The sequence below is a fragment of the Burkholderia sp. RF4-BP95 genome (assembly GCF_001521985.1).
GTDB lineage: Bacteria > Pseudomonadota > Gammaproteobacteria > Burkholderiales > Burkholderiaceae > Burkholderia > Burkholderia diffusa.
On record NZ_LOSX01000053.1, the window covers coordinates 167374 to 223609 of the forward strand.

50 protein-coding genes and 1 tRNA gene (2 of these 51 running past the window's edge) are annotated in these 56236 nt (G+C 67.5%); 21 read left to right on the forward strand and 30 right to left on the reverse strand.

Annotation, left to right across the window (positions count from 1 at the left end; translation table 11 throughout):
* The 8 genes from imuA to nagE all read left to right on the forward strand — a co-directional run.
* Window positions 1-615: the 3' portion of a translesion DNA synthesis-associated protein ImuA gene (gene imuA, locus WS46_RS19210; protein ID WP_059526176.1), read on the forward strand. Its footprint begins 93 nt before the window's first position; 615 of the gene's 708 nt are visible here — the last part of the coding sequence; the start codon falls outside the window, past its left edge; it ends in the stop codon at window positions 613-615.
* Entirely contained in the window at window positions 548-2044 is a 1497-nt protein-coding gene (locus WS46_RS19215; protein ID WP_059691445.1) for a DNA polymerase Y family protein, read from the forward strand. Before imuA ends, WS46_RS19215 begins: the two co-directional genes overlap by 68 nt.
* A gap of 6 nt (window positions 2045-2050) precedes the next feature.
* Window positions 2051-5266 (forward strand): error-prone DNA polymerase, encoded by a 3216-nt coding sequence (locus tag WS46_RS19220; RefSeq protein ID WP_059691446.1) that lies wholly within the window; start codon window positions 2051-2053, stop codon window positions 5264-5266.
* Between the two features lie 320 nt (window positions 5267-5586).
* Window positions 5587-6321 carry a GntR family transcriptional regulator gene (locus WS46_RS19225; RefSeq protein ID WP_059526168.1) on the forward strand — a complete coding sequence of 245 codons (735 nt, stop codon included), beginning with the start codon at window positions 5587-5589 and terminating at the stop codon, window positions 6319-6321.
* A 107-nt stretch (window positions 6322-6428) separates the two neighbouring features.
* The gene (gene nagA / locus WS46_RS19230) at window positions 6429-7532 is read left to right on the forward strand and encodes an N-acetylglucosamine-6-phosphate deacetylase (RefSeq protein ID WP_059691447.1); all 1104 of its coding nucleotides are present in this window, start codon (window positions 6429-6431) and stop codon (window positions 7530-7532) included.
* Window positions 7525-8532: an SIS domain-containing protein gene (locus WS46_RS19235; RefSeq protein WP_059526163.1), complete on the forward strand. Its 1008-nt coding sequence runs from the start codon at window positions 7525-7527 to the stop codon at window positions 8530-8532. The genes nagA and WS46_RS19235 overlap by 8 nt, the downstream gene beginning before the upstream one ends.
* 15 nt (window positions 8533-8547) lie before the next feature.
* Entirely contained in the window at window positions 8548-11130 is a 2583-nt protein-coding gene (gene ptsP, locus WS46_RS19240; protein WP_059691448.1) for a phosphoenolpyruvate--protein phosphotransferase, read from the forward strand.
* A gap of 86 nt (window positions 11131-11216) precedes the next feature.
* Window positions 11217-12986: an N-acetylglucosamine-specific PTS transporter subunit IIBC gene (gene nagE / locus WS46_RS19245; protein ID WP_059691449.1), complete on the forward strand. Its 1770-nt coding sequence runs from the start codon at window positions 11217-11219 to the stop codon at window positions 12984-12986.
* Window positions 12987-13160: 174 nt separating this feature from the next.
* On the opposite strand, the gene WS46_RS19250 is transcribed toward nagE, so the two are convergent.
* The 6 genes from WS46_RS19250 to rpoH form a co-directional block, all read right to left on the reverse strand.
* Entirely contained in the window at window positions 13161-15644 is a 2484-nt protein-coding gene (locus WS46_RS19250) for a family 20 glycosylhydrolase (protein ID WP_059691450.1), read from the reverse strand.
* Between the two features lie 560 nt (window positions 15645-16204).
* Entirely contained in the window at window positions 16205-16327 is a 123-nt protein-coding gene (cydX, locus tag WS46_RS19255; RefSeq protein ID WP_059526148.1) for a cytochrome bd-I oxidase subunit CydX, read from the reverse strand.
* Window positions 16328-16381: 54 nt separating this feature from the next.
* Window positions 16382-17518, reverse strand: a complete 1137-nt coding sequence (cydB, locus tag WS46_RS19260; RefSeq protein WP_059526145.1) for a cytochrome d ubiquinol oxidase subunit II — start codon at window positions 17516-17518, stop codon at window positions 16382-16384.
* Between the two features lie 31 nt (window positions 17519-17549).
* Complete coding sequence (locus WS46_RS19265; RefSeq protein ID WP_059691451.1) at window positions 17550-19130, reverse strand: cytochrome ubiquinol oxidase subunit I; 1581 nt, start codon at window positions 19128-19130, stop codon at window positions 17550-17552.
* Window positions 19120-19398, reverse strand: a complete 279-nt coding sequence (cydP, locus tag WS46_RS19270; protein WP_059526138.1) for a cytochrome oxidase putative small subunit CydP — start codon at window positions 19396-19398, stop codon at window positions 19120-19122. The genes WS46_RS19265 and cydP overlap by 11 nt, the downstream gene beginning before the upstream one ends.
* A 328-nt stretch (window positions 19399-19726) precedes the next feature.
* Window positions 19727-20662 (reverse strand): RNA polymerase sigma factor RpoH, encoded by a 936-nt coding sequence (gene rpoH / locus WS46_RS19275; protein WP_059691452.1) that lies wholly within the window; start codon window positions 20660-20662, stop codon window positions 19727-19729.
* 362 nt (window positions 20663-21024) lie between these two features.
* Here rpoH and WS46_RS19280 point away from each other — a divergent pair, with 362 nt between their 5' ends.
* Together WS46_RS19280 and WS46_RS19285 are read left to right on the forward strand one after the other, a co-directional pair.
* Entirely contained in the window at window positions 21025-21594 is a 570-nt protein-coding gene (locus tag WS46_RS19280; protein ID WP_059526132.1) for an acyloxyacyl hydrolase, read from the forward strand.
* Window positions 21595-21639: 45 nt separating this feature from the next.
* Window positions 21640-22023, forward strand: a complete 384-nt coding sequence (locus WS46_RS19285) for a nuclear transport factor 2 family protein (protein ID WP_059526129.1) — start codon at window positions 21640-21642, stop codon at window positions 22021-22023.
* 148 nt (window positions 22024-22171) lie between these two features.
* On the opposite strand, the gene leuA is transcribed toward WS46_RS19285, so the two are convergent.
* Together leuA and ybiB are read right to left on the reverse strand one after the other, a co-directional pair.
* Window positions 22172-23818: a 2-isopropylmalate synthase gene (gene leuA / locus WS46_RS19290; protein ID WP_059691453.1), complete on the reverse strand. Its 1647-nt coding sequence runs from the start codon at window positions 23816-23818 to the stop codon at window positions 22172-22174.
* 394 nt (window positions 23819-24212) lie between these two features.
* Entirely contained in the window at window positions 24213-25187 is a 975-nt protein-coding gene (ybiB, locus tag WS46_RS19295; RefSeq protein ID WP_059691473.1) for a DNA-binding protein YbiB, read from the reverse strand.
* Window positions 25188-25370: 183 nt separating this feature from the next.
* Between ybiB and maiA the strand changes: the two genes are divergently transcribed.
* Window positions 25371-26015, forward strand: a complete 645-nt coding sequence (gene maiA, locus WS46_RS19300) for a maleylacetoacetate isomerase (RefSeq protein ID WP_059691454.1) — start codon at window positions 25371-25373, stop codon at window positions 26013-26015.
* A gap of 94 nt (window positions 26016-26109) precedes the next feature.
* Here maiA and ftsY read toward each other — a convergent pair whose 3' ends face one another.
* Window positions 26110-27270 (reverse strand): signal recognition particle-docking protein FtsY, encoded by a 1161-nt coding sequence (gene ftsY, locus WS46_RS19305; RefSeq protein WP_059691455.1) that lies wholly within the window; start codon window positions 27268-27270, stop codon window positions 26110-26112.
* Window positions 27271-27472: 202 nt separating this feature from the next.
* Here ftsY and rsmD point away from each other — a divergent pair, with 202 nt between their 5' ends.
* The 3 genes from rsmD to WS46_RS19320 all read left to right on the forward strand — a co-directional run bounded on the left by rsmD (window position 27473) and on the right by WS46_RS19320 (window position 29022).
* The gene (gene rsmD, locus WS46_RS19310; protein WP_059691456.1) at window positions 27473-28087 is read left to right on the forward strand and encodes a 16S rRNA (guanine(966)-N(2))-methyltransferase RsmD; all 615 of its coding nucleotides are present in this window, start codon (window positions 27473-27475) and stop codon (window positions 28085-28087) included.
* A 111-nt stretch (window positions 28088-28198) separates the two neighbouring features.
* Window positions 28199-28696, forward strand: a complete 498-nt coding sequence (gene coaD, locus WS46_RS19315; RefSeq protein ID WP_006398238.1) for a pantetheine-phosphate adenylyltransferase — start codon at window positions 28199-28201, stop codon at window positions 28694-28696.
* 59 nt (window positions 28697-28755) lie between these two features.
* The gene (locus WS46_RS19320; protein ID WP_059526115.1) at window positions 28756-29022 is read left to right on the forward strand and encodes a YfhL family 4Fe-4S dicluster ferredoxin; all 267 of its coding nucleotides are present in this window, start codon (window positions 28756-28758) and stop codon (window positions 29020-29022) included.
* A 75-nt stretch (window positions 29023-29097) separates the two neighbouring features.
* On the opposite strand, the gene hisC is transcribed toward WS46_RS19320, so the two are convergent.
* The 8 genes from hisC to WS46_RS19360 form a co-directional block, all read right to left on the reverse strand.
* Complete coding sequence (gene hisC, locus WS46_RS19325) at window positions 29098-30165, reverse strand: histidinol-phosphate transaminase (RefSeq protein WP_059691457.1); 1068 nt, start codon at window positions 30163-30165, stop codon at window positions 29098-29100.
* A 129-nt stretch (window positions 30166-30294) separates the two neighbouring features.
* Window positions 30295-30894 (reverse strand): aminoacyl-tRNA hydrolase, encoded by a 600-nt coding sequence (gene pth, locus WS46_RS19330; RefSeq protein WP_059526108.1) that lies wholly within the window; start codon window positions 30892-30894, stop codon window positions 30295-30297.
* 120 nt (window positions 30895-31014) lie between these two features.
* Window positions 31015-31623 carry a 50S ribosomal protein L25/general stress protein Ctc gene (locus WS46_RS19335; protein WP_059526288.1) on the reverse strand — a complete coding sequence of 203 codons (609 nt, stop codon included), beginning with the start codon at window positions 31621-31623 and terminating at the stop codon, window positions 31015-31017.
* Window positions 31624-31785: 162 nt separating this feature from the next.
* A complete protein-coding gene (locus WS46_RS19340; protein WP_059526106.1) occupies window positions 31786-32748 on the reverse strand; it encodes a ribose-phosphate pyrophosphokinase in 963 nt (320 codons plus the stop codon).
* Window positions 32749-32792: 44 nt separating this feature from the next.
* Window positions 32793-32869 (reverse strand) — tRNA-Gln (locus WS46_RS19345).
* A gap of 53 nt (window positions 32870-32922) precedes the next feature.
* Entirely contained in the window at window positions 32923-33804 is an 882-nt protein-coding gene (gene ispE, locus WS46_RS19350) for a 4-(cytidine 5'-diphospho)-2-C-methyl-D-erythritol kinase (protein WP_059691458.1), read from the reverse strand.
* 27 nt (window positions 33805-33831) lie between these two features.
* Window positions 33832-34452: a lipoprotein insertase outer membrane protein LolB gene (gene lolB, locus WS46_RS19355; protein ID WP_059691459.1), complete on the reverse strand. Its 621-nt coding sequence runs from the start codon at window positions 34450-34452 to the stop codon at window positions 33832-33834.
* The gene (locus WS46_RS19360; RefSeq protein ID WP_059691460.1) at window positions 34452-36275 is read right to left on the reverse strand and encodes a tetratricopeptide repeat protein; all 1824 of its coding nucleotides are present in this window, start codon (window positions 36273-36275) and stop codon (window positions 34452-34454) included. The genes lolB and WS46_RS19360 overlap by 1 nt, the downstream gene beginning before the upstream one ends.
* An 86-nt stretch (window positions 36276-36361) precedes the next feature.
* Between WS46_RS19360 and mutM the strand changes: the two genes are divergently transcribed.
* Together mutM and mutY are read left to right on the forward strand one after the other, a co-directional pair.
* Window positions 36362-37189: a bifunctional DNA-formamidopyrimidine glycosylase/DNA-(apurinic or apyrimidinic site) lyase gene (mutM, locus tag WS46_RS19365; protein WP_059526099.1), complete on the forward strand. Its 828-nt coding sequence runs from the start codon at window positions 36362-36364 to the stop codon at window positions 37187-37189.
* A 37-nt stretch (window positions 37190-37226) separates the two neighbouring features.
* Entirely contained in the window at window positions 37227-38333 is a 1107-nt protein-coding gene (mutY, locus tag WS46_RS19370; protein WP_059691461.1) for an A/G-specific adenine glycosylase, read from the forward strand.
* Window positions 38334-38452: 119 nt separating this feature from the next.
* Here mutY and WS46_RS19375 read toward each other — a convergent pair whose 3' ends face one another.
* From WS46_RS19375 to kdsD, 11 genes are all read right to left on the reverse strand, one after another.
* The gene (locus WS46_RS19375) at window positions 38453-39088 is read right to left on the reverse strand and encodes an LON peptidase substrate-binding domain-containing protein (RefSeq protein WP_059526095.1); all 636 of its coding nucleotides are present in this window, start codon (window positions 39086-39088) and stop codon (window positions 38453-38455) included.
* 26 nt (window positions 39089-39114) lie between these two features.
* Window positions 39115-40023: an RNase adapter RapZ gene (gene rapZ / locus WS46_RS19380; protein ID WP_059526093.1), complete on the reverse strand. Its 909-nt coding sequence runs from the start codon at window positions 40021-40023 to the stop codon at window positions 39115-39117.
* Window positions 40024-40100: 77 nt separating this feature from the next.
* The gene (gene hprK, locus WS46_RS19385) at window positions 40101-41069 is read right to left on the reverse strand and encodes an HPr(Ser) kinase/phosphatase (RefSeq protein WP_011353227.1); all 969 of its coding nucleotides are present in this window, start codon (window positions 41067-41069) and stop codon (window positions 40101-40103) included.
* A gap of 119 nt (window positions 41070-41188) precedes the next feature.
* The gene (locus tag WS46_RS19390) at window positions 41189-41728 is read right to left on the reverse strand and encodes a PTS sugar transporter subunit IIA (RefSeq protein WP_059526091.1); all 540 of its coding nucleotides are present in this window, start codon (window positions 41726-41728) and stop codon (window positions 41189-41191) included.
* A gap of 169 nt (window positions 41729-41897) precedes the next feature.
* On the reverse strand, window positions 41898-42257 hold the full coding sequence (hpf, locus tag WS46_RS19395) for a ribosome hibernation-promoting factor, HPF/YfiA family (protein WP_006477786.1): 360 nt from the start codon (window positions 42255-42257) through the stop codon (window positions 41898-41900).
* A gap of 159 nt (window positions 42258-42416) precedes the next feature.
* Window positions 42417-43922 (reverse strand): RNA polymerase factor sigma-54, encoded by a 1506-nt coding sequence (locus WS46_RS19400; protein WP_059691462.1) that lies wholly within the window; start codon window positions 43920-43922, stop codon window positions 42417-42419.
* 167 nt (window positions 43923-44089) lie between these two features.
* Window positions 44090-44866 carry an LPS export ABC transporter ATP-binding protein gene (gene lptB, locus WS46_RS19405; protein ID WP_021162599.1) on the reverse strand — a complete coding sequence of 259 codons (777 nt, stop codon included), beginning with the start codon at window positions 44864-44866 and terminating at the stop codon, window positions 44090-44092.
* The gene (gene lptA / locus WS46_RS19410; protein WP_059464489.1) at window positions 44863-45528 is read right to left on the reverse strand and encodes a lipopolysaccharide transport periplasmic protein LptA; all 666 of its coding nucleotides are present in this window, start codon (window positions 45526-45528) and stop codon (window positions 44863-44865) included. The genes lptB and lptA overlap by 4 nt, the downstream gene beginning before the upstream one ends.
* A gap of 20 nt (window positions 45529-45548) precedes the next feature.
* Window positions 45549-46163, reverse strand: a complete 615-nt coding sequence (gene lptC, locus WS46_RS19415) for an LPS export ABC transporter periplasmic protein LptC (RefSeq protein WP_059451451.1) — start codon at window positions 46161-46163, stop codon at window positions 45549-45551.
* 3 nt (window positions 46164-46166) lie between these two features.
* Entirely contained in the window at window positions 46167-46703 is a 537-nt protein-coding gene (locus WS46_RS19420; protein ID WP_059526086.1) for an HAD family hydrolase, read from the reverse strand.
* Window positions 46703-47686, reverse strand: coding sequence for an arabinose 5-phosphate isomerase KdsD (gene kdsD / locus WS46_RS19425; RefSeq protein ID WP_059526084.1), 984 nt, complete (start codon window positions 47684-47686; stop codon window positions 46703-46705). Before kdsD ends, WS46_RS19420 begins: the two co-directional genes overlap by 1 nt.
* A gap of 125 nt (window positions 47687-47811) precedes the next feature.
* Here kdsD and WS46_RS19430 point away from each other — a divergent pair, with 125 nt between their 5' ends.
* From WS46_RS19430 to purU, 5 genes are all read left to right on the forward strand, one after another.
* Complete coding sequence (locus tag WS46_RS19430; RefSeq protein ID WP_059526284.1) at window positions 47812-49818, forward strand: monovalent cation:proton antiporter family protein; 2007 nt, start codon at window positions 47812-47814, stop codon at window positions 49816-49818.
* Between the two features lie 78 nt (window positions 49819-49896).
* Window positions 49897-50463, forward strand: coding sequence for an adenine phosphoribosyltransferase (locus WS46_RS19435; protein WP_059526281.1), 567 nt, complete (start codon window positions 49897-49899; stop codon window positions 50461-50463).
* A 34-nt stretch (window positions 50464-50497) separates the two neighbouring features.
* Window positions 50498-51112, forward strand: a complete 615-nt coding sequence (locus WS46_RS19440; protein WP_059526081.1) for a LysE family translocator — start codon at window positions 50498-50500, stop codon at window positions 51110-51112.
* A gap of 4 nt (window positions 51113-51116) precedes the next feature.
* Window positions 51117-51974, forward strand: a complete 858-nt coding sequence (locus WS46_RS19445) for a DUF4743 domain-containing protein (protein WP_059691463.1) — start codon at window positions 51117-51119, stop codon at window positions 51972-51974.
* An 87-nt stretch (window positions 51975-52061) separates the two neighbouring features.
* Window positions 52062-52946 (forward strand): formyltetrahydrofolate deformylase, encoded by an 885-nt coding sequence (purU, locus tag WS46_RS19450; protein ID WP_059526077.1) that lies wholly within the window; start codon window positions 52062-52064, stop codon window positions 52944-52946.
* Between the two features lie 123 nt (window positions 52947-53069).
* Here purU and WS46_RS19455 read toward each other — a convergent pair whose 3' ends face one another.
* Window positions 53070-54152: an AI-2E family transporter gene (locus tag WS46_RS19455; RefSeq protein ID WP_059691464.1), complete on the reverse strand. Its 1083-nt coding sequence runs from the start codon at window positions 54150-54152 to the stop codon at window positions 53070-53072.
* Window positions 54153-54407: 255 nt separating this feature from the next.
* Window positions 54408-56236: the 3' portion of an excinuclease ABC subunit UvrA gene (uvrA, locus tag WS46_RS19460; RefSeq protein ID WP_059691465.1), read on the reverse strand. The gene runs 1057 nt beyond the window's last position; only the last 1829 of its 2886 coding nucleotides appear in the window; its start codon lies beyond the right edge, outside the window; the stop codon is at window positions 54408-54410.

Sequence of the window (56236 nt, forward strand, 5' to 3'; positions counted from 1 at the left end):
GGTTTCGCGCCGCTGTCCGCCGAGCTGCCAGGCGGCGGCTGGCCGGTCGGCGGGCTCGTCGAGTTGCTGGCCGCTCAGCCGGGCTGCGGCGAGATGCGGCTGCTCGCGCCCGCGCTCGCGCGCACCGTCAGCGCGCGGCGTCCGCTCGCGCTCGTCGCGCCGCCTCAGTCGCCGCATGCGACGGCGCTCGCCGGTCTCGGCGTGCCGGCCGACGCACTGCTGTGGCTGCGCGCCGGCAGCCGCACGGATGCCTTGTGGGCCGCCGAGCAGGCGCTCAGGACGGGCTGCTGCGGTGCGCTGCTGCTCTGGCAGGACGCGCGGCCCGATGCGCTGCGGCGCCTGCATCTCGCGGCCGCGCGCACCGGCGACACGCTGTTCGTGATGCTGCGCCCGCTGTCGGCCGCGCGGCAGCCGTCGCCGGCCGTGCTGCGCGTCGCGCTGCATCCGGTGCCGGGCGGCGTGTCGCTCGACATCGTCAAGCGCCGCGGGCCCGCGCGCAGCGAGCCGCTCGCGCTCGATTTGCCGTCGCCCATCGTGGAGAGCCGCTATGCGCGTCTTGCTCGGCATCCATCTGCCGCGCCTGCCGCTCGACGTGTGCGCCCCGCTGCCGTCTGACGGCGCGGCGGACGACACAGGCGACGCAGGCTGCGCGGTGCTTGAGCAAGGTGTCGTGCTGATTGCCGATGCACCCGCGCGCCGGCAGGGCGTGCGCGCGGGCATGAAGCGCGGCGGCGTGCTGACGCTCGCGCCCGACACACGGCTCGTCGAGCGCGATCCCGCCCGCGAGGCCGATGCGCTGCGCGCGGTCGCGCTCGCATTGCTGCGCTTCTCGCCGTGCGTCGCGCTCGACGACGAAGCGACGCTGATCGTCGACGTCGGCCCGAGCCTGCGCCTGTTCGGCGGCCTGCCGTCGCTGTGCCGCCAGGTGCGCGCGACGCTCGCGGCGCTCGGCTATGCGGCGCGCCTGTCCGCCGCGCCGACCGGGCGCGGCGCGTGGCTGCTCGCGCGCATGTCGGCGCGTGCGCGCATCCGGCGCCGCGTGGCCGGGCCGGCTTCGCTCGTCCGTACGCTCGATCGTCTGCCGTGCGCGCTGCTGCCCGACGCGCGCGCGTATGCGGGCTGGTTCGACGGCCTCGGCTGCCGCACGCTCGCCGATCTGCGCGGCCTGCCGCGCGCGGGGCTGCAGCGCCGCTGCGGTCCGGCGCTGCTCGCCGCGCTCGATCGCGCGTACGGCGATGCGGTCGAGCCGCTTGCGTGGATGGCGGTGCCGCCCGTGTTCGACGTGCGGCTCGAATTGCCGGAGCGCGTCGAATACGCGGAGGCCGTGCTGTTCGCCGCGCGGCGGCTCGTCGTGCAGCTCTGCGGGTGGCTGGCCGCGCGGCAGCTGTCGCTGGCCGCGATGACGTTCGATCTCGAGCACGAGCGCGGCCGTCAGGCCGTGCCGCCGACACCGCTCGAACTCGCGTTCGCCGCGCCCGTGCGCGACGAGACGCACTTCATGCGGCTGCTCGGCGAGCGGCTCGCGCGCGTCGAGTTGCCGGCCGCGGTGATCGCGGTGCGGCTGAAGGCCACGCGCGTCGAATCGGTCGCGCCGCCGGCCGACGATCTTTTTCCCGAGCCGGGCGGCACGCGCGAGACGCGTGCGCGGCTGTTCGAACTGCTGGTCGCGCGGCTCGGCGCGGAGAACGTGCTGCGCGCGGCACCCGTCGCCGATCACCGTCCGGAGGCTGCGAACCGCTGGCTGCCGCTCGATGCGCAAGCGGGCAGGCCGGCCGGCGGGCCGCCCGCCGTGCCGCCGCGCCCCGCGTGGCTGCTGGCCGAGCCGCAGCCGCTCCTGATGCGCGAGAACCGGCCGGTGTTCCATACGCCGCTCAGGATGATGTCGTCGGCCGAGCGGATCGAAGCCGGGTGGTTCGACGGGCAACTGGCCGCACGCGATTACTACGTCGCGCAAGACGAGGTCGGTGCGTGCTACTGGGTGTTCCTGGAGCGCTCGGGAAGCCAGGCCGAGCCGCGCTGGTTCCTGCATGGCTTGTTCGGGTAAGTCGAAATGAGTGCGGAATTCAGCTGGCTGCCCGATTACGCGGAGTTGTTCTGCCGATCGAACTTTTCGTTCCTGCATGGCGCGTCGCATGCGGACGAACTGGTCGAGCGCGCGGCCGAGCTCGGCTATCGCGGGATCGCGATCACCGACGAATGTTCGCTGGCCGGCGCGCCGCGCATGCATGTCGCGGCGCAGGCGCAAGGGCTGCCGCTCGTCATCGGTTCGTATTTCGAAGTCACGCCGGATGAAGTCGCACCGGGTCACGATCCGGGCCCCGGCGCGTTCGGCCTCGTGCTGCTCGCGCAGAACCGCGAGGGTTACGGCAATCTTGCCGAGCTGATCTCGTGGCGGCGGATGGCCGCGCCGAAGGGCACCTACACGTTGACGTCGCGGATGCTGTCGGCCCCGCCCGCGGCGTTTGCGCACCTGCGCGGCATGCCCGATTGCTTCGCGATTCTCGTGCCCGCGTATCCGGTGCGCGCGGACGTGCTCGATGCGCAGGTCGCATGGTTTCGCGCGACCTTCGGCGAACGCGCGCGGCTCGGGCTCGTGCAGTTGCAGCGCGCGCTCGATGGCGCGCAGCGCGAAGAGATTCGCGCGGCCGGCGAGCGGCGCGGCGTGCGTATCGTCGCACTCGGCGACGTGACGATGCACCGGCGCTCGTGCAAGGCATTGCAGGACGTGATGACGGCGATCCGGGTCGGGATGCCGGTTGCCGAGTGCGGGTATGCGCTGGCGCCGAATGCGGAGCAGCACCTGCGTTTGCGGCAGCGGATCGGGCAGTTGTACGCGCCGGACGAAATCGCGGAGACCTGCGCGATTCTCGACGCGTGCGATTTCGACCTCGGCTCGCTGCGCTACGAGTATCCCGACGAGATCGTGCCGCATGGGCTGACGCCGACGCGCTATCTGGAACAGGAAACCTTCGCGGGGGCGGCGGGGCGTTATCCGCAAGGCATTCCGGAGAAGGTCGAGAGGCAGATCCGCCATGAACTCGACCTGATCGCGAGGCTGAGCTACGAACCGTTCTTCCTGACCGTCTACGACATCGTCAAATACGCGCGCAGCCAGAACATCCTGTGCCAGGGCCGCGGCTCGGCCGCGAACTCGGTCGTCTGCTACTGCCTCGGCATCACCGAGGTCGATCCCGACCAGAGCACGATGCTGTTCGAGCGCTTCATCAGCGAGGAGCGCGGCGAGCCGCCGGACATCGACGTCGACTTCGAGCATCAGCGCCGGGAAGAGGTCATTCAGCATATCTACGAAAAATACGGCAAGGATCGCGCGGCACTCGCGGCGGCGGTCTCGACGTATCGTCCGCGCGGCGTGCTGCGCGAAACCGGCAAGGCGCTCGGCGTCGATCCGATGCTGGTCGACCGCGTCGCGAAGGGGCATCGCTGGTTCGACGGCAGCCGCGACCTGCTGCAGCAATTCGCGACGACCGGGCTCGATCCGGCCACGCCGATCATTCGCGCATGGGCCGAACTCGCGGGGCGCTTGCTCAACTTTCCGCGCCACCTGTCGCAGCATTCGGGCGGCTTCGTGATCAGCCGCGGCAAGCTCACGCGGCTCGTGCCGGTCGAGAACGCGGCGATGGACGGGCGGCGCGTGATCCAGTGGGACAAGGACGATCTCGAGGCGCTCGGGCTGATGAAGGTCGACGTGCTCGCGCTCGGCATGCTGTCGGCGCTGCATCGCGCCTTCGACATGCGCACCGCGTGGCGCGGGCCGCAGGAGGACGGCCAGCCGTTCACGCTGAAGCACATTCCGCAGGATGACGAACCAACCTACGACATGATCTGCCGGGCGGATACGGTCGGCGTATTCCAGATCGAATCGCGTGCGCAGATGTCGATGCTGCCGCGGCTGAGGCCGCGCAACTACTACGATCTCGTCGTCCAGGTGTCGATCGTGCGGCCCGGGCCGATCCAGGGCGGCGCCGTGCATCCGTATCTGAAACGGCGCAGGATCGTGGCCGGCGAGGAGGAGGGCGAGGTCACGTATCCGAGCGAGGCGCTCAAGGAAGTGCTCGTTCGCACGCTCGGCGTGCCGATCTTCCAGGAGCAGGTGATGCAGATCGCGATCGTCGCGGCGGGCTTCACGCCCGGCGAGGCCGACGAACTGCGCCGCGCGATGGCCGCGTGGAAGCGCAAGGGCAACCTCGAGAAGTATCACGACAAGATCATCGACGGCATGCTCGAGCGCGGCTACACGCGCGAATTCGCCGAGCAGATCTTCGAGCAGATCAAGGGCTTCGGCGAATACGGCTTTCCCGAGAGCCACGCGGCCAGCTTCGCGAAACTCGCGTACGCGAGCAGTTGGCTCAAATGCCACGAACCCGCGATCTTCGTCGCGTCGCTGCTGAACAGCCAGCCGATGGGCTTCTACGCACCCGCGCAGCTCGTGCAGGACGCGAAGCGCCACGGCGTGAAGGTCTTTCCGGCCGACGTCACGCGAAGCGGCTGGGAAGCGTCGCTCGAAGCGCTGCCCGGCCAGCCGCCGCCGCACGGCCAGCCCGCGGTGCGGCTCGGCCTGTCGCTCGTGCGCGGCCTCGGCGAGGCTGCCGCGCGGCGCATCGAGGCCGCGCGCGCGGCCGGCCCGTTCGAGAACGTCGACGCGCTCGCGCGCCGCGCGCAGCTCGAACGGCGCGATCTCGAAGCGCTCGCCGCCGCGAACGCGCTCGCGGCGCTCGCCGGCCATCGCCGCGATGCACTGTGGCAGGCCGTCGCCGCGGCACCGGAGCGCGACCTGCTCGCCGTCGCGCCGATCGACGAAACGGAGCAGCCCGTGCTCGGCGCGCCGTCGGAAGCCGACGACATCCTCGCCGACTATCACACCACCGGCCTCACGCTGAACCGCCACCCGGTCGCGCTGCTGCGGCCCGCGTTGCGCGCGCAGCGGCTGTCGTCCGCGGCCGAGTTGCGCGACCGTCCCGACGGCCGGCTCGCGCGTGCGTGCGGGCTCGTGATCGCGCGGCAGATGCCGGGCACCGCGAAGGGCGTGATGTTCATGACGCTCGAGGACGAGACGGGCTGCGTGAACGTGATCGTGCGGCCCGAGCTGCTCGCACGGCAGCGCCGCGAAACGCTCGATTCGCGACTGCTCGCGGCGTCGGGCGTGTGGCAGGTCGTCAGCGACGTGAGGCACCTCGTCGCGCAGCATTTCGAGGATCTGACGCCGCTGCTCGGCGGCCTGCGCACGTCGAGCCGCGAGTTCCACTGACGCTGTGCGCCGGCATGCCGCCCGCGTGCCGCCGCCGGATGCATACCAGTCGGCCGAACTGGTTCTATTCCGGTATCGTTTTCGGCTTCCCAAGCCTGGCAAATCCGGCCCGGGAACTGTCCCCTTGCATACCAATCCGGGTAAATCCCTATCCCGCATCGCATTGTAAACAAAGGCTTTCCGGCAACTAAAACGCTTGTCGGGCAAGGCTCTCGGCGATTTTCATGCCGCTAATACCAGTTCGTTGACTGGTATTATGGTGGTTATATAATGCGTTCACTTTCGACGGTCCGAGATCGTCGTCCGACACCCGGAGGCACATGGAAACCGGCTGGTCCGAACTGGCGCCCGATCCCCTCGACGACACGCCGCTGTATCTGCAGCTCGCCCGCAACCTGGCGAGCGCGATTCACGCCGGCGCGTGGCGGGCCGGCGAGGCGCTGCCGTCGGAGCGGCTGCTGTCGGGTTCGGTCGGCGTGTCGCGGATCACGGCCCGCCGTGCGCTCGCGCTGCTGGTCGAGCAGGGGCTGATCAAGCGGGCGCGCGGGGCGGGCAGCTTCATCACGCCGCGCGTTGCCGATCCGCTGTCGCGTCTCGTCGGCTTCACCGCGAAGATGCAGCAGCGCGGTTTCGTGCCCGATTCGGTGTGGCTGTCGCGCACGCTGCGCACCGCGAGCCGCGACGAGATCACGCGTCTCGGCCTCGCGCCCGGCGCGACGGTCGCGCGGCTCGAGCGGCTGCGCCGCGCGGACGGCATCGTGATGGCCGTCGAGCATTCGACGCTGCCGGCCGCTGTGGTGCCCGATCCGCAGGCGCTCGGCGCGTCGCTGTACGAATACCTCGACGCACGCGGGATGACCGTCGTGCGCGCGCTGCAGCACTTTCGCGCGGCGAACGCGACGCACGAGATCGCGAAGTGGATGTCAGTGAAGCCGGGCTCGGCCCTGCTCGTGATCACGCGCATCGGCTACGGTGTCGACCAGCGGGCGATCGAAGTGTCCGAAACGTATTGCCGCGACGACTATTACGACTTCGTCGCCGAACTGAAACGCTGACGCGCGAGACTGCCCGTGCGCCACGCGCGGCGGAGCGCAACGAAGCACAACGGATTTGCAAATCGCGACGCGGATGTCCGCGTCACCAGATCATCAAGAGAAACGTCATGCTGACTGGAAACATCCTCACCCCCGACGGCTGGATTCTCGGCTCGCTCGACAGCGAGAACGGCCGCATCACCACGCTCGACGGCACGCCCGCCGATCCCGCGAAGAACGACGCGCCGTACATCCTGCCCGGCTTCATCGACCTGCACGTGCACGGCGGCGGCGGCGCCGACGTGATGGAAGGCGGCGACGCGATCGAGACGATCGCGCGCACGCACGCGCAGTTCGGCACGACGAGCCTGCTCGCGACGACGATGACCGCGCCGCGCGACGAACTGATGCAGGTCGTCGCGAATCTCGGCACCGTCGCGCGCACCCGCACGCCCGGCGGCGCGCGCGTGCTCGGCGTGCATCTCGAAGGGCCGTACATCAACCCCGGCAAGCTCGGCGCGCAGCCGGACGCGGCCGTGTCGGCCGTGCTCGACGAAGTGCTGAAGTACCTGTCGATCGCGCCGATCCGGGTCGTCACGCTCGCGCCGGAAATCGCCGGTCACATCGAGATCATCGGCGAGATGGCCGCGCGCGGCGTGCGCGTGCAGCTCGGCCACTCGCTCGCGACCTACGACGACGCCGTCGCCGCGCTCAAGCACGGCGCATGCGGCTTCACGCACCTGTTCAACGCGATGTCGCCGCTGCATCACCGCAACCCGGGCCTCGTCGGCGCCGCACTCGCGCATGCCGAATACGCGGAAATCATCCCCGACCTGCTGCACGTGCATCCGGGCGCGATTCGTGCGGCGCTGCGCGCGATCCCGCGCCTGTACGTCGTGACCGACAGCACGTCCGCCACCGGCATGCCCGACGGCGAATACCGGCTCGGCAGCCAGCACGTGACGAAGTGCCTCGGCGGCGTGCGGCTCGCCGACGGCACGCTCGCCGGCAGCACGCTGACGATGGACCAGGCGCTGCGCAACCTCGTGTCGCTCGGCCTGCCGATCGCCGACGTGTCGAACCGGATGTCGCGCTATGCGGCCGACTACCTCGGCGTCACCGATCGCGGCCGCCTCGAGCGAGGCGCATGGGCCGACCTCGCCGTGTTCGATCGCGACCTGAACCTCACCGCGACCTACGTCGAAGGAGAATCGATTGTCGAATATGCTTAAGGAAGCGCGCGAGTCCGCCCAGGTCGTCGCCGCGCAACTCGCCGACACCACGCGCGTCGAAGCGCTCGCCGGCCAACTCCTCGATCACCCGCCGGCCGTCGCGCTGACGGTCGCGCGCGGCAGCTCGGATCACGCCGCCAGCTATTTCGCGAGCCTGACGATGAGCCGCCTCGGCGTGCCCGTCGCGTCGCTGCCGATGTCGGTCGCGACGCTGCAGCAGGCGCCGCTGAAGGTGCAGGACCAGCTCGCGCTGGCATTCTCCCAGTCGGGCAAGAGCCCCGACCTCGTCAACACGATGGCCGCGCTGCGCGAAGCCGGCGCGCGCACCGTCGCCGCCGTCAACGTGCTGCCGTCGCCGCTCGCCGACGCGTGCGAGCACCAGCTGCCGCTGCTGGCCGGCCCCGAACTGTCGGTCGCCGCGACCAAGAGCTACATCGCGATGCTGTCGCTGTCCGCGCAGATCGTCGCGTACTGGCAGCGCGACGCCGCGCTGATCACGGCACTGCGCGGCCTGCCCGACGTGCTCGCGCAGGCGGGCCGGCTCGACTGGTCGCCGGCCGTCGCCGCGCTCGCGGGCATCGAGCGGATGATCGTGATCGGCCGCGGCCTCGGTCTTGCGATCGCGCAGGAAGCCGCACTGAAACTGAAGGAAACCTCCGGCATCCAGGCCGAGGCGTTCTCGAGCGCCGAAGTCCGTCACGGCCCGATGGAGCTGATCGACCGCGACTATCCGCTGCTCGTGTTCGCGCCGCCGGGCCCGGAGCAGGCCGGGCTGCTGCAGCTCGCGCAGGACATGCGCGCACGCGGCGCGGCCGTGCTGCTCGCGGCGCCCGCCGGCACGCCCGGCGCGACCTTGCCGCTCGCGCAGTCCGCCCATTCGGCGCTCGACCCGATCGCCGCCATTCTTTCGTTCTACGTGATGGCGGCGGATCTCGCCGTCGCGCGCGGCCGCAATCCCGACACGCCGCGCCACCTGAACAAAGTCACCGAAACGCACTGATAGCCGAGACAGCCGATGAGACGCGCCGAGGAGTCCCAGTTGAAGAGTTCCACCCATGATCAGATCGTCCTGCTTGCCCCGCTGACCGGGCCGATCGTCGCGTTGGCCGACGTGCCCGATCCGGTGTTCTCCGGCGGGATGTTCGGCGACGGCATCGGCATCGATCCGCTCGCGGGCCGGCTCGTCGCGCCGTGCGCCGGCATCGTGTCGCATCTCGCGCGCACCGGCCATGCGGTGACGATCACGACGCCGCAGGGCGCGGAAGTGCTGCTGCACATCGGCATCGACACCGTCGAGCTGAACGGGCAGGGCTTCACCGCGCGCGTCGAAGCCGGCGCGCGTGTCGCGGCGGGCGACCTGTTGATCGAGTTCGACCAGGACGCGGTCGCGCGCAGCGCGCATTCGCTGGTTTCGGTGATCGCCATTGCGAACTCCGACGCGTTCGACGTCGTCGAGCGCGCGAGCGGTTTCGCGACGGCCGGCGAGACGCAGTTGCTGACGCTGCGCGGCAAGGGCGAAGCCGCCGCGCAGGCGGCGCAGGCCGGCGCGGCGGCGATGAACGAAGTGCGCCGCGCGGTCGTGCTGACGCAGCCCGGCGGCCTGCATGCGCGCCCGGCCGCGCGGGCGCGCGAAGCCGCGCGCGGGCTCGACGCACATGTCGACGTGCTTTTCGACGGCCGCAAGGCGCCGATCGCAAGCGTGGTCGGCCTGCTCGGCCTCGGCGCCGGCGAAGGCGCGACGATCGAACTGGTCGGCCGCGGGGCGCACGCGCGGGAAGCCGTCGAAGCGGTCGAGCGTGAGTTGCTGCGCGAAGCGCACGGCGAGGTCGAGGAACGGCCGGCGCGGCTCAAGTCGCCCGCACCGCAGCCGATCGTGCGCAACACCGGCGCAACACTCGATCCGAACACGCTCGCGGGCGTGTGCGCCGCGCCCGGCATCGCGGTCGGCACGCTGGTGCGTCTCGACGATGCGGACATCGTGCCGCCCGAACAGGCGACCGGCACGCCCGCGTCGGAAAGCCGCCGGCTCGACCAGGCGCTGACGGCGGTCGATGCCGAACTCGACGAAACGGTGCGCAACGCATCGGCGCGCGGCGCGGTCGGCGAGGCGGGAATCTTCGCGGTGCATCGCGTGCTGCTCGAGGACCCGACGCTGGTCGACGCGGCGCGCGACCAGATCAGCCTCGGCAAGAGCGCGGGCTTTGCGTGGCGCGCGACGATCCGCGCGCAGATCGATACGCTGTCGAAGCTCGACGACGCGCTGCTCGCCGAGCGCGCGGCCGACCTCCGCGACATCGAGAAGCGCGTGCTGCGCGCGCTCGGCCACACGAGCGGCGCGACGCGCACGCTGCCCGACGAGGCCGTGCTCGCCGCCGAGGAATTCACGCCGTCGGACCTGTCGTCGCTCGATCGCCAGCGCGTGACCGCGCTCGTGATGGCGCGCGGCGGCGCGACGTCGCATGCGGCGATCATCGCGCGTCAGCTCGGCATTCCGGCGCTCGTCGCGGTCGGCGACGCGCTGTACGCGATTCCGGACGGCACGCAGGTCGTCGTCGATGCGAGCGCGGGCCGTCTCGAACACGCGCCGACCGCGCTCGACGTCGAACGCGCACGCCACGAACGCCAGCGCCTGGACGGCGTGCGCGAAGCGAACCGGCAACAGGCCGGCGCTGCCGCCGCGACCATCGACGGCCGCGCCATCGAGGTCGCCGCGAACATCGCGACGCTCGACGACGCGAACACCGCGGTCGACAACGGCGCGGACGCGGTCGGCCTGCTGCGCACCGAACTGATGTTCATCCATCGCCAGGCCGCGCCGAGCGTCGTCGAGCACCAGCAGAGCTACCAGTCGATCGTCGACGCGCTGCAGGGCCGCACCGCGATCATCCGCACGCTCGACGTCGGCGCCGACAAGGAAGTCGACTACCTCACGCTGCCCCCCGAACCGAACCCGGCGCTCGGCCTGCGCGGCATTCGCCTCGCGCAGGTGCGCCCCGATCTGCTCGACGATCAGCTGCAGGGCCTGCTCGCGGTGAAGCCGTTCGGCGCGGTGCGGATCCTGCTGCCGATGGTGACGGATGCGGGCGAGCTCGTGCGGCTGCGCAAGCGTATCGACGAATTCGCGCGTGCGCAGGGCCGTGCCGAGCCGATCGAGGTCGGCGTGATGATCGAGGTGCCGTCGGCGGCACTGCTCGCCGACCAGCTCGCGCAGCACGCGGATTTCCTGTCGATCGGCACCAACGACCTGACGCAGTACACGCTCGCGATGGACCGCTGCCAGGCCGATCTGGCCGCGCAGTCCGACGGCCTGCATCCGGCCGTGCTGCGCCTGATCGACATCGCGGTGCGCGGCGCGGCGAAGCACGGCAAGTGGGTCGGCGTGTGCGGCGCGCTCGGCGGCGATCCGCTCGCGGTGCCGATCCTCGTCGGCCTCGGCGTGACCGAACTGTCGGTCGACCCGGTGTCGGTGCCGGGCATCAAGGCGCGCGTGCGCCGTCTCGATTACCAGCTGTGTCGCCAGCGTGCACAGGATCTGCTCGCACTCGACTCGGCACAGGCGGTAAGGGCAGCAAGCCGCGAGGTCTGGCCGCTCGACTGAACGTCGACGGCGGGCGCGCGAGCGTTTCACCACGCAAGCAATTAGGTCAACGACGATTAATGACGAGACATGGATTGGAGGACTGAATGGACGGGAATCCGTTTCTGAAGATACAGGGCCTGGGTCGAGCGCTGATGCTGCCGATCGCGGTGTTGCCGGTCGCCGGCATCCTGCTGCGGCTCGGACAGCCGGACGTGTTCAACATCAAGATGATCGCCGACGCCGGCGGCGCGATCTTCGACAACCTGCCGCTGCTGTTCGCGATCGGCGTGGCGGTCGGTTTCGCGAAGGACAACAACGGCGTGGCGGCGCTCGCGGGCGCGATCGGTTACCTGATCGAAACCGCGATCATGAAGGATATCGATCCCAAGCTGAACATGGGCGTGCTGTCCGGGATCATCGCGGGCGTGGTCGCGGGCTTGCTGTACAACCGCTACAAGGACATCAAGCTGCCGGACTACCTTGCGTTCTTCGGCGGCAAGCGGTTCGTGCCGATCATCACGGGGCTGGTGTGCGTGGTGCTCGGCATCGCGTTCGGGTACGTGTGGCAGCCGATCCAGCATGCGATCGACGCGGCCGGCCAGTGGCTGACGACGGCGGGCGCGATCGGTGCGTTCGTGTTCGGCTTCCTGAACCGCCTGCTGCTCGTCACGGGCCTGCACCACATCATCAACTCGCTCGCGTGGTTCGTGTTCGGCAACTTCACGCCGCCGGCCGGCGGCGAGCTCGTGCACGGCGACCTGCACCGCTTCTTCGCGGGCGATCCGACCGCGGGCACCTTCATGGCCGGCTTCTTCCCGATCATGATGTTCGGCCTGCCGGCCGCGTGTCTCGCGATGCTGCATGAAGCGCCGAAGGAGCGCCGCGCGATGGTCGGCGGCCTGCTGTTCTCGATGGCGCTCACGTCGTTCCTGACCGGGGTGACCGAGCCGATCGAATTCAGCTTCATGTTCCTCGCACCGGTGCTGTACGTGATCCACGCGGTGCTCACGGGGCTGTCGCTCGCGGTCTGCCAGATCCTCGGCGTGAAGCTCGGCTTCACGTTCTCGGCCGGCGCGATCGACTACGTGCTGAACTACGGGCTGTCGACGAAGGGCTGGATCGCGGTGCCGCTCGGTATCGCATACGGCGTCGCGTATTACGGACTGTTCCGCTTCTTCATCCGCAAGTTCAACATGGCGACGCCGGGCCGCGAGCCGGCCTCGGCCGATGCGGCGGCCGAGTCGTACGCATCGGGCGGCTTCGTCGCGCCGGCGGCCGGCGCCGCCGCGGCAGCACCGCGTGCGCAACGCTACATCGCCGCGCTCGGCGGTGCAGGCAACCTGACGGTCGTCGACGCATGCACGACGCGCCTGCGCCTGACCGTCGTCGATCCGGAGAAGGTGTCGGAGCCGGAACTGAAGTCGATCGGCGCGCGCGGCGTGCTCAAGCGCGGCGGCAACAGCGTGCAGGTGATCATCGGGCCCGAGGCCGACATCATTGCCGACGAGATGCGCTCGGCGATCGGCAGCGGCGCGACCGGCGCCGCCGTGACGACCACGGCCACGGCCGCTGCGGCTCAGCCGGTCACGGGCGCGGCCGCCGGTCCGCTCGATCCCGATCCGCTGCGCTGGCTCGCGGTGTTCGGCGGGGCGACCAACGTCGCTTCGCTCGACGCGATCGCGACCACGCGCCTGCGCGTCGTCGTGCGTGACGCATCGGCGGTCGATCGCGATCGACTCGGCGCGCTCGACGTCGCATGGGTGTCGCCGGACACGTTCCACATCGTCTGCGGCAACGCGGCGGCACGTTACGCGGAACAGCTCGGCGCGCGCCTGACGTCGACGGGCGGCGGGGCGGCACCGCAACCGGCCTGATCCGGCACGATGCGATGAGGTGGGCCCGATCCGCGTGGCGGGTTCGGGCCGCCGGCCGGTAAAACGAAAACGGCTTGCGATACGTCGCAAGCCGTTTTGCTTTGGCGGGGCGTGGGCGCGATGCAATCGTCCGCATCGCGCACCGCTTGCGTGGATCGGCAACCGCTCAATCGTTCACGGGTTCGTCAGCGTGAAGGTCGGCTTCCGGTAGCCGATGCCGGCCCGGTCGAGCTTCGGCAATTCGCGCTGCGTGAGCAGCGTCGCGAAGCCAGCCCAGTCGCGCTGCAGCGCGGCCAGGTCGACGTGATGCGTGTCGCCGCGCTTGAACCGCACGCCGGCCGCATACGGCAGCTCCCAGTCGGCCCGGTGCCACGCGCGTTCGGCGAGCGCGAGCAGCCGCGGATAGGCCATGTATTCGAGGAACGTGTCGTTGCGCATCACCTCGCCCCACGCCTGCCCCTGCATGCCTTCGATGCGCGGCGCGGGGCCGGTGCCCGTCACCTCGAATGCGTTGCCGTCACGATCGCCCATCACTTCGGCGTTCTGCGGCAGGTTCTCGGGCGCGAACGAGAACACCTTGTACTCGTCCGTCGCGTGCGAGCCCCAGTAATAGCCGCGCTCGCGCGGGTTGAGCGTGTACGGGAAGTCGAAGTACAGGTAGTCGGGCAGCGCGAGCACCGTCAGGTAACCCTTGCCGCTCAGGTCGCGTGCGCTGTCCGACGCGCCCCAGAAGATCGTGTCCCACAGCGACACCATCACGTGGCGCGTGCTGAAGTCCTGCGGCCCGTTCGCATGCTTGATGCCGTCCTGCCACGCGGCCATCGTGTCGATCCCGTTCGCGTCGACCGCTGCGCTCACCTGTTTCGCGAAACGCGTCGGCAGCTCGTCGATCGACTTGATCTCGCCGCGCTGGAGCAGCGCCGTGCACGCGGGCGAACGCGCCCACGGCTTGTCCTGCGCGGCGACATCGATGCGCCCCTTGTTCGGGTCGTTGCCGTTCAGCGGCTGGAAGCCCCCGCCGAGGAAGATGTTCTTCGCCTCGTCGCCGCCGTAGTGCCAGGTGTGCAGCGGCGCTTGCGCGTCCGCATGCATTGCCGCGATCTCGCGGATCACCTTCGACGCGAAATTGAGCGCGCCCGGCACGCACGGATTCAGGTCGCTGCGCCGATCGTAGAACTGCACCGTCGTCAGGTTCGTCGTGTCCTGCGGATCGAGCAGCCGGTACGCGTTCGCTTCCTGCTCGCGGCCGGCCGCGTGCAGCCGCCGGTAGCGCGCCTCCATCGTCACGACGGCCGCGCGCGCATGCGCGGGCATGTCGATTTCGGGGATGATCCTGACGAAGCGGGCAGCCGCGTAGCGCACGAGCGCCACGTAGTCGTCGCGCGTCAGGTAGCCGCCGCCCGAGCGGTTGTCGGGGCCCGAGCCGAGCTGCGGCAGCAGGCAGCGCGTCTCGCTCGGGTCGTGACAGCGGCGCGAGCCGATATCGGTCAGCTCCGGCAGGCCGGGAATCTCGATGCGCCAGCCTTCGTCGTCGGACAGATGCAGGTGCAGGCGGTTGAGCTTGTATGCGCTCATCTGGTCGATCAGGCGGCGCAGCGTCGCCGGGTGCTTGAAGTTGCGCGCGAGGTCGACGTGCATCCCGCGATGCGTGAAGCGCGGCGCATCCTCGACGAGCATCGCCGGGATCGGGCCGCCGCCGGCGGGCGCGAGCGAGTAGAGCGTCTGCACGCCGTAGTAGAGGCCCGCGCGATCGTAGCCTTCGATCAGCACGCCGCGCGGCCCGATCGCGAGCCGGTAGCCGCCCGGCACCGCAATGTCGGCCGGCAGCCGGCGCGGTGCGACGGCACCGCGGACCGGCACGCGCGCGCCGTCGAGCCCGAGTGTCGTCGCACGTTCGCGCAGCGCCGCGATTTGCCCATCCGGCAGGTCCGGCAGCGCGAGCTCGACGCCGCGCAGGTCGAGCGTGCCGGGCAGCGGCTGTTCGCGTTTCACGCTCGGCAGTGCGCGGCTCGCGTCGGGGCGTGCCGCCACGGGCGGCGCGTTGCCGGTCGAATTGTTTTGCGCGTCGGCAGGCAGCGATTCGACATAGCGGAGCTCGTCGTCGGTGTCGTTGTAGCGGAGCACGGCGGGCGGTGCGCCGTCGACGACGACATACGGGCGCGGAATCACGTCGCTGTAGCGCAGCAGCCAGTATTCGGCGACGAACGGCAGTTCGATGCGTTCGCCGGGCGCGAGCCGCACCGAGCCCGGCTGCGGCGTCAGCTCGTACAGGTCGCCGGTGAGCCGCCGCAGCGCGAAGCCCGGACGATCGATCCGCAGCAGCCGCCGGATGCTGTGCAGGTACAGCTTCCAGCCGCCGTCGGCGATCGTCTGGTGGCCGCGGTTCTGCAGGATCAGGCGGCCGGTCGCGCAGGCCGCGCCGTCGGCGCCGAGATCGGCGCACGGCACGCCGGCCGCGGCCGCGTGGTTGTTGTCGACGGCGACGCGCAGCGCGAGGCCGTTCGACAGAAGCGTCGCGAGACTGGCCGCTTGCGCGGCCGGTTGTGCGATGCCGGCAGCCGCGACGGCGGCGGTCGGCGTCGGCTGCGCGCCGATCGCGACGGGCGGCAGTGCTGCGATCAACAGGGCGGCAACGGAGGATGGCAAGGTGTGCTTCATTCGAACTCCTGAGAAAAAAGTGGGCGTGGCGGCGTCGTTGGGGGCGACGTCGCCGCGATCGGGTCTTTCAATGGAGCTGCGGGAGATACCCGCGCACGGGGCGATGCGGCCGCACCGCGCGCATTCGGCACGCGGGGGCGTGCGTTACGGAACGGGAGGCGGGCACCCGTGCCGATCGGATCGGCGGGGCGGAGGATGCGTGCTCATCGGCGGCGCACGGCAATCGCCGCGGCAACGATGCGACCGCGGCGGAGCGGGTTCGACCGGCCGCGCACGATCGCAACGGCGGCCGCTGCCGCATACGCATGGCAACTCGGCGCGCGGGCGCGCGCCAGACACGGGATTCGCATGTCTCCCCCACCAGATGGATTCGGCCTGTCGGCGGCCGTGTCCAAAGATCTTATGAAACCTTTGATTGGTATTCAAGTGGTATCAATCTGGCGCTAAATTGGCATCGGGGAATCGCGGGGCCGCCGATGGTACGGACGAAAAAAAACCTCGCATGACGCGAGGTTCGTTCCGGACGGGAGGGGCGGTGCGAGCCGCCTTCCCGCGTGCGATCAGCCGCGGCGTGCGCGCACCGGCGCTTCCTGCGGCTTCTGCCGCGCTTCGAGCCACATCGCGTTGACGATGCCGAACGACAGCGCGACGCCGATACCGAGAATCCAGCTGAAATACCACATGATCCGACTCCTTGCGAAACGGTGGGCAGGGGCGCGTGCGCGCCCCGGCCGGGTTCAATACATCGAGTGCTTGTTCTCTTCGAGCGACTGATGCGTGACCTTGCCGCGCATCACGCGGTACACCCAGCTCGTGTAGAGCAGGACGATCGGCAGGAACACGATCACCGCGAACAGCATCACCTGCAGCGTCATGTGGCTCGACGTCGAGTCCCACACGGTCAGGCTGCTGCGCGGGTCGAGCGACGACGGCATGATGAACGGGAACATCGAGAAGCCCGCGGTCAGGATCACGCCGGTGATCATCAGGCCGGTGCAGAAGAACGCCGTCTTTTCCTGCTTCGAGCCGGCGAGCAGCAGCGCGAGCAGGCCGCCCGCGATCCCGACGACGGGTGCCGCGATCATCCACGGATACTCGCCGTAATTCGCGAGCCACAGGCCCGAGCCGGCGGCGACGTCCTTGAGCAGCGGGTTCGCGACCGTATCGGTCGGCGCGGCGTGCGTGATGTGGAAGCCGCCGATGGTCGACGCGATCAGCACGCCGGCCAGCACGAACAGCACGACCGCGAGGAGCGCCGACACGCGCAGCGCGATCGACGCGCGGCGTGCGATCACGCCGTCGGTCTTCATCTTGATGAACGCGGCGCCGTGCGCGACGAGCATCGTGAGGCTGACGAGCCCGCAGAGCAGCGCGAACGGGTTCAGCAACGCCCAGAAGCCGCCGTAGTAGGTCACGCGCAGGTCGCTGTCGAACTTGAACGGCACGCCCTGCAGCAGGTTGCCGAACGCGACGCCGAACACCAGCGCCGGCACGAAGCCGCCGACGAACAGGCCCCAGTCCCAGCCGGCGCGCCAGCGCGGGTCGGGCCGCTTGCTGCGATAGTCGAATCCGACCGGCCGGAAGAACAGCGCGAACAGCACGAGCAGCATCGCGAAGTAGAAGCCGGAGAACGACGCGGCATAGACGAGCGGCCAGGCGGCGAACATCGCGCCGCCGGCCGTGATCAGCCACACCTGGTTGCCTTCCCACGTCGCGCCGACCGTGTTGACGATGATGCGGCGTTCCTCGTCGGTCTTGCCGAGGAACGGCAGCAGCGCGGTCGCGCCCATGTCGAAGCCGTCGGTGACGGCGAAGCCGATCAGCAGCACGCCGACGAGCAGCCACCAGATCAGCTTGAGAGTTGCATAGTCCATAGCGATTCCTTGTTCGGTTTCAGGTGCGCGCTCAGGCCGACGCGTGCTCGCCGGCGGCCGCCAGCTCGTGGTGATAGCGGCCGGTATGCAGCGAGGACGGGCCGAGACGCGCGTACTTGAACATCAGCTTGATCTCGATGACGAACAGTGCCGTGTAGAACGCGATGAAACCGGCGAGGCTCAGGTACAGGTCCGTCGACGTCAGGCTGGACGCGGACAGATGCGTCGGCAGGATGCCCGCGATCGTCCACGGCTGGCGGCCGAGCTCGGCGACGACCCAGCCGAATTCCGCGGCGAGCCACGGCAGCGGGATCGCCCACACTGCATAGCGCAGGAACCAGCGACGGTTGTCCTGCAGCAACTGCCGGCGCGCGCAGAACCAGAACGCGGCGACGAAGGTCGCGAGGAACAGGAAGCCGAGGAACACCATGATCCGGAACGAGAAGAACACGGGCGCGACCGGCGGGATTGTCTTCTTCGCGGCGGCCTTGATCTGCTCCGGCGTCGCATCGACCACGTTCGGCGTGAACTGCTTGAGCATCAGCCCGTAGCCGAGATACTGCTTGTGCTGATCGAACAGCGCGCGGGTCGCGTCGCTCTTGTCGCCTTCCTTGATCTTCTGCAAGGCGCCGTACGCGACCATCCCGCTCTGGATGTGTTCCTCGCTGTGCTTCGCGAGCTCGCGCAGGCCGATCACCGGTTCGTCGATCGAGCGTGTCGCGATCAGGCCGAGCGCGTACGGGATCTTGATCGCGTAGTCGGTGCGCTCTTCCTTCTGGTTCGGGATGCCGATCAGCGTGAACGATGCGGGTGCCGGCTGGGTTTCCCATTCCGATTCGATCGCGGCGAGCTTCATCTTCTGCACTTCGCCGGTCGTGTAGCCCGATTCGTCGCCGAGCACGATCACGCAGAGCGTCGACGCGAGACCGAAGCCTGCCGCGACCGCGAACGAGCGCAGCGCGAAGTCGGTGTCGCGCTTCTTCAGCAGATACCACGACGAGATGCCGAGCACGAACATCGCGGCCGTCACGTAGCCGGCCGACACGGTGTGCACGAACTTCACCTGGGCGACCGGGTTGAACAGCACGTCGAACAGGTTCGTCAGCTCCATGCGCATCGTCTGATAGTTGAACTCGGCGCCGACCGGATTGTTCATCCAGCCGTTCGCGACGAGGATCCAGAGCGCGGACAGGTTCGAACCCAGCGCGACGAGGAACGTGACCAGCAGGTGCTTGACCTTCGACAGGCGGTTCCAGCCGAAGAAGAACAGGCCGACGAACGTCGATTCGAGGAAGAACGCCATCAGGCCTTCGACCGCGAGCGGCACGCCGAAGATGTCGCCGACGTAGTGCGAGTAGTACGACCAGTTCGTGCCGAACTGGAATTCGAGCGTGATGCCGGTCGTCACGCCCATCGCGAAGTTGATCCCGAACAACTTGCCCCAGAACTGGGTCATGTCCTTATAGACCTGTTTGCCGGTCATCACGTAGACGGCTTCCATGATGACGAGCAGCCAGGACAGGCCGAGCGTCAGCGGCACGAACAGGAAGTGGTAGAGCGCCGTGATGCCGAACTGCAGACGCGACAGATCGACGACTTCGCTACTTATCATGGTGGTCTCCCTCGGTAGATGCAGGCGCCGGCACCGAGAGCAGCTTCTCGGCGACGACGGCAGGCGGCAGCGACATGTGCTTGGCCTGCGGATGATTGAAGAATGCGTATTTGAGCGACATCAGGAGGATCAGCTTGACGATCACCACCAGCGTGATGTCGCGCATGAGGGTCGGCCCGCGCGCCCACGCGGCGATGCGTGCGCGCCAGCCGAGCGTGCCGGCGGCCTGCGGGGGAGGCGGCGCAGGCTCTTTATTGATCGAGATCAAGGCGATTATCCTGAATCGATTTACGTGGGTTTTGGGGCGACTCTACGTCGGATTTATGACGGCAGTTAAGCTGTTTTAATCCTTTTAAGCCGACATGCCAATTTTAAAATGCCGGCTTTCCGATGCCGAGTGTTGCGCTGCGGCAGACCGTCGCGAAGCACGTGTCGAGACTTGATGCAGATCAAGGTTATGCGGAAGGGGGCGGAATTCGCTCGATACCCGATCAATAAGGTCGATTAATACGGGGTGATCGAGGCCAAAACATAGACGAAAAAAAACCGCTGCCGGGTGGGCAGCGGTTTTGGGTAAAGCGCTCTAAATCGCGGAGTTACGCGTATTCGGCGAGTGCCGTGCGCATCTTCTTCATGGCGCTCGCTTCGATCTGGCGGATGCGTTCCGCCGATACGCCGAACTCGGCCGCGAGATCGTGCAGCGTCGAGCCGCCCGAGCCGTCGTCGTCGACGTTCAGCCAGCGCGCCTCGATGATCCGGCGGCTGCGCGCGTCGAGTGCCTCGAGCGCCTGCGCGATGCCGTCCGTCTGCAGCATGTCGCGCTGACGCGCGGCGAGCACGGCGGTCGGCTCGTTGTGCGAATCGGCCAGGTAGGCGATCGGTGCGTACGACTCCTCGCCGTCTTCCACTTGGCCCTCGAGCGCGATGTCGCCGCCCGACAGACGGGTCTCCATCTCGGTCACGTCTTCGCGCTTGACGTTGAGCTCCTGCGCGAGGCCGTCGATTTCCTCGGGCGTCATCGCCTGCATGCTCTTCTTGTGGCTGCGCAGGTTGAAGAACAGCTTGCGCTGGGCCTTCGTCGTCGCGACCTTCACCATCCGCCAGTTGCGCAGGATGTACTCGTGGATCTCGGCCTTGATCCAGTGGATCGCATACGACACCAGGCGCACGTTTTGCGCCGGGTCGAAACGTTTCACGGCCTTCATCAGGCCGATGTTGCCTTCCTGGATCAGGTCGCCGTGCGGCAGGCCGTAGCCGAGGTAGTTGCGCGCGATCGACACGACGAGCCGCAGGTGCGACAGCACGAGGCGGCGTGCCGAGTCGAGGTTGTTGTCTTCGCGGAATTCGGTCGCGTACTGGCGTTCCTCTTCGGCAGTCAGGAGCGGGATCCGGTTGACGGCCTGGATGTACGCGTCGATGTTGCCGAGCTGGCCCGACAACATCGATTGAGTCGCGAGCGCCAGCGAGCCTGCCGATTCGGCCTTGGCCGGCGTCGGGCTCAGGGTGTTCGGAAGGGTCAGGGCGTGGCTCACTAAAAAAACTCCTTTGGAATCAGGGACAAACCCCTGGTCTCGGATGAGATTCCGGGGCCCATCTTAGCACTCCCGTAATCCGAGTGCTAATTCCTTAGAGGGGGTGCGGGCATCCAAGTTCCCGGTTCTCTATCGAACTTGTCGAGTCGATAGTCTAATTTGCGACCGGACTGGCCGGTGGAAGTTCCGTAAGTTGTTGTTTCTGATGGTAATCAGTAGACGGTTTCGATTTTTGTAGTTTTGGAAGCAAACAATTTCGCTTCGCGATGCCGATTCGAAAAGTCCTTTACCATACCATTCAGTTCGCTCGGGCCCGGCCGCTGCGGCAAGGCTCCATTCAACCCACGAAGTTGGAGTGTCTGATGAACAATAAGAAGAATTGCCGGCCCCGTAGTCGGCTTGCGCTGCATGCGTTGCTGGCGGCGTCGCTGCTGGGCGGATCGGGTGCCGCGTTCGCGGATCGATGGGGAATCCAGGCGGGCGGCGGGTTTTCCGATCGCCACGGGATCGACAAGGCCGATCTCGGCGTCGTGTGGGATCCGGGCTGGAACTGGTGGGAAATCGGCGGCTGGCACTTCGCGTTCGTGATGGAAGGCCACGCCGGCTACTGGCATACGGGCGGCAATGTTCACGGCAGCATCGGCGAATTCGGTGCGACGCCGATGTTCCGCTTCATCAAGAGCGCGGGGCAGGTGCGTCCGTTCATCGAGGCCGGCGCCGGCATCCGCTTCCTGACGTCCCCGACGATCTCCAACAAACTGTCGCTGGCGACGTCGTTCCAGTTCGTGGACGTCGTCGGCGTCGGCGCGCAGTTCGGAGAACGGCAACAGTATCAGCTCGGCTACCGTTTTCAACATGTGTCTAACGCGGGTATCAAAGAGCCGAATCCTGGTATAAATTTCCACCAGTTCTACGTGCAGTACAACTTCTGATCCGCACGCCCGCGCACGGCGGGCGCGTTGCCGAGGAGTCAGGCGATGGCGAAGGTGGTCGATGCGATTCGCGCGCTCGAGCGCGATCGGTTCCGGGCGATGGTCGACGGGGACGGCGAGGCGCTCGAGGCGCAATTGTCGGACAAGGTGTTCTTCGTGCACACCAACGGCAAACGCGAAACCAAGCAGCAGTTCATCGACGCCATCGTCGCCGGCCGCCGCCGCTATCGTCAGATCGAAATCCAGTCGCAGGACCTGCTGCCCGTCGGCGACGCAACCTGCGTCGTCACCGGGCGCGCACTGATCGAGATGGAAACGAACAACGGCGGGCTGGTGTTTCCGATCGCCTATACCGCCGTCCATACCCATGAGCAGGGGCAGTGGCGCCTGCTGGCGTGGCAGGCGACGCGGTGCGCGACCGAGACATGAGCGCGCGTGGCGCTCCTTTTCGTGTCCCGACCGAGGCGGCCTTCTGGGCCGCTTTTCATTTCATTGCCCGTGCGACGCGGATTGCGCGGCGCACGGGCGGTCACGCACCGCTCGCTGACGTTCGAGCCCTGAAACGAAAATCTGCCGATCAGGCCGCCGCACGGCGGTCGGCGCACTGCCAGGCCGAGCGGTTGATCGCGCTGACGACCGCGTCGAGTGCGGCGCTCGCCGCATCGGCGTGCACGCCGACGCCATGCCGCAGTGGCGCATCGCCGACCCGGCAGCCGACCGATACCGCAATTCGTCCGTCCGTCGTGCGCGCGTGTTCGCACGAGGCGACGTCGATCGTCGCGCCGGCCGCCGTCGCGAAGGCCGCGGCCGTGCGTTGCACGACGTCTTCGGGTGTCGCGCCGGCCGGCGGCGCGCCCGCGATGTCGCGGTTCTGCCAGCGTGCGGCGTCGCCGTGGCGCGCGGCCGGGCCGTCGGTCTCGAAGAATTCGCGGGCGAACAGCGCGCAGATCGCGTCGCCGGTCACTTCCTCGCCGGACGTGTCGGCGAGCGTCTGCACCGCGTGGCTGAATTCGATCTGCACGCGCCGCGTCGGCGTGAAGCCCATCCCGCGTTCGAGCAGGAACGTCGCGCCGCCCTTGCCGGACTGGCTGTTCACGCGAATGACCGCGTCATAGCTGCGACCGAGGTCGGCCGGGTCGATCGGCAGATACGGCACTTCCCACACCGCGTCGGGGCGCTGCTGCGCAAAGCCCTTGCGGATCGCATCCTGGTGCGAGCCCGAGAACGCGGTGAACACGAGGTCGCCCGCGTACGGATGACGCGGATGCACCGGAATCTGGTTGCAGCGCTCGACTACGCGGCGCACCGCGTCGATGTCGGAGAAATCGAGGCCCGGATCGATGCCCTGCGTATAGAGGTTCAGCGCGAGGGTGACGAGATCGACGTTGCCGGTGCGCTCGCCGTTGCCGAACAGGCAGCCTTCGATGCGGTCGGCGCCCGCGAGCAGCGCGAGTTCCGCGGCCGCGACCGCGGTGCCGCGATCGTTGTGCGGATGCACGGACAGCACGATGCTGTCGCGATACGCGAGGTTGCGGTCCATCCACTCGATCTGGTCGGCGAACACGTTCGGGCTCGCGGCTTCGACGGTCGCCGGCAGGTTGACGATCATCTTGTGATCGCGGGTCGGTCGCCACGCCTGCGCGACCGCGTCGCACACTTCGCGCGCGAACGTCAGCTCGGTCATGCTGAAGGTTTCCGGCGAATACTGGTAGGTCCAGTGCGTGTCGGGGCGGGCCGCCGCGTGTTCCTTGATGAGTCGCGTGCCCTCGACCGCGAGCGCCTTCACGTCGTCCTTCGACATCCCGAACACGATGCGCCGGAACGACGGGCAGATCGCGTTGTACAAGTGCACGATCGCGCGCGGCACGCCTTCGAGCGCGTCGAAGGTGCGCGCGATCAGGTCTTCGCGCGACTGCACGAGCACTTCGATCGTCACGTCGTCGGGAATGCGCTTGTCGTCGATCAGCTTGCGGACGAAATCGAAGTCGGTTTGCGACGCCGACGGAAAACCGACTTCGATCTCCTTGAAACCGATCGCGACCAGCATGTCGAAGAATTCCAGCTTCTGTTCGATGCTCATCGGTTCGATCAGCGACTGGTTGCCGTCGCGCAGGTCGGTGCTCATCCAGACCGGCGCACGCTCGATGGTGCGGGTCGGCCAGCGGCGGCCATTGATGCGGACGGGCTCGAACGGACGGTACTTGTCTTGCGGGTTGCGCTTCATCTTCTGGACCTCGGGTCTCAAGTCGCGAGCGAAGACGGGCGGCATGGGCGACGGGTGGCGCTGCCTCGCACCGTGGCGCGACAAACGCGCTGCGGATGCGGATGATCTTCGCGAATCGGCCGACGGATAGACGGACGAATGCTGACGACTTCGGGTTGTAAAAACTGCGAGAAGGGTGCTGCGAGGAACTGCAGGGAGGGGCCGTGCGGACAGCACACGGCGCTAAGACAGCCTTAGGCTAGTCGTAGCGATAGCGACCGCGCTAGGCGGCCGGAGGTAATTCGGAGGGTGTTCGGAAAGGAACGCATGGCGACAACTCTATGCCAGGATGCGTGCGCGTGTCAAATGGTCGGTTGAAAGGTCGGTGCGGCGGCGTGCCGGCCCGGGATGCCGGTCACGGTGCGAGCCGGGCGATTCGTACGATCGTCTCGACCTGCCGCGCAAGCGCGTCGGGTACCGGAATTTCGCCGCGCAACACGGCGTCCGTCCACGCGGCCGTGGTTGCCGCGTCGCGCGATTCGGGCAGCGCGACGGGCGGCGCGTCGCTCGACGAGCGCTCGTGCTCGATCATCGTGTCGCATACGCCGTCGTGCAGCCAGTCGACCTGCACCTGGCGCCGCGTGTCGGCCACCGCTTCGCCTTCCGTGCCGCGTGCGAGCAGCGCGCCGCCGAGTGCGGCGTCCGGATGATCGCGGAACAGTTGCGCGAGGCTGTCGCGGTACGGCGGATGCGTGTAGTTGACGAGCCGCAAGCCGGCCGGCGCGAACGGCTGCAGGATCTTCACGAGCGTGTGCGTCGAGTTGCGCACGCCGAGCACGCCGCGCAGCGACAGCAGACGCGCGATGCGCGGCGCCAGCGCGGCGATGGGCGCGAACGCGACGCGGCGTTCCGCGAGCATGTCCTCGATCGCGTCGTGCGACGTCGACGGCGGGATCGACAGCGCCGAGAAGATCTCCGCGCTCGTCACGCGGCCCGGATCGCGCTCGACACCGTGCACGAGCACCGGCACGCCTTCGCGCGCGAGCAGCAGCGCGAGCAGCGGCACCAGGTTCGGCTGCTTGCGCGCGCCGTTGTAGCTCGGGATCGACACCGGGCGGAACGCGGCATCCTGCACGTGCACGGGTTCGAACGACGCCTGCGCGGCGGCGAGCATCGCGGCCAGTTCGTCGGCGCTTTCACCCTTCAGACGATAGGCGATCAGGATCGCGCCGAGTTCGAGGTCCGACACGCGCGCGTCGAGCATCGCGCGATAAAGCTCGAACGTGTCTTCGGCGGACAGCGCGCGTGCGCCGTGCGGGCCGCGGCCGATTTCCTTGATGAAGCGGGCGCAAGGGAACGGCGAGGTTGCGGGGTCGAGGGAAGCGGTCATCGGGGCGTGGGGCGGGCGGCCGGCATCGGGCCGCGCGGTGAGCGGTAAGGAATGCCCCGAGTATCGCACGGGCACGGCTGCGCGCGCCGACGCGGCGCGGCGCGCTAAACTCGGGTTCCCGGCGGTGCCGCGTGCGCCGCGGACGCCGTCGCCGGCCGAATACGAATTCCAGAGAGACATCCCATGAAGCTCTACAGCTATTTCCGCAGTTCCGCGTCGTACCGCGTGCGGATCGCCCTGAACCTGAAGCAGCTGCCGTACGACACGGTTCCCGTGCACATGCTGCGCGACGGCGGCGAGCAATTGAAGGACGCCTACCGCGCGGTGAATCCGGATGCGGTCGTGCCGACGCTGATCGACGGCGATGCCACGCTGCAGCAGTCGCTCGCGATCATCGAATATCTCGAGGAAACGCATCCCGAACCGGCGCTGTTGCCGAAGCAGCCGGTCGACCGCGCGTATGTGCGGGCGATCGCGCTGCAGGTCGCGTGCGAGATCCATCCGCTGAACAACCTGCGCGTGCTCAAGTACCTGAAGCACACGCTGAAGGTGTCGGAGGAAGCGAAGAACGACTGGTACAGGCACTGGATCGAGGCGGGTTTCGCATCGCTCGAGACGCGCCTCGCGAACGATCGGCGCACCGGCAAGCTGTGCTTCGGCGACACGCCGACGCTCGCCGATATCTGCATCGTGCCGCAGGTGTTCAACGCGAACCGTTTCTCGATCGACACGACGCGCTTTCCGACGATCCAGCGGATCGCCGATCATGCGTCGACGCTCGACGCGTTCAAGGCCGCCGAGCCCGGCGTACAGCCCGACGCCGAATGACGTCGCGCGGCTGTCAGCCGCCGGCTGACGGCTTCCGGACGCGCATGAAAAAAGGGCGCCCGAAGGCGCCCCGTGCGGTGCGGGCCGGCGACGTTCAGCCGAGCAGCGCGTCCGCGAATTCCACTGCGCTGAACGGCTGCAGATCCTCGACCTTCTCGCCGACGCCGATGAAGTAGACGGGCACCGGGCGCTGCCGTGCGATCGCGGCGAGAATGCCGCCCTTCGCGGTGCCGTCGAGCTTCGTGACGATCAGGCCCGTGAGGCCGAGCGCATCGTCGAATGCCTTCACCTGCGTGAGCGCGTTCTGGCCCGTGTTCGCGTCGATCACGAGCAGCACCTCGTGCGGCGCGCCATCGTGTGCCTTCGAGATCACGCGCTTCACCTTCTTCAGCTCTTCCATCAGGTGCAGCTGCGTCGGCAGGCGGCCGGCCGTGTCGGCCATCATCACGTCGATCCTGCGCGCGCGCGCGGCGCTGACCGCGTCGAAGATCACCGCGGCCGGGTCGCCGCTTTCCTGCTGGACGACCGTCACGTTGTTGCGCTCGCCCCAGACCGCCAGTTGTTCGCGCGCGGCCGCGCGGAACGTGTCGCCCGCGGCCAGCAGCACCGACTGGTCGAAGCTCTGCAGGTGCTTCGCGAGCTTGCCGATGCTGGTGGTCTTGCCTGCGCCGTTCACGCCCGTGATCATCATCACGAGCGGCTGCGCGCGGCCGAGCATCAGCGATTTCTCGAGCGGCTTCAGCAGTTCGACGAGCAGGTCGTGCAGCGCGCCCTTCACCTGCTGCGGATCGGTCAGCCGGCCCGCACGCACCTTCTCGCGCAGCGCGCCGAGCAGGTACTCGGTCGCATCGACGCCGGCGTCGGCCATCAGCAGCGCGGCTTCGAGCTCTTCGTACAGGTCCTCGTCGATCTTCGTGTTGACGAACACGCCGGTAATGCTCGAGCCCGTCTTCGCGAGGCCCGACTTCAGGCGCGCGAGCCACGATTTCTTCGCGGAGGCGTCCTGCGTCGGCGGCGGCACGATCTCGACCGCTTCGACGACTTCGTCACTGCCGTCGTTGGTCGGCGTGACCGTCATCACGACAGCCGGCGCGGCCGGCTGCGGTTGCGCGGGCGCTGGCGGCGCTTCGGTCGCCTGGCGCGCGTCGGCGGCGGGCGAGTCGGACGGTTCGTCCGGTTGCGGCGCATCGATCGATTGCGATTCCGCGGAGTCGGGCTCCTGCGTTTTCTTGAATCGTTTGAAGAAGCTGAACATGGTCTGACGTCGGGAAGAGGGCGGGGCGCCGCCAGGGCGGAGCGCCGGAGGGGCCGTCATGCGTGCGCACGGCGGCCGAAACCCTGCATTTTATCAGTGCGGCGGCGCACTCGCGTCAGCCGGTGCCGCCGCTGTGGTAACGTGCGCCTGTTTGACGGTGCGCCCTCCCGCGCACCCGGTCCCCCCGTCGTCGATATTCCGTATGTCCCGTTCCTCTTCCGGCCGCCCGACGGCCCCCCCTGGTCGCGGCAAGCCGCACACGATCCGCATCATCGGCGGTGACTGGAAGCGCACGCCGCTCGCCGTGCTCGATCTCGACGGCCTGCGGCCGACGCCCGATCGCGTGCGCGAGACGCTGTTCAACTGGCTCGGCCAGGATCTCGAAGGCCGGCGCTGCCTCGACCTGTTCGCGGGCACCGGCGCGCTCGGATTCGAGGCCGCGTCGCGCGGCGCGACGAGCGTCGTGATGGTCGAGCGCCACCCGCGCGCGGCGCAGCAGCTGCGCGCGATCAAGGACAAGCTCGGTGCACGCTCGGTCGAGGTCGCGGAAGCCGACGCGCTGCGCCTCGCTGCCGGGCTGACCCCGGGCGCGTTCGACGTCGTGTTCCTCGATCCGCCGTTCGGTGAGCCGGCCGTGCTCGATCGCTCGATTGCGCTGGCGGCGCCGCTCGTCGCGCCGGATGGCGCGCTGTACGTCGAGACGGGCGCGGAGCTCGAGCCGGCCGCGCACGAAGCGCTGGCCGGTTGGCAGGTGGTGAAGCACGGCAAGGCGGGTGCGGTTCACTATCATTTGCTGCGGCGCGAAAATGATGAATAATGCGCGTTCCATACGAGGCGGCGCACCGCAAAGGCGACGCATGCCCATCTCGGCAGTGGCGTGCGCGTCGCACGGCTGCCACCCCGTTTGCGTGATGACAGGAGGAGCGACATGGTAGTCGCCGTGTATCCCGGTACGTTCGATCCGCTGACGCGCGGGCACGAAGACCTCGTGCGGCGTGCGTCGAGCATTTTTGATACGCTGGTGGTCGGTGTTGCCGACAGCCGCGCGAAGAAGCCGTTTTTCTCGCTGGAAGAACGTCTGAAGATTGCGAACGAGGTGCTCGGCCATTATCCGAACGTGAAGGTGATGGGGTTCAAGGGCCTGTTGAAGGACTTCGTCCGCACCAACAACGCGCGCGTGATCGTGCGCGGCCTGCGTGCCGTGTCCGACTTCGAATATGAGTTCCAGATGGCGGGGATGAACCGCTATCTGCTGCCCGACGTCGAGACGATGTTCATGACGCCGTCCGATCAGTATCAGTTCATTTCGGGGACGATCGTGCGCGAAATCGCGCAGTTGGGCGGCGATGTCAGCAAGTTCGTGTTCCCGTCCGTGGAGAAGTGGCTGACCGAGAAAGTCGCCGCGATGGGAGGCCCGGCCGCGTGACGCGGCGCCGGCCGGTTTCATCGCGAAGCCGGCCGCCGGCCTGAAGAAGTGAGATCAGTATGTCTTTGATGATTACCGACGAGTGCATCAATTGCGACGTGTGCGAGCCAGAGTGCCCGAACGGCGCGATTTCGATGGGCCCGGATATCTACGTGATCGACCCCAACAAGTGCACCGAATGCGTCGGCCATTTCGACGAACCGCAGTGCCAGCAGGTGTGTCCGGTCGAATGCATTCCGCGCGATCCGCAGCACGACGAATCACATGCGCAGTTGATGGCGAAGTATCACGCGTTGACTGCCGCGAAGAGCGACAACGCGCAGTGACCGCGCAGTGACGCGCGCGCGTCGCGAATCGCTTGGCCGGCGCCGCCTGGCGCCGGTTCCACTTCTCCCTTCGCTTCAGCCGATCAGGTCGCGCAATGCCGCGACGAGCGTGTCGCATTCGGCGTCGGTGCCGACGGTGATGCGCAAATGCTGGTCGATGCGTGGCGCCCGAAAGTGCCGTACGAAAATTTCCCGATCCTTCAGCTTTGCCGCGATCGTGCCCGCATCGTGCGCGGGATGGCGCGCGAACACGAAATTCGCGGCCGACGGCACGACGTCGAAACCGAGTGCCTCCAGCGCGTGCGTGAGCCGCACACGGCTGTCGATCACGCGTCGGCAGGTCGCACCGAAGTAGTCGGTGTCTTCGTATGCCGCCTGCGCGGCGACCTGCGCGAGCCGGTCGAGCGGATAGGAATTGAAGCTGTCCTTCACACGATTCAGTGCGTCGATCAACGCGGCATCGCCGAACGCGAAGCCGACGCGCATGCCCGCGAGCGAGCGCGCCTTCGACGTCGTGTGCACGACGAGCAGGTTCGGATGGCGGTCGATCAGCGTGATCGCGGATTGCGCGCCGAAATCGACGTACGCCTCGTCGATCAGCACGACCGACGACGGGTTCGCGGCCGCGATCCGTTCGATGTCCGCGAGCGGTAGCGCGCGCCCGGTCGGCGCGTTCGGGTTCGGAAACAGCACACCGCCCGCATCGTCGAGATAGTCTTCGACACGGATCGAGAAGTCTTCCGCGAGCGGCACGACCGTGGTCTCTACACCGTACAGGCGCGCGTAGGTCGGGTAGAAGCTGTACGAGATGTCGGGAAAGCGCAGCGGCCGGTCATGCTTGAGCAGTGCCTGGAACGCATGCGCGAGCACTTCGTCGGAGCCGTTGCCGGCGAAGACCTGCTCGGGCTTGATGCGATGATGGGCCGCGACCGTCTCGCGCAGTGCGCGCGCGAGCGGGTCGGGATAGCGGCGCAGCGTGTCGCCGGTGTCGCCGAGTTCGCGTGCGATCGCCGCGACGACGCGCGGCGAAGGCGGATAGGGATTCTCGTTGGTGTTCAGCTTGACGGGGTGTGCGAGCGCGGGCTGTTCGCCCGGCACGTAAGGCACGAGTTGCTGAACGACGTCGCTCCAGTAACGGCTCACCGCTTGGCTCCTGACGGGCAAAAACGACCAGATTACCGCATGTGGACGCTGCGGTGCGCGATTGCGCACGACGGAGATACCGCCCGGCGCAGCCGGACGGCACGTTGCACCATGCCGGTGCGGGGGACGTCAGTTGCGATGCAGTTGCATCGTCGCGCGGTCGAGTTCGCCCTTGACGACCATCGGCATCACGGCGAGCGCGCGCTCGATCGATGCGTCGATCACGTCCTGCTCCTCGCGGCGCGGCGGCTTCAGCACGAAGTTCGCGACGTCGGGCTTTGCGCCGGCGCGCGCGCCTTCCGGGATCAGGTCGCGCGGATGGCCGATGCCGATGCGCAGGCGCCAGTATTGCTGCGACGACAGATGCGCGGTGATGTCCTTCAGGCCGTTGTGGCCGCCGCTGCCGCCGCCGAGCTTCAGCTTCACCGTGCCGGGCGGCAGATCGAGTTCGTCGTGTGCGACGAGGATCTGGTCGGGCAGGATCTTGAAGAAACTCGCGAGCGCGACGACCGACTGGCCGGAGCGGTTCATGTAGGTTTGCGGCTGGAGCAGGTGGACTTCCTCGCCGTGCAGGCGCGCTTTCGCGTAGAAGCCGTGGAAGCGGCGCTCATCGCGCAACGTCGCGCCGGCTTCGCGGGCGAGCTGGTCGATCAGCCAGAAGCCGGCGTTGTGGCGCGTCGCAGTATATTCCGCCCCGGGATTGCCGAGGCCGACGATCAGTTTGATCATGACGTTTCGTAGGCGGCAGCGCCCGCCTGGGCGCAGAAAAAGAAAAACCCGCCGGGCAAGCCGCGGCGGGTTGCGTCGACCGTTTCTTGAAACGGATCGAACGGGCGCGTAGGCGGCCGCTTAGGCAGCCGGCGTTTCGCCTTCGCCTGCTGCGTCCGACACGGCGCCAGCCGGGACCGTCGCCGATGCGACAACCGGGTTTTCCGCGTCGACGTGCGCGACCAGCGTCACGCCCTTCGGCAGTGCGATGTCCTTCGCGTGCAGCGACTGACCTGCTTCGATCTTCGACAGATCGACTTCGAGGAATTCCGGCAGAGCCGACGGCAGGCACTCGACTTCGATTTCCGTCGCGACGTGCGAGACGATGGCGCTCGACAGCTTCACTGCCGGGCTGACTTCAGCGTTCAGGAAGTGCAGCGGCACCTTCGTGTGCAGCTTCTTCTTCGCGTCGACGCGCTGGAAGTCCACGTGCAGCACGAGTTGCTTGAACGGGTGGTATTGCACGTCGCGCAGCAGAACTTGTTGCGACTGGCCAGCCACTTCGAGGTCGAGGATCGACGAGTGGAAGGCTTCCTTCTTCAGCGCGTGCCACAGCGCGTTGTGATCGAGTTCGATCTTTTGCGGGGCAGCTTCGCCACCGTAGACGATACCCGTGGTCTTACCGGCGTTGCGCAGGCGGCGGCTCGCACCCGTACCTTGCTCTTGGCGCTCGAAAGCGACGACTTTCATGTGATTCTCCATTAGCTGCCCGCGACCAGGCAGTAAAACGGGGCCGGCGAAATGGCGGCCCCCGATGAAACGGACGGGGTTTCGTCTATCCCGTCCGATTGTGCAAAAAGCGAAGCGTTGCCGCTTCGCTTTCCGCACATGCTTTGTCGTGTCGTTCCGCGATCAGGATTCCGCGAACAGCGACATCACCGAGTCGCCGCGGCGAATCCGCGAGAACGTTTCGGCCAGCAGGCTCGCGCTCGTCAGCGAGCGGATCTTCGAGCAGCCGAGCGATTCGGCCGACAGCGGGATCGTATCGGTGACGACCAGCTCGTCGAGTGCCGATGCGGCGATACGCTCGGCGGCGCCACCCGACAGAACCGGGTGCGTCGCGTACGCGAACACCTGCTTCGCACCGCGATCCTTCAGCACTTGCGCTGCCTTGCAGAGCGTGCCGGCCGTATCGACCATGTCGTCCATGATCACGCAGGTGCGGCCTTCGACTTCACCGATGATGTTCATCACTTCGGCGACGTTCGCCTTCGGACGACGCTTGTCGATGATTGCGAGATCGCAGTTGAGCTGCTTCGCGAGTGCCCGGGCACGGACCACGCCGCCGACGTCCGGCGACACGACGAGCAGATCCGAGTAGTTCTGCTTGCGCAGGTCGCCCAGCAGGATCGGCGTTGCGTAGATGTTGTCGACCGGGATGTCGAAGAAGCCTTGAATCTGGTCGGCGTGCAGATCCATCGTGATGATCCGCTCGACGCCGGCGATTTCCAGCATGTTCGCGATGACCTTCGCCGAGATCGCGACGCGCGCCGAGCGCGGGCGACGGTCCTGGCGGGCATAGCCGAAGTAGGGGATGGCGGCGGTGATCCGGCCGGCGGACGCACGCTTGAGCGCGTCGACCATGATCATCAGTTCCATCAGGTTGTCGTTCGTCGGCGCGCACGTGGATTGCAGGACGAAGACGTCCTTGCCGCGCACGTTTTCCTGGATCTCGACCTGGATCTCGCCGTCGGAGAAACGGCTGACCATTGCTTTGCCGAGGGGAATTCCAAGGATATTGACGACTTCCTGGGCGAGCGCGGGATTCGCGTTGCCAGTAAAGACCATCAAGCCATCATGGCTGTGGCTGCTCATCGTGCACCTGCTTCAGGCTTAGGCGGGAAATGCGGGAAAATTTTTGGCAGGGGAGGAAGGACTCGAACCCTCGCATGCCGGAATCAAAATCCGGTGCCTTGACCAACTTGGCGACTCCCCTACACTCAACTGATAACTTTACCGGACTTGTAGGCCATCCGATAAAGCAAAACTTCATGACGCGAAAGCGAAGAGCGGATGCTCGTTCAGACTCTCGGCAACTGCACCGTTCCAACCGGTGGGCAGCTTGGCTTTCGCCGCTTCTGCCTCGTGCCTGCTATGAAACGCTGCAAACACGCTTGCTCCGGAGCCGGTCATCCTCGCGGGGGTCACATCATACAACCATTTGACCACCTGCGCAACTTCCGCGTACTTACTTGTCACAACTTGCTGCATGTCGTTCCGGCCGAAACTGTCTGGCCATCCCGCATCGCTGTTTTGCTGTGCAAGAAAGTCCGTAATTGTGACGCGCTTCGTATCTCTTGTCAACAACTCGTCTGAAAAAATTTCAGCGGTTGGGACATGAACGCGTGGCGTCACAACCAAGAACCAGCGAGTCGGCAATTCTACCTCAGCTAATTCTTCTCCGATACCCTCTGCGAACGCATTTTTTCCAAAAACAAAAAACGGGACGTCCGCGCCGAGTTTCACCGCGAGCGACTGCAGTTCCGCACGCGGCAGATCGAGCTGCCACAGGCGGTTCAGCGCGAGCAGCGTCGTCGCCGCGTCGGAGCTGCCGCCGCCAAGGCCCGCGCCCATCGGCAGGCGTTTGTCGATCTCGATGTCGACGCCGGCCGTGGTGCCCGTGTGCGTTTTCAGCAGGTTGGCTGCGCGCACGACGAGATCGCTCTCCTCGGGCACGCCCGGCACGTCGGTGACGCGCGCGACGCGACCGTCGTCGCGCAGCGTGAAGTGCAGCGTATCGCCCCAGTTCAGCAGCTGGAACACGCTCTGCAGATCGTGATAGCCGTTCGGTCGACGGCCGGTGATGTGCAGGAACAGGTTGAGTTTCGCGGGCGCAAGGCAGTTGCGCAGCGAGCGGGTCGAATCGGTCATGCGTATGTCGGGGCTAGGTTCACGTGCTTACTGGTCGAGCACGAGCTTGATGTCGAGCGGCGGCGTCGCGCGCACGAGGTTGACGCGTTTGACGCCCGTGGCCGGTGCGTCCGCGTAGGCGAGATAGTCGATCGTCCAGCCGTCCTGGCGAATCTGCTTGACGTGCGTCGTGTCCGCCGGGTCGCGCACCGTCTGCGCGGGCGTTGCGGGCGCGGGCGTCGGCAGCAGCCAATAGCGCAGACCGGCCAGCGGCAGCGAGAAGCCGAGCGCGTTCTGCATCAGTTCGCCGACGTCGGTCGCGTATTGCGGTTGGCGGTTCGGCAGTTCGAGCGAAGCGGCCTGCGGCGTCGATTTCACGACCGCGAGCGTCTGGCCGAGCGGGCTGCGCAGTTCGAGCGACACGTCGTCGCCGTTTTCCTGCCAGTCGAAGTTGCCGTACACGTTCTGCGGTCGGCCGAGGCGGTCGCTGTACCGCACCGCGAAGCGGCCGTGATACGCGTGTGTCGCGGCCGTCTGCAGCACGGTGCCCGACGGCGCATTCGCCGACGGCGGCGTGCTCGCGCAGCCGACGAGCGCGAGCGCGGCGCCGGCCGCGGCCAGCGTGCGCAGCGCGCGGGAAGACGAGGAAAACATCGGGAACATCCGCATCAAAGGCCGTTGATCTGCAGGCGCTTGAGTGTCTGCACGAGCGTGTCGTTGTCAGGTTCGAGCTTCTGCGCGGCACGCCACGCGACGCGCGCGTCTTCCTGCGCGCCGCTCTTCCACAGCACTTCGCCGAGGTGCGCGCCGATCTCGGCGTTGGGTTGCAGCTCGTACGCGCGCCGCAGCACCTTCGTCGCGCCGGCCGTGTCGCCCATCCGGTACTTCACCCAGCCGAGGCTGTCCATGATGTACGCGTCGTTCGGCGCGAGCGACAGCGCCTTGTCGATAAGCTTGCTCGCCTCGGGCAGGCGCTGGTTACGATCGGCCAGCGAATAGCCGAGCGCGTTGTACGCCTGCGGGTTGTCGGGCTGCGTGCGGATCAGCTCGCGCAGCTGCTTTTCCATCGCCGCGTAGTGGCCGGTCTTCTCGGCCGCCATGGCGTAGTCGTAGCGGAGGTCGGGATCGTCCGGGAAATCCTGGACGGCCTGCGCGAGTCGCGCCTCGGCTTCCGGATAGCGCTTCGCGGTGAACAGGATCGACGCATCGGTGCGTGCGACCACAGCCGCATCGCGCGGATCGCTGATCGGCAGGTCGTCGAGCACCTTGCGCGCCTCGTCGGTCTTGCCCTGTTTCTGCAGCAGCTGCGCGCGCGTGATCTGCGCGGGCAGGTAGTGCTGGCTCGTCTGGTCGACCTTGTCGAGCCATTGCGACGCCTGCGCGTCGTTGCCCTGCTCGATCGAGATCTGCGCGAGGTAGATGTAGCCCTGACCGACGTCGAGGTTCGGCTGCTTGTCGCCGAGCTGCACGTACTGCTTCAGGTACGCGGTCGCGTCGTCGAGTTTCTTCTGCTGGATCTTGATCAGCGCGAGCGCCATCAGCGGCGTCGGATCCTTCGAGTCGAGCTTGCGCATCGTCTCGAACTGCTTCTGCGCGTCGTCGAGACGGTCGTCGGCGAGATAGAGCTGCGACAGCGCAAGGCGCGCATCGCGCGACTTCGGATTCTGCTGAACATATTTCTCGAACGACGCGATGCCGGCCTTGCGCTCGGCCGGCCCCATCTGCGACAGCATCAGCGCCGCCGGCAGATAGTCGGGGCGGATCTGCAGCGCCTGCTTCAGCGACTGCGCCGCGCCTTCCTTGTCGTCGACCGCGAGTTGTTGCCGCGCGATCGCGAGCTGCGCCTCGGGGCGATTCATGTCGTTCTTCAACATGTCCTTCAACACCGCGAGGCCGCCGACGCGGTCGGAGCCGCGCACCAGCAGTGCCTGCAGCGCGAGGATCGCGGGGCCGCGCGTTTCGCCCGTCGCGCGGGCCAGTTCGCGCGCGAGCATCGGCTGTGCGTCGGCCGGCTTGCCGGCGAGCACGAGCAGCGCGGCGTCGACTTGCGATGCGCGGTTCGAACCGGGGGCGTACTGGCGCCACAGATCGGCCGCGGACAGCGCGTCGGCCGGGCTTTGCGCGCCGAGCGCGATTTCGGTCGCACGCTGCGCCATGCGCGGGTCGCGCGTGTCGCGGGCGAGCGCGAGGTAGGTCTGGTAGGCCGGCGCAGGCTGGTTGCGCTGGAGCGCGACCTCGGCGGCCAGCACCTGGTAGACGATCTGGCTCGTCAGCGGGACGCCCGGGAGATCCTTTTTCTCGTCCGGCAACACGTGCTCGAACGCGCCCTGCGGCTCCGCGTCGTCCGATGCCGGATTCTGCGCGTGAGCCGGGAAGGCGGTGAGGGTCCACGCGGCGAACAGCGCGGCGCCGAGCGCACGGCGGACCGGGAAGGCGCGCGCGCCGCGCACGGCGGCGGGGCGCTTCAGAAGCAGCTTCGAGGGCAAGGTCATGGAAATCCGTTCGATGTTTCAACCGATTGTAACGCGCTCGCTACAATACACGCACGATCGTGAATCCAGTCTCAGACCCGCAAAACATGCCAGAGTTGCCAGAAGTCGAAGTCACGCGCCGGGGCATCGAGCCCTTTGTCGCGGGCCGCCGCGTCGAGCGTGTCGACGTCCGTACCGCGATGCTGCGCTGGCCCGTGCCGGCGGGGCTCGCCGAGCAATTGCGCGCGCGCGAGGTGCTCGCCGTCGAGCGTCGCGGCAAGTATCTGCTGTTCGAGGTCGACGCGGGCTGGTTCATCGTTCATCTCGGGATGACGGGCACATTGCGCGTGCTGCCCGCGGCCGGCGTGCCGGTCGCTGCAAAACACGATCACATCGACTGGATCTTCGACGAATTCGTGCTGCGGTTCCGCGATCCGCGCCGTTTCGGCGCCGTGCTGTGGCATCCGCGCGAAGCGGGCGACGTGCATGCGCATCCGCTGCTCGCGAGCCTCGGCGTCGAGCCGTTCTCGCCGGCGTTCACCGGCGCGCTGCTGCACGCGCGCACGCGCGGCCGCACGGTGTCGGTCAAGCAGGCGCTGCTCGCGGGCGACATGGTCGTCGGCGTCGGCAACATCTATGCGTCGGAGAGCCTGTTTCGCGCGGGCATCCGGCCGACGACCGCCGCCGGCAAGGTGTCGCTGCCGCGCTACGAGCGGCTGGCCGACGCGGTGCGCGCGACTCTCGCCGACGCGATCGAGCGCGGCGGCAGCACGCTGCGCGATTTCGTCGGCAGCAACGGCGAAAGCGGCTATTTCCAGCTCGACTGCTTCGTCTACGATCGTGCAGGGCTGCCTTGCCGCGCATGCGGCACGCCGATCCGCCAGATCGTGCAGGGGCAGCGCTCGACCTATTTCTGCCCGACCTGTCAGCGTTGAGTCGCGCGTTGCAACCACTTTCCAAAGATTCGAACACTTGAAGCCGCCCCGCATTGCTCCCGCTCCGTTCCCCGTCACGCCGCTGCATCGCACGTTCGCCACGCGCCTGATCGCCTGGCAGCGCGTGCACGGCCGCCACGACCTGCCGTGGCAGAACACCCGCGATCCCTACTGGATCTGGCTGTCGGAAATCATGCTGCAGCAGACGCAGGTCTCGACCGTCGTCCCGTATTACGCGCGCTTTCTCGAGCGCTTTCCCGACGTCGCCGCGCTCGCGGCCGCGCCGTCCGACGACGTGATGGCGCTATGGGCCGGGCTCGGCTACTACTCGCGCGCGCGCAACCTGCATCGCTGCGCGCAGGTGGTCGTCGCCGAGCACGGCGGCGTATTCCCGTCGACGCCGGAAGCGCTCGCCGAACTGCCGGGCATCGGCCGTTCGACGGCCGCGGCGATTGCATCGTTCGCGTACGGTGCGCGCGCGACGATCCTCGACGGCAACGTGAAGCGCGTGCTGGCGCGGGTGTTCGGCGTCGAAGGTTTTCCGGGCGAAAAGCGCGTCGAGAACGACATGTGGGCGCTTGCGGAATCGCTGCTGCCGGATGCCGCGAACGCGGCCGACGTGAGTGCCTATACGCAAGGGCTGATGGATCTCGGCGCGACGCTGTGCGTGCGCGGCAAGCCGGATTGCGCGCGCTGCCCGTTCGCGGGCGACTGCGTCGCGCAATCGACGGGCCGGCAGCGTGAACTGCCGGCCGCGCGGCCGAAGAAGGCCGTGCCGACGCGCAAGACCTGGATGCTCGTGCTGCGCGATGGCGACGCCGTGCTGCTCGAGCGGCGTCCGCCGGCCGGCATCTGGGGCGGCCTGTGGTGCCTGCCGCAGGCAGACGGCGATGCGGCACTCGCGGAGCTCGCACGCGGCTTCGGCGGTGGCGGCCCGGTGCCGCTCGCGCCGTTCACGCACACGTTCACGCATTTCCGGCTCGAGATCGAGCCGCGGTTGAGCGATGTGGCCGACGGCGAGCAGCCGTTCACGCACGCGCAGGATGCCGAGACGGCGTGGGTGCCGTTGGCGGGGCTCGATTCGTACGGTGTGCCGGCGCCCGTGCGCAAGCTGCTCGATGCGTTGAGCGGGCCGCTGCTGTAAAGAACGGGGAAGGGCGCGGCGCGGCCGCGCTCACCGAAGCGCCGGGCCGCAGCGGGTGTTTTGCCCGCCAGGATGATCCGCTCGGCGACGCCGCTGCGGCGCGCTTGGCCGACCGCGGCTTACAGCCATCCGTGCCGGTCGAGCACGTGGTGCACGGCATCGATCCGCGCGCCGACGTCCGGAAATTCCATCAACTTCTGCCGCGCACGCAGGTCGAGCGGCAGCAGTTCAGCGAGGCGGTTCGATACCCAGCTCGGGTCGTCGAGGCGGAACGGTTCGCCGAACGGCATCTTGTCCGGTTCGGATTTCTTCAGTGCTTCGATGATGCGCTCCAGCACTTCGGCACACGAGCCGAATTGCGCAAGCGCCTGTTCGCCTTCGAGCGGAATGTCGTCGGGCAACGGCTCCGCGATCCCGACCAGCAGCCCGTTGCCTTCGACGCGATACGACAGCAGCTCGAATCGCTGCGTGCCGATCGCCTGCAGGTACAGCATCCCGAACTCGCCGGTATCGCATTCGGTGATGCGCGCCATGCAGCCGATCGTCTCGGGCACCGACACGGCGCCGTCCTGCGCGACTTCGGGCCCGCTCTTCAGCAGGCACACGCCGAACGGTGCGTCGTCGCGCAGGCATGCGCGGGACATGTCGAGATAGCGCGCCTCGAACACCTTGAGCGGCAGCCAGCCACCGGGGAACAGCACCGTGTGCAGCGGAAACAGCGGCAGGTCGATCAGGGTGGTCGATAGCGTGGACATGGCGCACCGGCAAGAAGGCGGTGTCGCTAAGGTCGTTCGACCTCGGCGACGAGCCGCGACGACGCGTCGACATCCACGGGCGCGTCACGATGCCGCACGATCACGTTCGCATCGTGCGCGAGGCGCGCGGCGAGCGTTTCCGCGATGAACACCGAGCGATGCTGACCGCCCGTGCAGCCGATGGCGACGGTCAGGTAGCTGCGGTTGTCTTCACGAAAGTGCGGAAGCCATTTCGTCAGGAACGCATGGATGTCGTCGATCATCTGGTGGACGATCGGCAGTGCGTCGAGAAAGGCGATGACCGGCTGGTCCAGCCCGGTGAGCGGGCGCAGCTCATGGTCATAGTACGGGTTCGGCAGCGCGCGCACGTCGAACATCAGGTCGGCATCGAGCGGCACGCCGCGCTTGAAGCCGAACGACTCGAACATCACCATCAGGTCGTTGTTCTTCTGTTCGATGAAGCGCTTGACCCACGTGCGCAGCACGTTCGCGCGCAGCGTGCTGGTATCGATCTGGTGACCGAATTCGGCGAGCGGTGCGACCAGCTCGCGTTCGCGCTCGATCGCTTCCTCGAGCGAGGACAGCAGCCCGACGTTCGCGTCGTGCGACGGCGAGCCGGACAGCGGGTGGCGCCGGCGCGTTTCGGAGAAGCGCTGGATCAACGCCTGCGTGCTCGCGTTGAGGAACAGCACGCGGACATCGTGCTCGAGCGACAGCGCGCGGATCAGGCCGGGCATTTCGTCCAGCGACGCGCTCGAACGCGCGTCGATCGCGACCGCGAGCCGGTGCTGGCCGCCGTCGGCCAGGTAGCGGGCGAGTTCGGGCAGCACGTGCGGCGGCAGGTTGTCGACGCAGTAGTAGCCTGCGTCTTCGAGCGCGTTCAGCGCGACGGACTTGCCTGAGCCGGAGATGCCGGTGATGAGGACGATGCGCATGGGAAGCAGAGAATCCTGACGTTTCATCATAGCACCGGCTCGACGCGTCGGCGCTGCGAGGCCGGCGCGTGGGAGCGTTACACGAGCTTGCCGGGGAACTGACTATCGGGATCTTGCATCGCGAGTCGTTGCCGATCCATGAAATCGCGCAACGTGTCGATTCCGCGCAACTGCAGGATCGTGTTCCGCACGGCCGCCTCGACGAGCACCGCGAGGTTGCGTCCGGCCGCAACCTGGATCGTGACCTTGCTGATCGGCAGGCCGAGCACGTCGACCGTCTGGCTTTCGAGCGGCAGCCGCTGGAATTCGCCGTCCGGGCGGCGCACGAGCTGGACGATCAGTTTCAGCTTCATTTTCCGGCGCACCGCTGTTTCACCGAAGATCGTCTTGATGTCGAGCAGGCCGAGGCCGCGCACTTCGAGCAGGTTCTGCAGCAGCGGCGGGCAGCGGCCTTCGACGAAATCGGGGCCAAGTCGGACGAAGTCGACGGCGTCGTCGGCGACGAGGCCGTGGCCGCGGCTGATCAGCTCGAGGCCGAGTTCGCTCTTGCCGAGGCCCGAATCGCCGGTCAGCAGCACGCCCATCCCGAGGATGTCGATGAACACGCCGTGCAGCGTCGCGCGCGGCGCGAGGATCCGCGACATGTAGAGCCGCAGGCTGTCGATCACCGCAGCGGCCGACATCGGCGTCGTGAACAGCGGCGTGGACGAGCGCGTGCAGCGCAGCACGAGTTCGGGCGGTGCCGCGGCGCCGCCGGCGACGACGAGGAACGGTGGCTCGAGGGCGATCAGCTCGGCCATGTGGCGCGAGCGGTCTTCGTCGGTTTGCCGCTGGTAGTAGTCGATTTCGGCTTCGCCGAGCACCTGGATCCGGTTCGGGTGGATCAGGTTCAGGTGGCCGACGAGGTCGGCGCTCGACGTTGCGTTGCCGACGGTGTCGGCCGAAAAACCGCGCTCCCAGCCTTCATGCCCCGTCAGCCAGCTCAGCTTCAGCGTGGCCGCGTTGTCGTCGAAGATGCTCTGGGCGTTGATGCTGGACGTATCCATGACTCTCGTCACTCCAATGGGCCGGTGTTCAGGCGCGCGGCGACGGACGTCGCCATGCCGGGCGGCCCTGGAAGGCGGCGCGTGCCGCCTCGTACCGGAAAAATTCCGCCCGGATCAACTCAAGGTTGCCACTGAGTGAGCAGGCGATGCAACTCGGCGATATCCGTTTCGTTGTGCAGACGCTCGCGCGCGTCGCGATCGGACAGCAGTTGCGCGATTTCCGACAGGATCTCGAGGTGCTGCTGGGTGGCTTGCTCGGGGACGAGCAGGAAAATCAGGAGACCGACGGGCTGGCCGTCGGGGGCTTCGAACGGGATCGCGTCGGCGAGCCGGACGAACGCGGCGAGCGGGTGCTTGAGACCCTTGATGCGCCCGTGCGGAATCGCGACGCCTTCGCCGAGCCCGGTCGAGCCGAGGCGCTCGCGCGCGAACAGGTTGTCCGTGACGGTGCTGCGGGCGATGCCGTTCTGATTCTCGAACATCAGCCCGGCTTGTTCGAAGACGCGTTTCTTGCTGGTGACGGAGAGGTCGATGACGACGTTCTCTATGGGCAGGATTTTGGCTAGGCGATTCATGTTGGCAGGCGATTGGGCGGCCTGGGGTCTCCTTGCGGCGGCAGACTGATTTTCCATGTTCGGCGATATCAAGGCGTTCGGCATCGGAAACCTGCAAGGCAGCTACCGCACCCAACGCCCCCCGGCGATAACCGGAACATTATAGAGCACAGCCGCGCGCGTGGCGCGGCATGGACGGACCGGTCGCACCACTGCCGCTCGGACACAAAAAAAACGCCCGGCGAACCGGGCGGCGTGTGTATTGCGGTGAACGTTATTGCGGCGGCAGTTCGATCTGGTCGATCGACGGCTGCAGCTTGATCGGGTCGTGCGCATGGGTCTGCAGACGCTCCATGTGCTTGACGACCTGGCGATCCAGCTTGTCGATCAGCAGATCGATCGCAGCATACAGGTTGCCGTTCGCGCTTTCGACGAAGATGTCCTTGCCCTTCAGGTGCAGGTTGATTTCCGCGCGCTGCTGCTTGTCCTTTTCCTTGTGATTGTCGACCGAGAGGATCACAGTGCCATCGATCACCTGATCGCTATGCCGTAGCACCCGGTCCAGCTTGGTGATCACGTATTCGCGAATTGCAGGCGTGACTTCGAGATGATGTCCACTGATCTTCAGGTTCATAGTGCTTCTCCAAGCGAGTGACCACCCGGCCGCATCGAGGCGGCGCTCCGGTCGACTTGCCCCTGCCGCAGGTAGCGGCACATTCGCGGACGAGTCGCCCGGCCTGTTCCCCGTGTGCGCGGTGGCCGGAACACGCCTGCCGCCGGGCAGGCAGCAGGCTTAAAGAGACTTGCGCAGATTCACTGCCGGGATTTTGAGGGCTTCGCGATACTTGGCAACCGTGCGGCGCGCGACCACGAATCCCTGTTCTGCCAGCAGCTCGGCAATGCGGCTGTCCGAAAGTGGCGATTTTGGGTCTTCAGCTCCTATCAGTTGCTTGATCAGGGCTCGGATGGCGGTCGACGATGCGGCGCCTCCGGTGTCGGTCGAAACGTGTGATCCGAAGAAGTACTTAAATTCAAGCGTCCCGAACGGGGTCAGCATGTACTTGCCTGTTGTCACACGGCTGACAGTCGACTCGTGTAGGCCCAGCGTATCAGCTATTTCCCGCAAAACCAAGGGGCGCATGGCAATTTCACCGTGCGCAAAGAAATTCTTCTGACGTTCGACAATAGCCTGCGCGACACGCAGGATCGTGTCGAATCGCTGCTGGATATTCTTGATCAGCCAGCGTGCTTCCTGGAGCTGCTGTTTCAACGATCCGGCCGACGGATCGCCGCGGCTGTTGCGCAGGATGTTCGCGTACAGGTTGTTGATCCGCAGGCGCGGCATCACTTCCGGATTGAGTTCCGCGAGCCAGCCCTGGCCGGCCTTCTTCACGATGATGTCGGGCACGACGTAGTCGGCCTCGGCCTTGCCGTACGCGGCGCCGGGGAACGGCTCCAGCGAACGGATCAGCGCGTGCGCGTCGCGCAGCGCATCGTCGCTCGCCTTCAGGTGCTTGCGCAGCCGCGTGAAGTCGCGCGCGGCGAGCAGTTCGAGATGCTGCGACACGATCTCCAGCGCGAGCGTGCGCGTGGGGGACGGATCGAGGCGCAACAACTGCAGCTTCAGACATTCCGACGCCGAGCGGGCCCCGACCCCGGGCGGATCGAAACTGTGCAGCAGCGCGAGCGCCGCATTCAGTTCGTCGCAGTCGATTTCCAGTTCCGGCGGCAGGTCGGCGAGCACTTCGTCGAGCGAGGCGGTCAGGTAGCCGTCGTCGTCGAGCGATTCGATCAGGAACATCACGAGCGCGCGATCGCGCGGGCTGGCCTGCGTGACGCGCAATTGCGCGGACAGGTGGTCGCGCAGCGACGTCGCCGCTTCCTGCACCTGCAGCGGGGGGAGGTCGTCGTCGTCCGATGCGCCGCTCGAGCGGCCGAACTCGTCGAGATTCCACTGCGGGCCGTCGCCGGCGTCGCCCGATGCGTAGCTGTCGTATTCGTCGGCAGCGGCCGGCTCGTCGCGCTCGGCGCGATCGCTCGACTGGCTGCTGCCGTTCGTGGCGCCCGGCTCGGTGTTCTGGCCGGGAGGCGTCTGCGCGATCAGCGATCCGTCCGCCGCGACGCGCAGCGGGCTCGCGATCCATTCGTCGTCGTTCTCGAGCAGCGGATTCTGCGCGACGGCCATCGCGACTTCCTGCTGCAGTTCGAGCGTCGACAGCTGCAGGAGCCGGATCGACTGCTGCAGTTGCGGCGTCAGTGCCAGGTGTTGCGACAGGCGGAGTTGAAGGCTGGCTTTCATGGCAGAGAGGGAGTCATACCGGCAGTTTGCCACGACCCAGGCGCCTTGAGCCATCCGCGATTACGCGCGGCGCGGCGTACGGCCGCAGGGGCCGCCGTGCGGGGCACGCGGGCGCGGCCCCGCGCGGCGATGCCGGGCGCCGGAGCGGCGACCAGCCACGGGGGAAGTTACATGCGGAAGTGTTCGCCGAGGTACACGCGGCGCACGCTTTCGTTTTCGATGATTTCGCTCGGGGCGCCGGCGGCGAGCACCGAACCGTCGCTGATGATGTATGCGTGGTCGCAGATGCCGAGCGTTTCGCGGACGTTGTGATCGGTAATCAACACGCCGATGTTGCGCTGCTTCAGGAACTTGACGATCTTCTGGATCTCGAGCACCGCGATCGGGTCGACGCCTGCGAACGGTTCGTCGAGCAGGATGAAGTTCGGGTTGGTCGCCAGCGCGCGCGCGATCTCGACGCGACGGCGTTCGCCGCCCGACAGCGACAGCGCCGGGTTCTCGCGCAGATGGCCGATCTGCAGCTCGTCGAGCAGCGCCTCGGTGCGCGACGCGATCGCGTCCTTCGACAGTCGCTTGCCGTCTTCGCCGTGCTGCAGTTCGAGCACCGCGCGGATGTTTTCCTCGACGGTCAGCTTGCGGAACACCGATGCTTCCTGCGGCAGGTACGACAGGCCGAGCGACGCACGCTTGTGGATCGGCAGCAGGCTGATCGAGCTGCCGTTCAGCGAGATCTCGCCCGCGTCGAGCGGCACGAGGCCGACGATCATGTAGAACGACGTCGTCTTGCCGGCGCCGTTCGGGCCGAGCAGGCCGACGACTTCGCCGCTCTTCACGTCGAGCGACACGTCCTTGACGACCGTGCGCGAGCCGTAGCGTTTCTTCAGGTTGCGGACGACGAGCGAGCTCGTCGTGCCGGCCGGCTGGCGGTTCGGAAGCGCGTTCATTGGCCCGGCGCTCCCTGGATCGTGGTCGACGGCGACAGCTTCGCCGGCGCGCCGTTCAGCTGCCCGGGGCCGCCGTTCTTCGGCGACAGCATCGCGCGTACGCGGCCGTTCGGGTTGCCCGGCGCCGCGACGTCCTTGCCGCCCTTCGCGGTGTAGAAGTCGCGCTGGCCGTCGTACGTGATCACGCTGCCGTGCACGGTATCGGCGATCGTCGACGTGCCTTGCAGGCGGCGCACGGTCGCGGCGGTGGTCAGCGTCGTCAGGTCCTGCTTGCCGTCGTAGTCGATGCGCTCGGCGTCGCCGTCGATGTATTCGTCGAGACCTTCGCGCTTCTGGCGGAACGTCGCGTGCTTCTTGCCGCTGCCGAACGACGTCGCGTACTGATAGCCTTCGGGATCCTGGCGCACTTCGACGCGGTCGCCCTTGATGATGATCGTGCCTTTCGTGATCACGACGTTGCCGGTCGCGACCGTCACCTGCTTCAGGTCGTCATAGGTCAGGTTGTCGGCCTCGACGTTGATGGGCTTGTTCTGGTCGGCCTTCTCGGCATGGGCGAGCGGCGCCAGCCCGACGAGCGGGAGCGCCACGAGCGTCGCGGCGAGCGCGGCGCGGACGGCGCGCGCAGCGCCGCCGGAATTCTGTCGAGGGAACGGTTCGTTCATGCAGTCACGTGAGGGATGCGTCACCTGGATTGACCTTTCGAGCCGCCGGACGTGTCCGCAGCGGCGATCGTGCCGCGCACGTTGCCGTAAAGCTCGATGACCCGGGTGACGTTGTTGTACTTCATGCCGTCGGTCGCGTTGACGAGCGACAGGCCGCGCTGAAGTTTAACCGGCTTTTCGGTCTGGATCACATCGTCATTGACGAAGATCCGGAAATGCTGGGAATCGGCCTGCATCTGCGGATCGCCGCCGCCGGCCACGCGCAGGATGCGTGCGTCGTCGTACAAGTCGACGATCGACACGTCGCCGTTGACGGTGCCGCGCTTCGCGGTGGTCGTCACGACCGGCTTGCCGGGCTGGAATGCGCGCATGGCCGGATCGGTCAGGTCGCTGTTTTCGGTGTCTTCGTAATGGATCAGCTTCGCGGCCGTCAGGCGGTATTGCGTCGTGCCCGTCTGGTCGAGTTCGGTGACCGAGAAGTTGTCCGCGAAATAGTCGGGCGTGTGGCGCTTCGGCTGCACGGTGCCTTCGCCGGGCGGCGGCAACGTCGCCTGCAGCAGCCACCACGTGATGCCCGCGAGTGCGGCGACCGCGACGAGCGGCAGCAGCTGGGTCCAGCGGAAATGCGTGTTCATCCGTCAGGCTCCGCAGGCAGCCGCGAGCAGCGCGTCGTAGCGGCGCTGCGCGCGCAGGATCGCGTCGCAGACTTCGCGCACCGCGCCGTTGCCGCCGCGGGCCTCGGCCACCCAGTGCGCGCGGGCGATCACCTCGGGGTGCGCGTTGGCCGGTGCCGTCGCGAAGCCGCAGCGCAGCATCACCGGCAGGTCGGGCCAGTCGTCGCCCATGTAGCCGGCGGCGTCGGCGGTGATGCCGAGCGACGCGATCAGGTCGTCGAACACGGCGAGCTTGTTCTCGACGCCCTGGAACAGATGCGCGATCTTCATTTCCTTCGCGCGGGCCGCGACGATTTCCGAGCGGCGCCCAGTGATGATCGCGGTCGCGATACCGGCCTCGCCGAGCAGTTTCACGCCGTGGCCGTCGAGCGAATTGAACGACTTCATCGCGTCGCCTGCCGCGGTAAACAGCAGGCCGCCGTCGGTCAGCACACCGTCGACGTCGAAAATCATCAGCTTCACGCGGCTCGCGCGTTCGGCCGCAGTCAGCGCTGCGCTCATCAGATCACCTTCTTCGAAAACAGGTCGTGCATGTTCAGCGCGCCGATCAGCGCGCCGTCGGCATCGACCACCAGCATCTGGTTGATCCGGTGGCGCTCCATCAGTTCCACGGCTTCGACCGCGAGATGGTCGGGGCCGATCGTCCGCGGTTTGCGCGTCATCACGTCGACGATCGGCAGCGTGCGGAAATCGCCGTCGCGCGCCAGCACGCGGCGCAGGTCGCCGTCGGTGAAGATGCCGGCCACGCGGCCGTCGGCGTCGACCACGGCGGTCATGCCGAGCCGCTTCGCGGTGATCTGGAACAGTGCGTCCGACAACGTCGCGTCGAGCCCGACGCGCGGAATGTCGTCGCCCGAGCGCATCACGTCGCGCACGTGGGTGAGCAGGCGCCGGCCGAGCGCGCCGCCCGGATGCGAGCGCGCGAAATCCTCGGAGCCGAAGCCGCGCGCGTCGAGCACCGCGACGGCGAGCGCATCGCCGAGCGCGAGCGCGGCGGTCGTGCTCGCGGTGGGGGCGAGGTTCAGCGGACAGGCTTCTTTCGAGACCGCGGCGTTCAGGTTCACGTCGGCGAGCGTGCCGAGGCTCGACTCCGCACGGCCCGTGATCGCGATCAGCTTCGCGCCGATCCGCTTCACGAGCGGCAGGATCGCGACGAGTTCTTCCGACTCGCCGGAATAGGAGATGCCGATGAAGACGTCGTCCGACGTGACCATGCCGAGGTCGCCGTGGCTGGCCTCGGCCGGATGGACGAAGAAGGCCGGCGTGCCGGTGCTCGCCAGCGTGGCCGCGATCTTGCGGGCGATATGCCCCGATTTGCCGATGCCGGATACGACGACGCGGCCGCGGCAGCCGAGCAGCAGCGCGACGGCCTGGACGAAGTCGCCGTCGAGCTGGTCGCGCAGCGCGCGCACGGCGTCCGCCTCGATGTCGAGCACGTCGCGGGCGAGCGCGAGCGCCCGATCATCATTGATTTTCGCTATCATGCGCGGAGTATAGCAAAGGCGTTTGTTCGCCGCGCCGCGCCTTCGGACTCGTCCGATGCCGCTTGCCCACCGCCACCACCCGCGCCCGCATTGCCGTGGCCCCGACGAACGAGGACGCTTCGCCCGTGATTTCCCCGCTCGAAATGACCCTGCTGCTGCTGCTGGCCTCGGTGGTGGGCGTCGTCGTATTTCGCTCGTTGAACCTGCCGCCGATGCTCGGCTACCTGACCGTCGGCATCCTGGTCGGGCCGCACGCGTTCGGCGTCGCCGCGGATCTGGAGCGGGCCGAGCATCTCGCGGAATTCGGCGTGGTGTTCCTGATGTTCTCGATCGGCCTCGAATTCTCGCTCGCGAAGCTGCGGGCGATGCAGCGGCTCGTGTTCGGGCTGGGCCTCCTGCAGGTGGTCGCGACGCTCGTGCTCGCGCTGGCGCTCGGCATGCTGTTCGAGCGCTGGGTGCACATCACGTGGCAGGGCTGCATCGCGCTCGGCGGCGCGCTCGCGATGTCGTCGACGGCGATCGTGTCGAAGATGCTCGCCGAGCGGCTCGAGATCGAGACCGCGCACGGCCGCAACATCTTCGGCGTGCTGCTGTTCCAGGATCTGGCCGTGGTGCCGCTGCTGATCGTGATCGCCGCGTTCGGCGCCGAGTCGTCGAAGGATCTCGCGCTCACGCTCGGTTTCGCGGCGGTCAAGATCGTGATCGCGCTGGCGCTGCTGCTGATCGTCGGGCAGCGTTTCATGACGCGCTGGCTCAACGTCGTCGCGCGGCGCCGCTCGCAGGAGCTGTTCGTGCTGAACCTGCTGCTCGTCACGCTCGGCGCCGCGTTCATCACCGACCGCTTCGGCCTGTCGCTCGCGCTCGGCGCGTTCATCGCGGGCATGCTGATCTCCGAGACGCCGTTCCGCCATCAGGTGGAGGAAGACATCAAGCCGTTCCGCGACGTGCTGCTCGGCCTGTTCTTCGTGACGACCGGGATGCTGCTCGATCCGCGCGTGATCTGGGAGCATCCGTTGCTCGTGTTCGGCTTCTTCGTCGGGCAGATATTGTTCAAGGGGACGATGATCGCGGGCCTCGCGCGGCTGTTCGGCGCGACGCCGGGCGTCGCGATGCGCACCGGCATCGGCCTCGCGCAGGCCGGCGAATTCGGCTTCGTGCTGCTGAACCTGATCCTCGACCGGCATCTCGTCGATCCGACGCTGCTGCAGGCGATCCTCGCGTCGATGCTGCTGTCGATGCTCGCTGCGCCATTCCTGATCCAGAACGCCGACCGGATCGTGATGCGGCTGTCGTCGACGGAATGGATGCAGCAGTCTCTGCAGATGACGCGGATCGCGACGCAAAGCCTCAAGCAGCGCGGCCACGTGATCATCTGCGGCTACGGCCGCGCGGGGCAGAACCTCGCGCGCATGCTCGAGCAGGAAGGCATTTCGTACGTCGCGCTGGACCTCGACCCCGATCGCGTGAGCGCGGCCGCGACGGCCGGCGAATCGGTCGTGTTCGGCGACGCGGCGCGCCGCGAGTCGCTGCTCGCGGCGGGTATCCATCGCGCGGCGGCCGTCGCGATCACATATGCGAACACGCCGTCCGCGCTGCGCGTGCTGCATCACGTGCACGAACTGGAGCCGACGCTGCCGGCGATCGTGCGCACGGTCGACGACGCCGATCTCGAGAAGCTGCTCGCGGCCGGCGCGACCGAGGTGATTCCGGAGATCGTCGAGGGCAGCCTGATGCTCGCGTCGCACACGCTGGTGCTCGTCGGCGTGCCGATGCGCAAGGTCGTGCGGCGCGTCGAGGAGATGCGCGACGAGCGCTACAGCCTGTTGCGTGGCTATTTCCGCGGCGCGGACGATGCGGACGACGACGATCACGAGCAGGTGCGGCTACAATCGGTGCCGGTCGATGCGCGCGCGGACGCGGTCGGGCGCTCGCTGGAGGAGCTCGGGCTGTATGCGCTCGGGCTGGAAGTCACGGCGATCCGCCGGCACGGCATCCGCGGCGTCGAGCCCGACCCGCAGACCAAGCTGCGCGCGAGCGACATCGTCGTGCTGCGCGGGCTGCCCGAAGCGCTCGCGCTTGCGGAGGAGCGGCTGTCGCGCCATCGGCGCGAGCCGCCGGCCGCGGTCGCCTGAGTCGCGATTCGATAACCTGACCCGTATTTGTTCGAAACGGTGCCCGATCTTCGCGCACCGTTTTTTTCGGAGAGTTTCATGCCGCATTCGTCGTCGGGCGCACCGCTCGATCCGGTCGCCTTCATCCACAGCCAGATCCGCACCGTGCCCGACTGGCCGCAGCCGGGCGTGATGTTCCGCGACATCACGACGCTGCTGCAGAGCCCGAAGGCGCTGCGCATCCTCGTCGACCTGTTCGTCGAACGCTATGTCGATGCGAAGCTCGACTACGTCGCGGGGCTCGACGCGCGCGGCTTCATCATCGCGCCGATCGTCGCATACGAATTGAGCGTCGGCTTCGTGCCGATCCGCAAGGTCGGCAAGCTGCCGTACAAGACGTGCTCGGAGTCGTACGACCTCGAATACGGCAGCGCGACGGTCGAGATCCACGAAGACGCGTGCCGCGCCGGCGACCGCGTGATCATCATGGACGACCTGATCGCCACCGGCGGCACGATGATGGCGGGGCGCAACCTGCTGCAGCGGCTCGGCGCGGTCGTCGTCGAAGGCGCGGCGATCATCGATCTGCCCGATCTCGGTGGCTCGACGCTGCTGCGCAACGCGGGGCTGCCCGTCTATACCGTCACCGAATTCGCCGGCCACTGAACCACTGGACGCCGGCCCACGCCGCGAGGTCACGATGCCCAACTTCATGCTGTTTCTCGCCACGTCGATCGCAATCACGTTCGCGCCGGGTCCCGACAACCTGCAGGTGCTCGCGCGCGGCATCTCGCAGGGCCGCGCGGCCGGCTTCGTCGCCGCGCTCGGCTTCACGGCCGGGATCCTGTTCCATACGACGCTCGCGGCGCTCGGCGTCGCGGCCGTGCTGCGCTCGTCGCCGGTCGCGTTCCAGATACTGAAGCTCGCGGGCGCCGCGTACCTCGTGTGGATCGGCATCAAGGCGCTGCGCAGCCAGGGTCTCGCGAACGCGCACGAGCGTCCGCCGCAGCCGCTTGGCGCGATCTTCCGGCAGAGCGTGATCGGCAACCTGATGAATCCGAAGGTCACGCTGTTCTTCGTCGTGTTCCTGCCGCAGTTCGTCGATCCGCATGGCGTGCAGGGCGTGACGCTGCAGATGTTCGAGCTCGGGGCGCTCTTCATGCTGCAGACGGCCGTGGTGTTCTCGCTGTTCGGCGTAGGCGCGGGCGCGATCGGCACATGGCTGAAGCGCCGCCCGAAGGCCGGCGTGTGGCTCGACCGGATCGCCGGCGCGACTTTCATCGCGATCGGCATCCGCGTCGCGCTGAAGGACTGAGCCGATGACGTTTCCGTGCATCGCGGCCGCGCGCCGCTTCGATCCGGCCGCGCACCTGCGTTTCGAGATCGCCGGCGAGCAGGTCGGCTGGGTGCGCCGCCAGGACGTCGCGAAGCTCGCCCGCTGGCCCGACGTGTTCGAGCTGACCGACGCGCGCGTCGTGCTGTCGGCGCGTTACGACACGGTCGACGCGCGCAGCATGGCGCTCGCGAGCGCGATCGGCGCGCTCGCGGCCGAGGGCGCGATTCCGGGCTGGCGCGACGAGATCTACGCGATCCGCAACCGCTTCGACGATCCGCCGCTCGCGTATATCGAACGCGCCGCGTCGCGCTTCTTCGGCACGCAGACCTATGCGGTGCACCTGAACGGCATCGTAGAATATGCGGTTGCGCCGGGCGAGCCGGCCGTGCCGCGGATGTGGCTCGGCCGCCGCAGCGCGACCAAGGCCACCGATCCCGGCATGCTCGACAACGTCGTCGCGGGCGGCATCGGCTGGGGCCTGGGCGTTCACGAGACGCTCACGAAGGAATGCTGGGAAGAGGCCGGCATGCCGGCCGAACTGGCGGCGCGCGCGATCGCGGGCCGGGCGGTGCAGGTGCTGTGCTCGCTGCCGGAAGGCACGCAGTCCGAACTGATCTTCGTGTACGACCTGCCGCTGCCGCGCGACTTCGCGCCGCACAACCAGGATGGCGAAGTGGCCGAGCACCTGCTGGCCGGTGTGTCCGAGGTGATCGGCTGGCTGCGCGAAGGCCGCGCGACGATGGATGCGAGCCTCGCGATGCTCGACACGCTGCTGCGCCATCGCTGGCTCCCGGCGGCCGACGCGGCGGGCATCGACGCGCTGTTCGCGCCGGCCGCGTAACGCGCGGCACGCCGGCACGCGCTCGGCACGAGCGCGGCCGAACGAACGGCCTATTTGACGAATACCGAAACGAAGGGAGTAGCGGTCATGTCGACCGATCACAGCTTTATCTTGAAACTGTCGTGCCCCGACCGGCACGGCATCGTCCACGCGGTCTCGGGCTTCCTGTTCGAGCGCGCCAACAACATCCTCGATTCGGCGCAGTTCGGCGACAGCCGCACCGGCGAGTTCTTCATGCGCGTGCACTTCGTGCAGGACGGTGGCGGCGCGGATGCCGCGTCGGCGCTCGACACGCTTCGCAACGAATTCGCGCCGCTCGCCGAGCAGTTCGCGATGCGCTGGGAGATGCACGACGCGGCCGTGAAGCCGCGCGTCGTGATCATGGTGTCGAAGATCGGCCACTGCCTGAACGACCTGCTGTTCCGCTACCGCACCGGCCAGCTGCCGATCGAGATCCCGGCGATCGTATCGAACCACAAGGAGTTCTACCAGCTCGCCGCGAGCTACAACATCCCGTTCCATCACTTCCCGCTCGTCGGCGGTTCGTCCGATGCGGCGAAGGCCGCACAGGAAGCGCGCGTGCTCGAAGTGATCGACGAACACCAGGCCGATCTCGTCGTGCTCGCGCGCTACATGCAGATCCTGTCGCCGAACATGTGCCAGCAGCTCGCCGGCCGGGCGATCAACATCCACCATTCGTTCCTGCCGAGCTTCAAGGGCGCGAAGCCGTACTACCAGGCGTTCGACCGCGGCGTGAAGCTGATCGGCGCGACCGCGCACTACGTGACGACCGATCTCGACGAAGGCCCGATCATCGAGCAGGAAGTCGAGCGCGTCGATCACAGCATGACGCCCGACCAGCTCACCGCGATCGGCCGCGACGTCGAGTGCGTGACGCTCGCGCGCGCCGTGAAGTGGCACGTCGAGCACCGGATCGTGCTGAACGGGACGAAGACGGTCGTGTTCCGCTGATCGGCGGTTCGGGGCGGCCATCGGCCGTCCGGCCCGCCGGCCCGCATGCAAAAACGCCGCGCCCTTCACGGGGCGCGGCGTTTTTTTTCGTGTGAGGCGCGCGACGCGCCGGGGCGGGGGGCGTCAGATCAACCGCAGCATGTACAGCTCGCGCTTCAGGTACGCATAGAAGATCGGCGCGGCGATCACGCCCGGCAGCCCGAACGCGGCTTCCATGATCAGCATCGCGAGCAGCAGCTCCCACGCGCGCGACTCGATCTGGCCGCCGATGATCTTCGCGTTCAGGAAGTATTCGAACTTGTGGATCACGACGAGGAACGCGAGCGACGCGATCGCCGTGCCCATGCTGACCGACAGCGACACCGCGACGATCAGCGTGTTCGAGATCAGGTTGCCGATCACCGGCAGCAGGCCGACGATGAACGTGACGAGCACGAGCGTCTTCGACAGCGGCAGCCGCTGATGGAAGACCGGCAGCGCGACGAGCAGGTAGATGCCGGTGAAGGTCGCGTTGATCGCCGAGATCTTGATCTGCGCGAACACGATCCGGCGGAACGATTCGGCGAAGCGCGACACGCGCGTGACGAGCGCGGTCGACAGCGGCCGGCGCACCTTGCCGTGCTCGACGCCGATCGCGATCATCGCGCCGATGATCATCCCGAACAGCACGTGGCCGAAGCCGCGCGCGACGCTCTTGCCGCCTTGCTGGAGCTGATCCATGTGCGAGTGCATCAGCAGCGCCGCCTTGGTCTTCATCTGTTCGACGTCGACCGGCAGCAGGCTCGCGATCCAGGACGGCGTGCGGGCGCGGGTCTGCTCGACGATCTGCATCAGCTGGTCGAGCAGGCTCTGCAGGTTCGGCACCGTGTGCTCGAAGTGCTCGATGATGCCGATCGTCAGGCCCGTGAGCCCGCCGACGATGGCGATCGACAGCAGCACGACGGCGACCCAGCGCGCCCGCATGCTCGTGGTGTGGCGTTCGACCACCGGGGCGATCGTGTGGATCAGCTGATAGACCAGCATGCCGGCCAGCAGCCCGCCCAGCAGCTTCAGTTCGATGACGAGCACCATCGCGACGAGGGCGAACAGGTAGCTGCCGATCTCGATTGCCGACAGCTTCGGCAGGCTGAAGTCGCTCGTCAGCCGCACGCTGCGCAGGTGCGGCTCGCGGTTCTGCGCGTCGCGCGACTCTTGTTGCTTCTCCATCGTGGATTCCTGTCGTTCGTGTGTCGCGCCGCGCGGTGGGCGGCAGGACGGCGGTCGCCCGGTGCCGCACCGGATTGGTGCGGATGGCGAACCTTACGACCGTAAAGTATAGCTGCCATTATGGTCCGCCACGGGGCAGTTTGGCTCGTGGTGTAAACGCAGAAGGGAAAACCGCAGAAGGGAAAACGATGAGGCCGGCGCCGCCGCGGGCGCCGGACGCGCGCGGCCGGCAGCCGCGCGCGGGAACGGAAAGTGTCAGCCGGACGCCGCCTTGCGGGTCGGACGCTTGAGCAGCGGCGCGAGGTACTTGCCGGTGAAGCTCGCCTTCGTCTTCGCGACCTGCTCGGGCGTGCCCTGCGCGATGATCTGGCCGCCGCCGGCGCCGCCCTCGGGGCCGAGGTCGATCACCCAGTCGGCGGTCTTGATCACGTCGAGGTTGTGCTCGATGATCACGACCGTGTTGCCCTGGTCGCGCAGCCGGTGGATCACTTCGAGCAGCAGCGCGATGTCGTGGAAGTGCAGGCCGGTGGTCGGCTCGTCGAGGATGTACAGCGTGCGGCCCGTGTCGCGCTTCGACAGCTCCAGCGACAGCTTCACGCGCTGCGCCTCGCCGCCCGACAGCGTCGTGGCCGACTGGCCGAGGCGGATGTAGCCGAGGCCGACGTCGAGCAGCGTCTTCAGCTTGCGGGCGATGACCGGCACCGCGCTGAAGAATTCGTACGCGTGCTCGACCGTCATGTCGAGCACTTCGCTGATGTTCTTGCCCTTGTACTGCACTTCGAGCGTTTCGCGGTTGTAGCGCTTGCCGTGGCACACGTCGCACGGGACGTAGACGTCCGGCAGGAAGTGCATCTCGACCTTCAGCACGCCGTCGCCCTGGCACGACTCGCAGCGGCCGCCCTTCACGTTGAACGAGAAGCGGCCCGGATCGTAGCCGCGCTCCTTCGCGGTCGGCACACCCGAGAACAGCTCGCGGATCGGCGTGAACAGGCCCGTGTAGGTGGCCGGGTTCGAACGCGGCGTGCGGCCGATCGGCGACTGGTCGACGTTGATCACCTTGTCGAAGTGCTCGAGGCCTTCGATCGCCTCGTGCGGCGCCGGCTCGGCCGACGAGCCGTACAGGTGGCGCGCGACCGCGTGGTACAGCGTGTCGTTGATCAGCGTCGACTTGCCGGAACCCGACACGCCGGTGATGCAGGTCAACAGGCCGACCGGCAGCTCGAGATCGACGTGCTTCAGGTTGTTGCCGTGCGCGTCGACGATGCGCAGCATCCGCTCCGGATCGGGCGCGATCCGCTCGTCCGGATACTCGATCGTGCGCTTGCCGACCAGATACTGGCCCGTCAGCGACTGCGGGTTCGACTGCACCTGCTTCGGCGTGCCTTCGGCGACCACCACGCCGCCGTGCTCGCCCGCGCCGGGGCCCATGTCGACGACGTAGTCGGCCGTGCGGATCATGTCCTCGTCGTGCTCGACGACGATCACCGAGTTGCCGAGGTCGCGCAGGTGCTTGAGCGTCGCGATCAGGCGGTCGTTGTCGCGCTGGTGCAGGCCGATCGACGGCTCGTCGAGCACGTACATCACGCCGGTCAGGCCCGAGCCGATCTGCGACGCGAGCCGGATCCGCTGCGCCTCGCCGCCGGACAGCGTTTCGGCGCTGCGCTCGAGCGACAGGTAGTCGAGGCCGACGTTGTTCAGGAAGGTCAGGCGCGCGACGATTTCCTTGATCACCTTGTCGGCGATCTCGCGCTTCGCGCCGTCGAGCGACAGGCCGTCGAAATAGCCGAGCGCGTCGCGCAGCGGCCAGCCGCTGATTTCATAGATGCCGCGCGCGTAGTCGCCGGTGCCGACCCGCACGTGGCGCGCCTCGCGGCGCAGCCGCGTGCCGTCGCACGACGGGCACGGCTGGTTGTTCTGGTATTTCGCGAGCTCTTCGCGCACCGCGACCGAATCGGTTTCGCGGTAGCGGCGCTCGAGGTTCGGGATGATCCCTTCGAACACGTGCTCGCGGATCGTCGTGCGGCCACGCTCGTTGATGTACGAGAACGGAATCGTCTGCTTGCCCGAGCCGAACAGCAGCACCT

What these genes read in the sequence shown, in the direction of transcription:
- WS46_RS19215 (WP_059691445.1), top strand. Translation starts at nt 548, where the DNA reads ATGCGCGTCTTGCTCGGCATCCATCTGCCGCGCCTGCCGCTCGACGTG.
- WS46_RS19220 (WP_059691446.1), top strand. Translation starts at nt 2,051, where the DNA reads ATGAGTGCGGAATTCAGCTGGCTGCCCGATTACGCGGAGTTGTTCTGC.
- WS46_RS19225 (WP_059526168.1), top strand. Translation starts at nt 5,587, where the DNA reads ATGGAAACCGGCTGGTCCGAACTGGCGCCCGATCCCCTCGACGACACG.
- nagA (WP_059691447.1), top strand. Translation starts at nt 6,429, where the DNA reads ATGCTGACTGGAAACATCCTCACCCCCGACGGCTGGATTCTCGGCTCG.
- WS46_RS19235 (WP_059526163.1), top strand. Translation starts at nt 7,525, where the DNA reads ATGCTTAAGGAAGCGCGCGAGTCCGCCCAGGTCGTCGCCGCGCAACTC.
- ptsP (WP_059691448.1), top strand. Translation starts at nt 8,548, where the DNA reads ATGAGACGCGCCGAGGAGTCCCAGTTGAAGAGTTCCACCCATGATCAG.
- nagE (WP_059691449.1), top strand. Translation starts at nt 11,217, where the DNA reads ATGGACGGGAATCCGTTTCTGAAGATACAGGGCCTGGGTCGAGCGCTG.
- WS46_RS19250 (WP_059691450.1), bottom strand. Translation starts at nt 15,644, where the DNA reads ATGAAGCACACCTTGCCATCCTCCGTTGCCGCCCTGTTGATCGCAGCA.
- cydX (WP_059526148.1), bottom strand. Translation starts at nt 16,327, where the DNA reads ATGTGGTATTTCAGCTGGATTCTCGGTATCGGCGTCGCGCTGTCGTTC.
- cydB (WP_059526145.1), bottom strand. Translation starts at nt 17,518, where the DNA reads ATGGACTATGCAACTCTCAAGCTGATCTGGTGGCTGCTCGTCGGCGTG.
- WS46_RS19265 (WP_059691451.1), bottom strand. Translation starts at nt 19,130, where the DNA reads ATGATAAGTAGCGAAGTCGTCGATCTGTCGCGTCTGCAGTTCGGCATC.
- WS46_RS19280 (WP_059526132.1), top strand. Translation starts at nt 21,025, where the DNA reads ATGAACAATAAGAAGAATTGCCGGCCCCGTAGTCGGCTTGCGCTGCAT.
- WS46_RS19285 (WP_059526129.1), top strand. Translation starts at nt 21,640, where the DNA reads ATGGCGAAGGTGGTCGATGCGATTCGCGCGCTCGAGCGCGATCGGTTC.
- leuA (WP_059691453.1), bottom strand. Translation starts at nt 23,818, where the DNA reads ATGAAGCGCAACCCGCAAGACAAGTACCGTCCGTTCGAGCCCGTCCGC.
- ybiB (WP_059691473.1), bottom strand. Translation starts at nt 25,187, where the DNA reads ATGACCGCTTCCCTCGACCCCGCAACCTCGCCGTTCCCTTGCGCCCGC.
- maiA (WP_059691454.1), top strand. Translation starts at nt 25,371, where the DNA reads ATGAAGCTCTACAGCTATTTCCGCAGTTCCGCGTCGTACCGCGTGCGG.
- ftsY (WP_059691455.1), bottom strand. Translation starts at nt 27,270, where the DNA reads ATGTTCAGCTTCTTCAAACGATTCAAGAAAACGCAGGAGCCCGACTCC.
- rsmD (WP_059691456.1), top strand. Translation starts at nt 27,473, where the DNA reads ATGTCCCGTTCCTCTTCCGGCCGCCCGACGGCCCCCCCTGGTCGCGGC.
- coaD (WP_006398238.1), top strand. Translation starts at nt 28,199, where the DNA reads ATGGTAGTCGCCGTGTATCCCGGTACGTTCGATCCGCTGACGCGCGGG.
- WS46_RS19320 (WP_059526115.1), top strand. Translation starts at nt 28,756, where the DNA reads ATGTCTTTGATGATTACCGACGAGTGCATCAATTGCGACGTGTGCGAG.
- pth (WP_059526108.1), bottom strand. Translation starts at nt 30,894, where the DNA reads ATGATCAAACTGATCGTCGGCCTCGGCAATCCCGGGGCGGAATATACT.
- WS46_RS19335 (WP_059526288.1), bottom strand. Translation starts at nt 31,623, where the DNA reads ATGAAAGTCGTCGCTTTCGAGCGCCAAGAGCAAGGTACGGGTGCGAGC.
- WS46_RS19340 (WP_059526106.1), bottom strand. Translation starts at nt 32,748, where the DNA reads ATGAGCAGCCACAGCCATGATGGCTTGATGGTCTTTACTGGCAACGCG.
- ispE (WP_059691458.1), bottom strand. Translation starts at nt 33,804, where the DNA reads ATGACCGATTCGACCCGCTCGCTGCGCAACTGCCTTGCGCCCGCGAAA.
- lolB (WP_059691459.1), bottom strand. Translation starts at nt 34,452, where the DNA reads ATGCGGATGTTCCCGATGTTTTCCTCGTCTTCCCGCGCGCTGCGCACG.
- WS46_RS19360 (WP_059691460.1), bottom strand. Translation starts at nt 36,275, where the DNA reads ATGACCTTGCCCTCGAAGCTGCTTCTGAAGCGCCCCGCCGCCGTGCGC.
- mutM (WP_059526099.1), top strand. Translation starts at nt 36,362, where the DNA reads ATGCCAGAGTTGCCAGAAGTCGAAGTCACGCGCCGGGGCATCGAGCCC.
- WS46_RS19375 (WP_059526095.1), bottom strand. Translation starts at nt 39,088, where the DNA reads ATGTCCACGCTATCGACCACCCTGATCGACCTGCCGCTGTTTCCGCTG.
- rapZ (WP_059526093.1), bottom strand. Translation starts at nt 40,023, where the DNA reads ATGCGCATCGTCCTCATCACCGGCATCTCCGGCTCAGGCAAGTCCGTC.
- hprK (WP_011353227.1), bottom strand. Translation starts at nt 41,069, where the DNA reads ATGGATACGTCCAGCATCAACGCCCAGAGCATCTTCGACGACAACGCG.
- WS46_RS19390 (WP_059526091.1), bottom strand. Translation starts at nt 41,728, where the DNA reads ATGCCGAACGCCTTGATATCGCCGAACATGGAAAATCAGTCTGCCGCC.
- hpf (WP_006477786.1), bottom strand. Translation starts at nt 42,257, where the DNA reads ATGAACCTGAAGATCAGTGGACATCATCTCGAAGTCACGCCTGCAATT.
- WS46_RS19400 (WP_059691462.1), bottom strand. Translation starts at nt 43,922, where the DNA reads ATGAAAGCCAGCCTTCAACTCCGCCTGTCGCAACACCTGGCACTGACG.
- lptB (WP_021162599.1), bottom strand. Translation starts at nt 44,866, where the DNA reads ATGAACGCGCTTCCGAACCGCCAGCCGGCCGGCACGACGAGCTCGCTC.
- lptA (WP_059464489.1), bottom strand. Translation starts at nt 45,528, where the DNA reads ATGAACGAACCGTTCCCTCGACAGAATTCCGGCGGCGCTGCGCGCGCC.
- lptC (WP_059451451.1), bottom strand. Translation starts at nt 46,163, where the DNA reads ATGAACACGCATTTCCGCTGGACCCAGCTGCTGCCGCTCGTCGCGGTC.
- WS46_RS19420 (WP_059526086.1), bottom strand. Translation starts at nt 46,703, where the DNA reads ATGAGCGCAGCGCTGACTGCGGCCGAACGCGCGAGCCGCGTGAAGCTG.
- kdsD (WP_059526084.1), bottom strand. Translation starts at nt 47,686, where the DNA reads ATGATAGCGAAAATCAATGATGATCGGGCGCTCGCGCTCGCCCGCGAC.
- WS46_RS19435 (WP_059526281.1), top strand. Translation starts at nt 49,897, where the DNA reads ATGCCGCATTCGTCGTCGGGCGCACCGCTCGATCCGGTCGCCTTCATC.
- WS46_RS19440 (WP_059526081.1), top strand. Translation starts at nt 50,498, where the DNA reads ATGCCCAACTTCATGCTGTTTCTCGCCACGTCGATCGCAATCACGTTC.
- WS46_RS19445 (WP_059691463.1), top strand. Translation starts at nt 51,117, where the DNA reads ATGACGTTTCCGTGCATCGCGGCCGCGCGCCGCTTCGATCCGGCCGCG.
- purU (WP_059526077.1), top strand. Translation starts at nt 52,062, where the DNA reads ATGTCGACCGATCACAGCTTTATCTTGAAACTGTCGTGCCCCGACCGG.
- WS46_RS19455 (WP_059691464.1), bottom strand. Translation starts at nt 54,152, where the DNA reads ATGGAGAAGCAACAAGAGTCGCGCGACGCGCAGAACCGCGAGCCGCAC.